The sequence below is a fragment of the Luteimonas sp. 3794 genome, from assembly GCF_031456825.1.
Classification (GTDB): domain Bacteria; phylum Pseudomonadota; class Gammaproteobacteria; order Xanthomonadales; family Xanthomonadaceae; genus Luteimonas.
Window position 1 is genome coordinate 1 of the sequence record NZ_JAVDVJ010000010.1, and the last position, 54,605, is coordinate 54,605.

At 67.5% G+C, this 54,605-nt stretch carries 57 protein-coding genes (1 of these 57 running past the window's edge); 27 read left to right on the forward strand and 30 right to left on the reverse strand.

Annotated elements, in window-relative coordinates:
• Positions 1-196 precede the first annotated feature (196 nt).
• The 4 genes from hisS to J2X52_RS13035 are packed head-to-tail and all read left to right on the forward strand — an operon-like array spanning position 197 to position 4,153.
• Positions 197-1,567, forward strand: coding sequence for a histidine--tRNA ligase (gene hisS / locus J2X52_RS13020; RefSeq protein WP_310154060.1), 1,371 nt, complete (start codon positions 197-199; stop codon positions 1,565-1,567).
• Entirely contained in the window at positions 1,564-1,881 is a 318-nt protein-coding gene (locus tag J2X52_RS13025) for a hypothetical protein (protein WP_310154063.1), read from the forward strand. The genes hisS and J2X52_RS13025 overlap by 4 nt, the downstream gene beginning before the upstream one ends.
• A complete protein-coding gene (locus J2X52_RS13030; RefSeq protein WP_310154065.1) occupies positions 1,878-3,794 on the forward strand; it encodes an aromatic amino acid lyase in 1,917 nt (638 codons plus the stop codon). Before J2X52_RS13025 ends, J2X52_RS13030 begins: the two co-directional genes overlap by 4 nt.
• Positions 3,791-4,153: a hypothetical protein gene (locus J2X52_RS13035; RefSeq protein ID WP_310154068.1), complete on the forward strand. Its 363-nt coding sequence runs from the start codon at positions 3,791-3,793 to the stop codon at positions 4,151-4,153. The genes J2X52_RS13030 and J2X52_RS13035 overlap by 4 nt, the downstream gene beginning before the upstream one ends.
• 154 nt (positions 4,154-4,307) lie before the next feature.
• Here the strand turns inward: J2X52_RS13035 and J2X52_RS13040 are convergent, their stop codons facing one another.
• Together J2X52_RS13040 and J2X52_RS13045 are read right to left on the reverse strand one after the other, a co-directional pair.
• On the reverse strand, positions 4,308-4,631 hold the full coding sequence (locus tag J2X52_RS13040) for a tetratricopeptide repeat protein (protein WP_310154070.1): 324 nt from the start codon (positions 4,629-4,631) through the stop codon (positions 4,308-4,310).
• 3 nt (positions 4,632-4,634) lie between these two features.
• Positions 4,635-5,867: a hypothetical protein gene (locus J2X52_RS13045; RefSeq protein ID WP_310154071.1), complete on the reverse strand. Its 1,233-nt coding sequence runs from the start codon at positions 5,865-5,867 to the stop codon at positions 4,635-4,637.
• 131 nt (positions 5,868-5,998) lie between these two features.
• On the opposite strand from J2X52_RS13045, the gene J2X52_RS13050 reads away from it, so the two are divergent.
• The 14 genes from J2X52_RS13050 (at position 5,999) to J2X52_RS13115 (ending at position 18,776) form a co-directional block, all read left to right on the forward strand.
• Entirely contained in the window at positions 5,999-6,322 is a 324-nt protein-coding gene (locus J2X52_RS13050; protein ID WP_310154074.1) for a YerC/YecD family TrpR-related protein, read from the forward strand.
• A gap of 10 nt (positions 6,323-6,332) precedes the next feature.
• Positions 6,333-7,247: an ATP phosphoribosyltransferase gene (gene hisG / locus J2X52_RS13055; protein WP_310154078.1), complete on the forward strand. Its 915-nt coding sequence runs from the start codon at positions 6,333-6,335 to the stop codon at positions 7,245-7,247.
• 17 nt (positions 7,248-7,264) lie between these two features.
• A complete protein-coding gene (gene hisD / locus J2X52_RS13060; protein WP_310154318.1) occupies positions 7,265-8,584 on the forward strand; it encodes a histidinol dehydrogenase in 1,320 nt (439 codons plus the stop codon).
• Positions 8,581-9,663 carry a histidinol-phosphate transaminase gene (gene hisC / locus J2X52_RS13065; RefSeq protein WP_310154081.1) on the forward strand — a complete coding sequence of 361 codons (1,083 nt, stop codon included), beginning with the start codon at positions 8,581-8,583 and terminating at the stop codon, positions 9,661-9,663. The genes hisD and hisC overlap by 4 nt, the downstream gene beginning before the upstream one ends.
• Positions 9,660-10,745, forward strand: coding sequence for a bifunctional histidinol-phosphatase/imidazoleglycerol-phosphate dehydratase HisB (gene hisB / locus J2X52_RS13070; protein ID WP_310154084.1), 1,086 nt, complete (start codon positions 9,660-9,662; stop codon positions 10,743-10,745). The genes hisC and hisB overlap by 4 nt, the downstream gene beginning before the upstream one ends.
• A 103-nt stretch (positions 10,746-10,848) precedes the next feature.
• A complete protein-coding gene (hisH, locus tag J2X52_RS13075) occupies positions 10,849-11,448 on the forward strand; it encodes an imidazole glycerol phosphate synthase subunit HisH (protein WP_310154087.1) in 600 nt (199 codons plus the stop codon).
• 3 nt (positions 11,449-11,451) lie between these two features.
• A complete protein-coding gene (gene hisA, locus J2X52_RS13080; protein WP_310154090.1) occupies positions 11,452-12,186 on the forward strand; it encodes a 1-(5-phosphoribosyl)-5-[(5-phosphoribosylamino)methylideneamino]imidazole-4-carboxamide isomerase in 735 nt (244 codons plus the stop codon).
• Positions 12,180-12,953: an imidazole glycerol phosphate synthase subunit HisF gene (gene hisF / locus J2X52_RS13085; RefSeq protein ID WP_310154093.1), complete on the forward strand. Its 774-nt coding sequence runs from the start codon at positions 12,180-12,182 to the stop codon at positions 12,951-12,953. The genes hisA and hisF overlap by 7 nt, the downstream gene beginning before the upstream one ends.
• On the forward strand, positions 12,950-13,570 hold the full coding sequence (hisIE, locus tag J2X52_RS13090) for a bifunctional phosphoribosyl-AMP cyclohydrolase/phosphoribosyl-ATP diphosphatase HisIE (RefSeq protein ID WP_310154094.1): 621 nt from the start codon (positions 12,950-12,952) through the stop codon (positions 13,568-13,570). The genes hisF and hisIE overlap by 4 nt, the downstream gene beginning before the upstream one ends.
• Before the next feature lie 74 nt (positions 13,571-13,644).
• Entirely contained in the window at positions 13,645-15,201 is a 1,557-nt protein-coding gene (locus J2X52_RS13095; protein ID WP_310154097.1) for a M20/M25/M40 family metallo-hydrolase, read from the forward strand.
• Positions 15,198-15,761 carry a GNAT family N-acetyltransferase gene (locus J2X52_RS13100; protein ID WP_310154100.1) on the forward strand — a complete coding sequence of 188 codons (564 nt, stop codon included), beginning with the start codon at positions 15,198-15,200 and terminating at the stop codon, positions 15,759-15,761. Before J2X52_RS13095 ends, J2X52_RS13100 begins: the two co-directional genes overlap by 4 nt.
• Positions 15,762-15,793: 32 nt before the next feature.
• Positions 15,794-16,573, forward strand: a complete 780-nt coding sequence (locus J2X52_RS13105) for an SAM-dependent methyltransferase (protein ID WP_310154103.1) — start codon at positions 15,794-15,796, stop codon at positions 16,571-16,573.
• Positions 16,574-16,612: 39 nt separating this feature from the next.
• On the forward strand, positions 16,613-16,894 hold the full coding sequence (locus J2X52_RS13110; RefSeq protein ID WP_310154105.1) for a hypothetical protein: 282 nt from the start codon (positions 16,613-16,615) through the stop codon (positions 16,892-16,894).
• The gene (locus J2X52_RS13115; protein ID WP_310154108.1) at positions 16,836-18,776 is read left to right on the forward strand and encodes a GGDEF domain-containing protein; all 1,941 of its coding nucleotides are present in this window, start codon (positions 16,836-16,838) and stop codon (positions 18,774-18,776) included. The genes J2X52_RS13110 and J2X52_RS13115 overlap by 59 nt, the downstream gene beginning before the upstream one ends.
• Before the next feature lie 17 nt (positions 18,777-18,793).
• On the opposite strand, the gene J2X52_RS13120 is transcribed toward J2X52_RS13115, so the two are convergent.
• The 3 genes from J2X52_RS13120 to xseA form a co-directional block, all read right to left on the reverse strand.
• The gene (locus J2X52_RS13120; protein WP_310154111.1) at positions 18,794-20,260 is read right to left on the reverse strand and encodes an aldehyde dehydrogenase family protein; all 1,467 of its coding nucleotides are present in this window, start codon (positions 20,258-20,260) and stop codon (positions 18,794-18,796) included.
• Positions 20,261-20,300: 40 nt separating this feature from the next.
• Entirely contained in the window at positions 20,301-21,950 is a 1,650-nt protein-coding gene (locus J2X52_RS13125; RefSeq protein ID WP_310154112.1) for an acetolactate synthase large subunit, read from the reverse strand.
• A gap of 199 nt (positions 21,951-22,149) precedes the next feature.
• A complete protein-coding gene (gene xseA / locus J2X52_RS13130) occupies positions 22,150-23,493 on the reverse strand; it encodes an exodeoxyribonuclease VII large subunit (protein ID WP_310154115.1) in 1,344 nt (447 codons plus the stop codon).
• A 599-nt stretch (positions 23,494-24,092) separates the two neighbouring features.
• Between xseA and J2X52_RS13135 the strand changes: the two genes are divergently transcribed.
• Complete coding sequence (locus J2X52_RS13135) at positions 24,093-24,632, forward strand: copper chaperone PCu(A)C (protein ID WP_310154119.1); 540 nt, start codon at positions 24,093-24,095, stop codon at positions 24,630-24,632.
• A gap of 29 nt (positions 24,633-24,661) precedes the next feature.
• Here the strand turns inward: J2X52_RS13135 and J2X52_RS13140 are convergent, their stop codons facing one another.
• Both J2X52_RS13140 and J2X52_RS13145 read right to left on the reverse strand, forming a co-directional pair.
• On the reverse strand, positions 24,662-25,237 hold the full coding sequence (locus J2X52_RS13140; protein ID WP_310154122.1) for a response regulator: 576 nt from the start codon (positions 25,235-25,237) through the stop codon (positions 24,662-24,664).
• On the reverse strand, positions 25,234-26,475 hold the full coding sequence (locus J2X52_RS13145) for an ATP-binding protein (protein ID WP_310154125.1): 1,242 nt from the start codon (positions 26,473-26,475) through the stop codon (positions 25,234-25,236). Before J2X52_RS13145 ends, J2X52_RS13140 begins: the two co-directional genes overlap by 4 nt.
• Positions 26,476-26,590: 115 nt before the next feature.
• Here J2X52_RS13145 and ispG point away from each other — a divergent pair, with 115 nt between their 5' ends.
• Complete coding sequence (ispG, locus tag J2X52_RS13150; RefSeq protein ID WP_310154128.1) at positions 26,591-27,886, forward strand: flavodoxin-dependent (E)-4-hydroxy-3-methylbut-2-enyl-diphosphate synthase; 1,296 nt, start codon at positions 26,591-26,593, stop codon at positions 27,884-27,886.
• Positions 27,876-28,568 carry a phosphatase PAP2 family protein gene (locus J2X52_RS13155; protein ID WP_310154131.1) on the forward strand — a complete coding sequence of 231 codons (693 nt, stop codon included), beginning with the start codon at positions 27,876-27,878 and terminating at the stop codon, positions 28,566-28,568. Before ispG ends, J2X52_RS13155 begins: the two co-directional genes overlap by 11 nt.
• Positions 28,569-28,805: 237 nt before the next feature.
• On the opposite strand, the gene J2X52_RS13160 is transcribed toward J2X52_RS13155, so the two are convergent.
• From J2X52_RS13160 to asnS, 18 genes are all read right to left on the reverse strand, one after another.
• Complete coding sequence (locus J2X52_RS13160; RefSeq protein ID WP_310154134.1) at positions 28,806-29,339, reverse strand: DUF2939 domain-containing protein; 534 nt, start codon at positions 29,337-29,339, stop codon at positions 28,806-28,808.
• A gap of 94 nt (positions 29,340-29,433) precedes the next feature.
• On the reverse strand, positions 29,434-30,120 hold the full coding sequence (locus J2X52_RS13165) for a DUF2461 domain-containing protein (RefSeq protein WP_310154137.1): 687 nt from the start codon (positions 30,118-30,120) through the stop codon (positions 29,434-29,436).
• The gene (gene sbcB, locus J2X52_RS13170; protein WP_310154140.1) at positions 30,117-31,589 is read right to left on the reverse strand and encodes an exodeoxyribonuclease I; all 1,473 of its coding nucleotides are present in this window, start codon (positions 31,587-31,589) and stop codon (positions 30,117-30,119) included. The genes J2X52_RS13165 and sbcB overlap by 4 nt, the downstream gene beginning before the upstream one ends.
• Before the next feature lie 106 nt (positions 31,590-31,695).
• Entirely contained in the window at positions 31,696-33,075 is a 1,380-nt protein-coding gene (locus J2X52_RS13175) for an NAD(P)/FAD-dependent oxidoreductase (protein WP_310154142.1), read from the reverse strand.
• Entirely contained in the window at positions 33,072-34,340 is a 1,269-nt protein-coding gene (kynU, locus tag J2X52_RS13180) for a kynureninase (RefSeq protein ID WP_310154146.1), read from the reverse strand. Before kynU ends, J2X52_RS13175 begins: the two co-directional genes overlap by 4 nt.
• Positions 34,337-34,720, reverse strand: a complete 384-nt coding sequence (locus J2X52_RS13185; protein ID WP_310154147.1) for a 5-carboxymethyl-2-hydroxymuconate Delta-isomerase — start codon at positions 34,718-34,720, stop codon at positions 34,337-34,339. Before J2X52_RS13185 ends, kynU begins: the two co-directional genes overlap by 4 nt.
• Before the next feature lie 12 nt (positions 34,721-34,732).
• Positions 34,733-35,743 carry an amidohydrolase family protein gene (locus tag J2X52_RS13190; protein WP_310154149.1) on the reverse strand — a complete coding sequence of 337 codons (1,011 nt, stop codon included), beginning with the start codon at positions 35,741-35,743 and terminating at the stop codon, positions 34,733-34,735.
• Positions 35,744-35,982: 239 nt separating this feature from the next.
• Entirely contained in the window at positions 35,983-36,429 is a 447-nt protein-coding gene (locus J2X52_RS13195; RefSeq protein ID WP_310154151.1) for a hypothetical protein, read from the reverse strand.
• 30 nt (positions 36,430-36,459) lie between these two features.
• The gene (locus J2X52_RS13200) at positions 36,460-37,008 is read right to left on the reverse strand and encodes a 3-hydroxyanthranilate 3,4-dioxygenase (RefSeq protein WP_310154153.1); all 549 of its coding nucleotides are present in this window, start codon (positions 37,006-37,008) and stop codon (positions 36,460-36,462) included.
• Positions 37,009-37,012: 4 nt separating this feature from the next.
• Entirely contained in the window at positions 37,013-37,549 is a 537-nt protein-coding gene (locus J2X52_RS13205; RefSeq protein WP_343226791.1) for a RidA family protein, read from the reverse strand.
• Positions 37,542-38,216, reverse strand: a complete 675-nt coding sequence (gene can / locus J2X52_RS13210; protein ID WP_310154155.1) for a carbonate dehydratase — start codon at positions 38,214-38,216, stop codon at positions 37,542-37,544. The genes J2X52_RS13205 and can overlap by 8 nt, the downstream gene beginning before the upstream one ends.
• A 7-nt stretch (positions 38,217-38,223) precedes the next feature.
• Positions 38,224-39,651 carry an aldehyde dehydrogenase gene (locus J2X52_RS13215; protein ID WP_310154156.1) on the reverse strand — a complete coding sequence of 476 codons (1,428 nt, stop codon included), beginning with the start codon at positions 39,649-39,651 and terminating at the stop codon, positions 38,224-38,226.
• A gap of 145 nt (positions 39,652-39,796) precedes the next feature.
• Positions 39,797-40,606 (reverse strand): DNA-formamidopyrimidine glycosylase family protein, encoded by an 810-nt coding sequence (locus J2X52_RS13220; RefSeq protein WP_310154157.1) that lies wholly within the window; start codon positions 40,604-40,606, stop codon positions 39,797-39,799.
• Positions 40,607-40,868: 262 nt separating this feature from the next.
• A complete protein-coding gene (locus J2X52_RS13225; protein WP_310154159.1) occupies positions 40,869-41,654 on the reverse strand; it encodes an SDR family NAD(P)-dependent oxidoreductase in 786 nt (261 codons plus the stop codon).
• 19 nt (positions 41,655-41,673) lie between these two features.
• The gene (locus J2X52_RS13230) at positions 41,674-42,291 is read right to left on the reverse strand and encodes an FMN-binding negative transcriptional regulator (protein ID WP_310154161.1); all 618 of its coding nucleotides are present in this window, start codon (positions 42,289-42,291) and stop codon (positions 41,674-41,676) included.
• 23 nt (positions 42,292-42,314) lie between these two features.
• The gene (locus J2X52_RS13235; protein WP_310154163.1) at positions 42,315-42,614 is read right to left on the reverse strand and encodes a hypothetical protein; all 300 of its coding nucleotides are present in this window, start codon (positions 42,612-42,614) and stop codon (positions 42,315-42,317) included.
• A 16-nt stretch (positions 42,615-42,630) separates the two neighbouring features.
• Positions 42,631-42,933 (reverse strand): hypothetical protein, encoded by a 303-nt coding sequence (locus tag J2X52_RS13240; protein ID WP_310154164.1) that lies wholly within the window; start codon positions 42,931-42,933, stop codon positions 42,631-42,633.
• Between the two features lie 151 nt (positions 42,934-43,084).
• Positions 43,085-44,482: an asparagine--tRNA ligase gene (asnS, locus tag J2X52_RS13245; RefSeq protein WP_310154166.1), complete on the reverse strand. Its 1,398-nt coding sequence runs from the start codon at positions 44,480-44,482 to the stop codon at positions 43,085-43,087.
• Between the two features lie 121 nt (positions 44,483-44,603).
• Here asnS and J2X52_RS13250 point away from each other — a divergent pair, with 121 nt between their 5' ends.
• On the forward strand, positions 44,604-44,939 hold the full coding sequence (locus J2X52_RS13250) for an iron-sulfur cluster assembly accessory protein (RefSeq protein WP_310154168.1): 336 nt from the start codon (positions 44,604-44,606) through the stop codon (positions 44,937-44,939).
• A 377-nt stretch (positions 44,940-45,316) separates the two neighbouring features.
• Here the strand turns inward: J2X52_RS13250 and J2X52_RS13255 are convergent, their stop codons facing one another.
• Genes J2X52_RS13255 through cyoA form a run of 5 tightly spaced genes read right to left on the reverse strand, consistent with a single transcriptional unit; the run spans position 45,317 to position 50,376 of the window.
• Positions 45,317-46,057, reverse strand: a complete 741-nt coding sequence (locus J2X52_RS13255; RefSeq protein WP_310154170.1) for an SURF1 family protein — start codon at positions 46,055-46,057, stop codon at positions 45,317-45,319.
• Between the two features lie 13 nt (positions 46,058-46,070).
• On the reverse strand, positions 46,071-46,466 hold the full coding sequence (gene cyoD / locus J2X52_RS13260) for a cytochrome o ubiquinol oxidase subunit IV (protein ID WP_310154172.1): 396 nt from the start codon (positions 46,464-46,466) through the stop codon (positions 46,071-46,073).
• Positions 46,463-47,116 (reverse strand): cytochrome o ubiquinol oxidase subunit III, encoded by a 654-nt coding sequence (gene cyoC, locus J2X52_RS13265; protein WP_310154173.1) that lies wholly within the window; start codon positions 47,114-47,116, stop codon positions 46,463-46,465. The genes cyoD and cyoC overlap by 4 nt, the downstream gene beginning before the upstream one ends.
• A 2-nt stretch (positions 47,117-47,118) precedes the next feature.
• Entirely contained in the window at positions 47,119-49,131 is a 2,013-nt protein-coding gene (gene cyoB, locus J2X52_RS13270; protein ID WP_310154175.1) for a cytochrome o ubiquinol oxidase subunit I, read from the reverse strand.
• Between the two features lie 45 nt (positions 49,132-49,176).
• Complete coding sequence (cyoA, locus tag J2X52_RS13275; protein WP_310154177.1) at positions 49,177-50,376, reverse strand: ubiquinol oxidase subunit II; 1,200 nt, start codon at positions 50,374-50,376, stop codon at positions 49,177-49,179.
• A gap of 192 nt (positions 50,377-50,568) precedes the next feature.
• Here cyoA and J2X52_RS13280 point away from each other — a divergent pair, with 192 nt between their 5' ends.
• The 5 genes from J2X52_RS13280 to J2X52_RS13300 form a co-directional block, all read left to right on the forward strand.
• A complete protein-coding gene (locus tag J2X52_RS13280) occupies positions 50,569-51,888 on the forward strand; it encodes an MFS transporter (RefSeq protein WP_310154179.1) in 1,320 nt (439 codons plus the stop codon).
• 402 nt (positions 51,889-52,290) lie between these two features.
• A complete protein-coding gene (gene rpsF, locus J2X52_RS13285) occupies positions 52,291-52,734 on the forward strand; it encodes a 30S ribosomal protein S6 (RefSeq protein ID WP_310154181.1) in 444 nt (147 codons plus the stop codon).
• An 11-nt stretch (positions 52,735-52,745) separates the two neighbouring features.
• Positions 52,746-52,976: a 30S ribosomal protein S18 gene (gene rpsR / locus J2X52_RS13290; protein WP_096208774.1), complete on the forward strand. Its 231-nt coding sequence runs from the start codon at positions 52,746-52,748 to the stop codon at positions 52,974-52,976.
• An 86-nt stretch (positions 52,977-53,062) separates the two neighbouring features.
• A complete protein-coding gene (gene rplI / locus J2X52_RS13295; protein ID WP_310154188.1) occupies positions 53,063-53,515 on the forward strand; it encodes a 50S ribosomal protein L9 in 453 nt (150 codons plus the stop codon).
• A 481-nt stretch (positions 53,516-53,996) separates the two neighbouring features.
• A protein-coding gene (locus tag J2X52_RS13300) for a replicative DNA helicase (protein ID WP_310154190.1) crosses the window boundary here: on the forward strand, positions 53,997-54,605 show its start. The gene runs 819 nt beyond the window's last position; the window shows 609 of its 1,428 coding nt (coding positions 1-609); its start codon is at positions 53,997-53,999; its stop codon lies off the right edge, out of view.

Consider the following 54,605-nt stretch of genomic DNA (forward strand, 5'->3'; position numbering starts at 1 on the left):
CGCGTGTCCCTCTTTCGGGGGGGGTTTGGGGCCGGCTTCTGGGGGGGGGGGGGGGGGGGGGTGGGGGGGGGGGGGGGGGGGGGCCCCCCCCCCCCCCCCCCCCCCGCCCCCCCCCCCGCTCCTACAGGGGAATGCGCAGCACGGGGACGCATTAGAATGTCCGCCTCCATCCGCATCACGACAAGAGCCTGCCCGCATGATCAAGCCCCGGACCCCGCCCGGCGTCATGGAACTGTTGCCGCGCGACCAGATCGCGTTCCAGCGGATGCTGGACACGATCCGCCGCACGTTCGAGGGCTTCGGGTTCCTGCCGATCGAAACGCCGGTGTTCGAGCTGTCCGAGACGCTGCTGACGAAATCCGGCGGCGAGACCGAGCGGCAGGTGTATTTCGTGCAGTCCACGGGCGCACTCGAGAAGCAGTCCGACGGCCTGCCGGAACTCGCGCTGCGCTTCGACCTGACCGTGCCGCTGGCGCGCTACGTCGCCGAGCACGAGCACGACCTCGCGTTCCCGTTCCGCCGCTACCAGATGCAGCGCGTCTACCGTGGCGAGCGCGCGCAGCGCGGCCGCTTCCGCGAGTTCTACCAGTGCGACATCGACGTGATCGGCAAGGATTCGCTGTCGCCGCGTTATGACGCCGAAGTGCCCGCAGTGATCAGCGCGGTGTTCGCCGCGCTCGACATCGGCGAGTTCACGATCCAGCTCAACCACCGCAAGCTGCTGCGCGGCTATTTCGAAGGGCAGGGCATCGACGACAGCCGTCAGATGACCGTGCTGCGCGAGATCGACAAGCTCGACAAGCGTGGCGAGGACGCGGTGCGCGCCACGCTGACCGGCGAGGACTTCGGCCTGTCGGACGAAATCGCCGAGCGTCTGCTCGCGTTCTCGCGGGTGCGCTCGAGCGGTCATGACGATGCGCTGGCGAAGCTCGACGCGCTCGGCGCCGGCACGGATCTGTTCGAGGAAGGCCGCAATGAACTTCGCGACCTGCTCAACCAGCTGCGCGCACTCGGCGTGCCCGAATCGCGTTACGCATTGAACCTGTCGATCGCGCGCGGTCTCGATTACTACACCGGCATGGTCTACGAGACGATCCTCGACGCGCACCCGCAGATCGGTTCGATCTGTTCGGGCGGTCGCTACGACAACCTCGCCAGCCACTACACCAAGTCGAAGCTGCCGGGTGTCGGCATCTCGATCGGCCTGACGCGCCTGTTCTGGCAGTTGCGCGAAGCGGGTCTCATTGCCACGGCCGACAGTTCGGTGGACGTGCTGGTGACGCTGCTCGACGACGCCTCGCTGCCTGACGCGCTCGCGCTGTCGCAGCGTTTGCGCGCGTCTGGCCTCAACGTCGAAACCCAACTTGAGCCGCGCAAGCTCGCCAAGCAGATGCAGTACGCCGACCGCGCCGGCATCCGCTTCGTCGTGATCCGAGGCGAGGATGAGGTCGCCAAGGGCGTGGTCGCGGTCAAGGATCTGCGCCGCGGTGAGCAGTTCGAGGTCGTCGACGACGATCTGCCGCGCACGCTGCTGGTCGAGCGCGAGCAGTGGCAGGCGATGCGATGACGCTGCGGTCGCCGGGGCCGGCGGCCCTGTTGCCGCTGATCATCCTGTCGCTGGCGGCCTGCTCGCCGTTCGACACCCGGTTCAAACGGGTGACGCCCGGCGTCTACCACGTGGAAAGTGTCCAGTGCGCCTGGTCCGGCGACGCGTCCGCGGCGCTGGCCGACATCGCGGCCGAGGGCGAGCGTCGCTGTCGCGGTGGCCATCGCCTTGATGACACCGTCACTTCGCTTCTCGGCACCCGCGGCAGCGTATTCGGCGAATGTCCGGCCGCCCGCGTCACCACGACCGTGACCTGCTTGGAGTCCACCCGATGAAATCCATCCGCCTCGACGGCCGTTCGCTGACCCGCGCGCAACTGGTCATGGTCGCGCACGGCGCGCCGGTCGCGCTCGACGAAGACGCGCTGAAAGGCGTCGCCCGAGCCGCCGACTTCCTCGCCGAGCAGGTGCGCCGCGAGGAACCGATCTATGGCGTGTCGACGGGCTTTGGCAGCAATGCCGACCGCCTGCTGGGCGCACGTCCGCTGCGCGATGACCTGCCGGGCGCGACGCCATCAAACCGCTCGCTGCACGAGGAACTGCAGGTCAACCTGATCGTGACCCACGCGGTCTGCGTCGGCGAGCCGCTCTCCGCGGACGTGGTCCGCGCGATGCTGTGCATCCGCATCAACACGCTGCTCAAGGGCCATTCGGGCATCCGCGTGCAGACACTGCAGGCACTGGCCGCGCTGCTCAATTCCGGCATCGTGCCGGTGGTGCCGGCGCTGGGCTCGGTCGGGGCATCCGGTGATCTCGCGCCGCTGTCGCATCTGGCGATCGTGCTGCTCGGCGGCGGTGAAGCGTATTTCGATGGCGAGCGGATGCCCGGCGCCGAAGCGCTGAAGCGCGCGGGCCTCACGCCGGTCACGCTGTCGTACAAGGAAGGTCTCGCCCTCAACAACGGCACCGCGCAGATGCTCGCCACCGGCGTGCTGGCGCTGCAGAAGCTCGATGCGTTGCTCGACACCGCCGATCTCGCCGCGGCGATGACGATCGATGCCTTCGCCGGTCGCCTCGGCGCGTTCGATCCGGACGTCCACGCACTGCGCCCGCATCCGGGCCAGGTCGAGGTGGCCGCGCATCTGCGCGAACTGCTCGCCGGGTCCACGCTCGCCGACATCCCGTATCACTTGGTGCCGCGCTTCCGGCCGTGGTTGCCGACGAGCTGGGACACGCCCGAGGCGCAGGCCTTGCGCTTCGATATCGGCTGGGACTGGGTGCCGAGCGACCAGCGTCACGGTCGCGAGAAGTTCTACACGCGTTTCCGCCCGTTCCGCGGCGGCAAGAAGCACCAGCCGCAGGACAGCTATTCGCTGCGCTGCATTCCGCAGGTGCACGGCGCGGTACGCGACGCGATCGAGCAGGGCAAGCGCGTGTTCGAGATCGAGCTCAACGCGGTCACCGACAATCCGCTGGTGTTCCCGGACCGCGAGGCCGAGCATGTCGAGGAGAAGGTCATCTCCGCCGGCCACTTCCACGGCATGCCGCTCGCGCTGGCGATGAGTTACGTCAAGGCCGCAATTCCTGTGCTCGCGTCGATTTCCGAGCGCCGTCTCAACAAGCTGGTCGATCCGTCGACCAACGACGGCCTGCCGGGCTTTTTGATCGGCAACGAGGATGCGACCGAGTCGGGCTACATGATCGTGCAGTACACCGCTGCGGCGATCGTCAACGATCTCGCCACGCGCGCGCACCCGGCCAGCGTCTACTCGATCCCGACCAGCGCGAACGCCGAAGACCACGTGTCGATGGGCACCAACGAGGCGCGTCACGTGCTGTCGATGGCCGAAGATCTGGGCAAGGTACTGGCGCTCGAGATCTACACTGCTGCGCAGGCGCTCGATCTGCGCGTGGACATGATCAACGCGGCGCGCGATCTCGCCCGGCGTGGCGATGCGGAAGCATTGGCGGCGAAAGTGCAGGGCGGTCCGGCGTCCGATCGCCCGACCCGTGGCGCCTTCGTCGACGAGGTCGAAGCCCTGCGCGCCGAGCTCGCCGCCTGCGACCCTTTCCATCCCGGCGAAATCGTCGCCGCGGCGCACGCGATCGTGCGCGAGGCGATCCCGTTCCTCGATCGCGACCGCGCGCTCGATGGCGAAGTCGCGGCCGCGGTGAAGCTGGTATCCGAAGGCGCCTTGCTCGGCGTGCTGCCGCGCTGGCGCTTGCCCGCGCCGGACACCGGCGTTTGAACCTCGCGCTGCACTTCGGCTGGCTGGGCGTGCTGGAGGCGGCGCTGATCGCGCTCGGCGTCGGCGTGCTGTGTTACCTGCTGTTCCACTGGATCGGTGCGCGCAACCGATGGCCGCACGGCCCCGCGCTCGGCTGGAGCTGTCTGCTGGCACTGGGGGTCGCGACCGGCATCGACGCCTGGCATCTGTTCTACATGGGCGTGGTCAAACTCGAATCGCCGGTGTATGCGCGCATCGCGCTGCAGAAGATCCACGACCCAAACTTCCTCGCCGCGCGGGTGTTCATGTCATCGATGGGGGCCCTGTGCGGTGTTGCGCTGGCCTGGATGGCGATGCAGGCGCGCCGCCGCGCCGACTAGCGGACATCCGACGCTGTTGTAGGAGCGCGCTTGCGCGCGATGGCGCCTTCCCGGTCAGCCCCATCGCGCGCAAGCGCGCTCCTACAGAGCGTTCCGACGCGATCTCAGGGTGGGCAGTTCAAAGCGAACGCGTCTCAGGCGTCGCTGCCTCGACCTACGCGTCCGCCTGCCGCCCGCGCTCGATCCGGCGCAGGAACACCGTCATCTCCTTTGACGACTGCACGTCCCCGCGTCGCGCCGCCGCGTCGAGTCCCGCGCGCCACGCCGCTTCGGCCGCGTCCTCGCGCCCCGACGCCAGCAGTGCCTTGCCGAGCAGCTTCCACGCTGCCGAGTAATCGGGATCGTGCCGCGTCGCGGCTGCCAGATGCGTCGCCGCCGCGTCCAGGTCGCCCGCCTGCAGGCAGCTATTGCCCAGCCCGAAGCGCAGCAGCGCATCGTCGCGTCCCGCATCGAGCAGCGCCTGCAGACGTTCTCGCATGGGTCACCTGTGTCCGGAAGTCGTGTTCCGGATGTTCGCCGGAACAGGGATGTCCGCGTTGGAACGCAGCAGTCCAGCCCGCGCCAGCGCCGCGTGCAAGGCGTCGCGATCGCTGCCATCGCGTCGCCAGCCATCGACGTGCTCGACGAGCTGCCCATCGCGAAAGACCAGGAACTGCGGCGTGGTATCGAGCGCGACCGGCCATTGCGCCGCGTCGACGGCGATCTTGATGCCGGCGTTCGGATTGCGCAGGTTCCATTCGCGCAGTGCGGCCACATCCGCGATCGCATCGGGCGCGATCAGCCAGACCGCATGCTGCGCGAAGATCGGACCGAGTTCCGGATCGGACGGGATTGCGGTGGCGGCCGCGCGACTGAAGCCGCAACCGGGCGACGACACGACGACGATGCGGAGATCGAGATCCAGCGCATCCTGACGCAGTGAGGGCTCGGCCCCGTCATCGTCTTCGATCTGCCAGATGCGGACCGCACTTTGAGGAAGCGGCCGGGATGCATCGAACCTTGGCACCGCGGGCAGGCCCGCATCGGGCACGCTTGCGGTGAACGTCCGGGCGTCTTCGATACGACCGCTGACAATCAGCAGACGCTGCAGCGCACGGTGATCCTGCCGGCTCGCGAGTGTCCGTGCCTGAAGACGTGCATGCAGGGCGCGTACGGTGTGGATCCGCGCGTCGTCCCGGAATTCAGTCGCGCGTTCCAGTGCCGCGCGGTGCAGCAGACGTAGATCCTCGCTCACATCGCTGCCGGCCTGTGTCTGTTCTGCGGCCAGCCGGTCGATGGCTTCGCCGGACATTTCCATCGGTTCCAGCGTGCCGCGCCATTCACGATACGTGGCCAGCACCGGCGCGGATGGGGCTGCGAGCGCGCCTGAAGCCCGCACCGCCCGCAGGCGTCGCGCCTCCTCGACTTCGAGTCCGGGCAGTGGCATCGCTTCGTCGAGCAGCAGGCGTTGCACCTCGGCCAGTTCCGCGGTGGTCAGATCGAACGCGAGTTCGCCATAGGGAAAGCCGCGTACGCCCCTGGGGCCGAAATCGAGCGCTTCCAGAAACAGTGCGCGTGCGTGCGGCGGCGCGTGATCCAGCGCAGACGGATGATGGGCGAGCCAGTCCGTCAGCGCGCCAGCGGTGACGAATGGCGGCGCGGCCGGCTCCGGATCCGTGCCGAGTGCGGGCATCGCCAGGAATGCGAGGCAGAGGGCGACGAGGCTCCGGGACATCACGATCCTTCGCGGGTGGGATGAACGCATTCGACCACGTAGGCACTTCCGCGACCATCCCGCGATTGACTCGCCGGGAAATCGGAGTAATGTACTAGCACGCTATTACATTGATACAACCCGCCACGCCCGTGAAGCAACGCCCCGAACCCCTGCCGGACCATGAAGCCAGTGCCTCCCTGAAGGCTTTGGCGCGTGCGTTCGCGGGTCTGAAGACGGCCGGTGAGGTCGCGCGTTTTCTCGACGATCTGTGCACGCCGGCCGAGCTGGAAGCGCTGGTCGATCGCTGGCGCGTGGTGCCGCTGCTGCAGCAGGGCGTGCCGTATCGCGAGATCCATGATCGCACCGGCGTCAGCGTGACGACGGTCGGCCGCGTCGCCCGCACGCTCGATCGCGGCGCCGGCGGCTATGCGATCGCGGCGCGTCGCGTGGCGCGCACACCCGAATCCCACTGAGGTCATCCCCATGAGTCCTGTGAACGGCGGCGCCACGCGCGATCGCCTGCGCATCGCCATCCAGAAGTCCGGCCGCCTGAGCGAGCCGGCGCGCGCGCTGCTGGCGTCCTGCGGCCTGTCCTGGCGCGAGAGCCGCGACAAGCTGTTCTGCTACGGCGAAACGCTGCCGGTCGATCTGCTGCTGGTCCGCGACGACGACATCCCCGGGCTGCTCGCCGACGGCGTTTGCGATTACGGCATCGTCGGTCGCAACGTGCTCGACGAGGTCGGCGCGGATCGCGCACTGCGCGGCCGGCCGCAGGTGTCGAAGGCGGTACGCAGCCTCGGTTTCGGCGGTTGCCGGCTCGACATCGCGATTCCCGAATCCACCGAGTGGACCGGTCCAGCGCAGCTGCAGGGCAGCCGCATCGCGACCAGTTATCCGGGCCTGTTGCAGCAGTGGCTGGACGCACAGGGCGTGCAGGCGACGATCGTCAATCTGTCGGGCTCGGTCGAGATCGCGCCGCGTCTGGGCCAAGCCGACTTCATCTGCGATCTGGTTTCCAGTGGTGCCACCTTGACTGCGAACCAGCTCAAGCCCGCGGTCACGCTGATGCCCAGCGAGGCGGTACTGGCCGGCCCGGTCACGCCGTTCGCCGATGTGCGCGGTGAACTTGCGTCGCTGCTGCTGCGCCGCCTCGACGGTGTGCTGCGTCTGCGTGACAGCCGGCTGGTGATGTTCCAGGCGCGTCGCGATGGCGTGGACGCACTGCTCAAGCTGTTGCCCGACGCCGAGGCGCCGACGCTGCTGCAGGTCGACGGCAGCGACAAGGTCGCGCTGCAGGTGCTCTGCCACGGCGAGATGACCTGGCCGCGCCTTGAAGCGCTGAAGCAGGCCGGCGCGGCCGGTGTGATGGTGCTGCCGGTGGAGCGGATGCTGGCATGAACATGCAGATCGATTCGATGGCCATCGATGGCGCGGTGCCGGCGATCGTCGACTGGTGCGACGCCGATGCCGACACGCGCACCGAGCTCCTGCGCCGGCCCACGCAGGCCGTGGCTGCGCAGACGCGCAGCGCAGTCGCGGACGTGCTTGACGACGTACGCACACGCGGCGATGTTGCCTTGCGCGAACTGACCGAGCGTTTCGACCGCGTCGCGCTCGAGGATCTCGAAGTGGGCGCCGAGGAGTTCGCCGCTGCCGAGGCTGCGGTGCCGGCCGAACTGCGTCAGGCGATGGTCAATGCCGCGGCGCGCATCGAGCGTTTCCACGCGGCCGGCATGACGCCCGGCTACAACGTCGACACCGCCGAGGGCGTCAATTGCGCGCGCATCGTGCGGCCGATTCCACGTGTGGGCCTGTACGTGCCGGCAGGCACCGCACCGCTGCCGTCGACCGCGTTGATGCTCGGCGTGCCGGCGCGCCTGGCCGGGTGTCGCGAGGTCGTGCTGTGCACGCCGCCGCGCCCCGACGGCAGCGCCGATCCGGCCGTGCTGGTGGCCGCCAGGCTCACCGGCGTGCACCGCGTGTTCAAGCTCGGCGGCGCGCAGGCGATCGCCGCGATGGCCTTCGGCACCGAGCGCGTGCCGGCCTGCGACAAGCTGTTCGGCCCCGGCAACAGCTTCGTCACCGAGGCCAAGCAGCAGGTCGCGCAGGGCGGGACGGTTGCGATCGACATGCCGGCCGGCCCGTCGGAAGTGCTGGTGATCGCCGACGCCGGCGCCGATGCGGCGTTCGTCGCCGCCGATCTGCTGTCGCAGGCGGAACACGGGCCGGATTCGCAGGTGCTGCTGCTGTCCGACGACGATGCGCTGCTGGAAAAGGTGCGCCGCGAACTGACGGCGCAACTCGCGGCGCTGCCCCGCGCGGCGATCGCACGCCAGGCGATGGCGCGCTCGCGGCTGTTGCGGGTGGACACCCTCGCCACCGCGTTCGAGATCAGCAATCGCTACGCGCCCGAACACCTGATCCTCGCGCTGCGCGCGCCGCGCGCCTGGCTCGATCACGTCGAGGTCGCCGGTTCGGTGTTCCTCGGCGACTGGACGCCCGAAGCGCTCGGCGATTACTGCAGCGGTACCAACCATGTACTGCCCACCGGCGGCGCGGCGCGCGCGTGGAGCGGGGTGAGCGTGTCGAGCTTCCAGAATACGGTCAGCGTGCAGTCCGCATCAGCCGCCGGTATCCGCGCGATTGGTCCTGATGCGGTCACGATGGCGCGCGCCGAAGGTCTGGACGCGCATGCGAACGCGGTCGCGCTGCGGATTGCGAAGGCGGCGGCATGAGCAGCGTGCTCGATCTGGTCCGCGATGACCTGCGTGACTTCGCCGGCTACGCGTCGGCGCGGTCGCAGCGGCTCGAAGGCGATGTCTGGCTCAATGCCAATGAAGCGCCGCTGGCGAATCCCGGCGATATCGACGGACGCTGCCGCCGGTATCCATCGCCACAGCCGCCCGAACTACAGGCGCGATTGGCGGCGTTGTATGGCGTCGAGGTCGAGCAGTTGCTGATCGGCCGCGGCAGCGACGAAGCGATCGATCTGCTGGTGCGCGCGCTGTGCGTGCCCGGCCGCGACGCGGTGCTGGCGACGCCCCCCGTGTTCGGCATGTATGCGGTCAGTGCGCGGCTGCAGGGCGCGACGTTCATCGAAGTGCCGCTGGTCGACGGGATCGAGGGCTTCGGCGTGGATCTGGGGGCGGTCCGCAGCGCGGCGCTCTCTCGCGGCGTCAAACTCGTCTTCCTGTGCTCGCCTTCCAATCCGACCGGTGGATTGGTGCCGCTTGCCGAGGTCGACCACCTGGCCGATGCGCTGGCGGGCCGGGCGGTCGTCGTCGTCGACGAGGCCTACATCGAGTTCGCCGGGACGGACTCGGCCACCACGCTGCTCGCCGCGCACGACAATCTCGTGGTGCTGCGCACGCTGTCGAAGGCGCATGCGCTTGCGGCCGCTCGGATTGGCGTGGCGATCGGCCATCCCGATCTGATCGCGGTGCTGCGGCGCTGTCAGGCGCCGTATCCCGTGCCGACGCCCTGCGCCGATCTCGCGCTGGCGGGGCTGTCGGCGGACGCGCTCGCGCTTACGCAGGCGCGCGTTGTCGAAGCCATCGCCGAGCGTGATGCACTGGCCGTGGCATTGGCGACTACGCCCGGTGTGCGCCGGATCTATCCGTCGGCCGGCAACTATCTGCTGGTCCGCTTCGTCGATGCCGATCGTGCGTTCGCCGCGCTGCTCTCGGCCGGCATCGTCGTGCGCGACCAGCGCGCCGCGCCGCAACTCGGCGACGCGCTGCGCATCAGTCTCGGCACGCCTGCGCAGAACGCGCGCGTGCTGTCCGCCCTGCAAGCTTTGGAGATCGCGGCATGAGTGCGCGCGGCAAGAAGATCCTGTTCGTCGATCGCGACGGCACACTGATCGAGGAACCGGCCGATTTCCAGATCGACGCCTTCGAGAAGCTGCGCTTCGTGCCCGGGGTGATTCCGGCGATGCTGCGCCTGCGTGATGCCGGCTTCGAGTTCGTCATCGTCACCAACCAGGACGGCCTCGGCACCGACGGCTATCCGCAGGCGACATTCGACGGCCCGAACGATCTGATGCTCGGCATCTTCGAAAGCCAGGGCATCGTGTTCCGCGAGGTGCTGGTGGACCGCAGCTGGCCGGCCGACAACGCGCCGACGCGCAAGCCGGCGCTCGGCCTGGTCATGCACTACCTGCGCGACCGCGGCATCGATCTCGACGGCTCGGCGATGGTCGGCGACCGCGATACCGACATCCAGTTCGCCGACAACCTCGGCATCCGCGGTTTCAAGCTGCGCACTGCGCAGTTCGGCGGCGATTGGGACTGGGCCGGCATCGCGCACGAACTGTGCGATGCGCCGCGCCGCGCGACCGTGGTGCGCAACACCAAGGAAACCCGCATCCGCGTTGAACTCGATCTCGATGCCGCAGCGGATGCGCGCGTCTCGACCGGACTGCCGTTCTTCGACCACATGCTGGACCAGATCGGCAAGCACGCCGGCATCTCGCTGGTGGTGCAGGCGGAAGGCGATCTGCAGATCGACGAACACCACACCATCGAAGACACCGGCATCGCGCTGGGCCAGGCATTGCGCGAAGCACTGGGCGACAAGCGCGGCATCGCGCGCTACGGCTTCACCTTGCCGATGGACGAGACGCTGGCGAGCGCCGCACTCGATTTCGGCGGCCGGCCGTACCTCGTCTTCAACGGCAGCTTCGTGCGCGAACGCGTCGGCGACATGCCGACCGAACTGGTCGAGCATTTCTTCCGGTCGGTCTGCGACTCGGCGGCGTTGAACCTCAATCTGAAGGTCGAGGGCGAAAACGACCACCACAAGGTCGAAGCCTGCTTCAAGGCCTTCGCCCGCGCGCTCGGCCAGGCCGTGCGGCGCAGCGGCGATGCTCTGCCGAGCACGAAGGGGACCTTGTGATGTTGGCGGACACGATGAAACCTGAGCTGGTCATTCCCGCCTTCGCGGGAATGACGGTAGTGGGGGACAGTGCGAGGTCTGCGCAGTCACGCGGAGCGGTGCCATGCGCGTCGTAATCGTTGACGCCGGCGGCGCCAACACGGGCTCAGTGCGCTACGCCTTCGAGCGGCTCGACATCGACGCGGCGCTGGTCACCGATGCCGCCAGCATTCGTGCCGCCGATCGGGTGATCCTGCCCGGCGTCGGCACCGCGGCGCAGGTCATGGCGCGGCTGCACCAGCTCAACCTCGTCGATGTGCTGCGCACGCTGGAGCGTCCGCTGCTCGGGATCTGCGTCGGCATGCAGCTGTTGTTCGAATCCTCGGAAGAGGGCGAGGTGGTCGGTCTCGGCCTGCTGCCGGGCCGTGTGTCCCGTCTGCGTGGCGGCCCCGGCCTGCGCGTGCCGCACATGGGTTGGAGCACGCTGCGCGCAACGCGGCCCGATCCCCTGACCGAAGGCGTCGACGGCGCCCAGGCGTATTTCGTCCACAGCTTCGCCGCGCCGGTCACCGATGATTGCGTGCTGGCCGGCGATCACGGCGAGGCCTTCGCCGCCGCTGTGCGTCGCGGCCCCATCGCCGGCACCCAGTTCCATCCCGAGCGTTCCGCCGCTGTTGGTGCGCGCGTGCTGCGCAATTTTCTCTCCCCTGCGTTCGAGGCCTGAGTCATGGCATTCACCGTCTATCCCGCGATCGACATCCGCCACGGCCGCGTCGTGCGCCTGGCGCAGGGCGACTACGCGCAGGAAACCCGCTACGGCGACGATCCGCTGGTGCAGATCGAGGCCTACGCCGAGGCCGGCGCCGAGTGGCTGCACCTGGTCGATCTCGATGCCGCACGCGAGGGCGGCTACACGCTCGCGCCGCTGCTCGCACGTATCCGCGCCGATACCGGGCTGCGCGTGCAGACCGGCGGCGGCGTGCGCACCGAAGACGATGTGCGCCGCATCCTCGATGCGGGCGCGGAACGCGTCGTGGTGGGCTCGCTGGCGGTGCGCGAGCCGGCGCAGGTGCTGCAGTGGATCGAGACCTTCGGCGCCGAGCACGTCACCGTCGCGCTCGACACCCGCCAGGGCCGCGATGGCGTCTGGCATCTGCCGGTGCATGGCTGGACCGAAACCGCCGACGCGACGCTCGACGTACTCGCGGTGCGCTATGCCCAGGGCGGTCTCAAGCATCTGTTGAGTACCGACATCGCCCGCGACGGCATGCTGTCCGGCCCGAATCTGGATCTCTACGCGCATCTCAAGGCGCTGGTGCCGACGCTCGATGTGCAGGCCTCGGGCGGCGTGCGCGAACTCGCCGACGTGCACGCCGCCAAAGCCCAGGGCTGTGGCGGCATCGTGCTCGGGCGTGCGCTGCTCGAAGGCCGCCTGGGTGTGGCCGAGGCGCTGGCATGTTGAGCCGCCGCATCATTCCCTGCCTCGACGTGCGCGAGGGCCGCGTGGTCAAGGGCGTGCGCTTCCGCGACCACGTCGACATGGGCGACATCGTCGATCTCGCGCTGCGCTACCGCGACGAAGGCGCCGATGAACTGGTGTTCTATGACATCTCGGCCAGTCCGCAGGGCCGCTCGGTCGACCGCGGTTGGGTGGAGCGCGTGTCGCGCTTGATCGACATCCCGTTCTGCGTTGCAGGCGGCATTCGCGACGTGGAGACCGCGCGCGCAGTGCTGCATGCCGGTGCCGATAAGATCTCGGTCAACACGCCTGCGCTGGAGCGACCGGCCCTGGTGTCCGAACTCGCCGAGGCCTTCGGCGTGCAGTGCGTCGTCGTCGGTATCGATTCGATCCGCGAGACGGATGGCGAGTGGCGCGTGCGCAGCTATACCGGCGATCCCGACCGCACCCGCGAACTGCCGATCCGCACGCTGGACTGGATCGCCGAGGCGGTGCAGCTGGGCGCTGGCGAGATCGTCCTCAACTGCATGGACAAGGACGGCGTACGCACCGGCTACGATCTCGAACAGCTGCAGGCCGCGCGCGCGGTGTGCCCGGTACCGCTGATTGCCTCGGGTGGCGCCGGCGAGATCACGCATTTCGTCGACGTGTTCCTGGACGCCGACGTCGACGGCGCCTTGGCGGCCAGCGTGTTCCACAGTGGCCGCATCGCCATTCCCGAACTCAAGCGCGCACTCGCCGCGCAGCACATCGAGGTCCGCCGCGCATGACATCGACCGCAACGCCGACCGCGCCCCACGTCGACGCACTCGATTGGACCAAGGGCGACGGCCTGCTGCCCGCCGTCGTGCAGGACGCCGCCACGCTGCGCGTGCTGATGCTCGGCTACATGGATCGCGCGGCCTATGCCGAAACCCTGCGCCGCGGTCATGTCACGTTCTTCAGCCGCAGCAAAAACCGCCTGTGGACCAAGGGTGAGCAGTCTGGTCACACGCTGCAGCTGGTCTCGATGGAGGCCGACTGCGATGCCGACACGATTCTGGTGCTGGCGCATCCGCGCGGGCCCACGTGCCACCTGCAGCGTCCGAGCTGTTTCCCGACCGCGCCGGCCGGCGTGCTCGCCGAGCTCGACGCCCTGATCGCAAGCCGCGAGCACGAACGCCCCGAAGGCAGCTACACGACGCGCCTGTTCGAAGGCGGCATCCGCCGCATCGCGCAGAAGGTCGGCGAGGAGGGGGTGGAAACCGCGCTCGCCGGCGTGGTGCAGGGCGATGCGGAACTGCTGGGCGAAAGTGCGGACCTGCTCTACCACTTGATTGTCCTGCTGCGTGCGCGGGGTCTGTCGCTGGCGGATGTGGAGGCGGTGCTCCGCGCCCGCGGCGGGTGACGCCATCGCGGCGTGGTTTCCCCCGCGCCAGCGGTGCAGGCATGATCCGGTGAACTGACCCGGGAGTGCCAAGGATGCGCCTGTCGACTGCTGTTCTGCTGTTGTGCCCTCTGCTGTGGATGACCGGAGCAGCGCGGGCCGAGCGGCCCGTCTACCCGTTCACCACCGAGGCCCGGTTCGATTCGGCCACGGTGCCGGCCTACGCGGGCCGCCACGATGCGGTCTATGCCTATATCGACGCCCAACAGGACGCGCATGTCGCGCAGCTGCAGCGCTGGGTGCGCCAGCGATCCATCAGCGCCGCGGACGACGGCATCGATGCGATGGTGACGCTGCTTGCGGACGACCTGCGTGCGCTCGGCTTCGGCGAAGTGCAGCTGGTCGAAACGCCGGGACATCCGGGCGTGCTCGGGTATTACGATGCCGGCGCGCCGACCACGCTGGTGGTCTACATGATGTACGACGTGCAGCCGGTCGAACCGAACTGGCGGATCGACGATCCGTTCGCCGGCGATCTGGTCGAGCACGAACTCGGGACCGTGCTGATGGCACGCGGCGCGATGAACCAGAAAGGGCCGCAACGCGCGTTCCTCAATGCGGTGGCGTCGATGCTTGCGGTCGAGGGCACGCTGCCGGTCAATCTCTATGTCGTCGCAGAAGGCGAAGAGGAACTCGGTTCGCCGAATTTCGGCGCAGTGCTCGCGCCCTGGCGCGACCGCCTGCGCCAGGCCGACGGCGCGTTCTTCCCGATGCTGATCCAGGGGGCGACGGGCGAGGCCCAGCTCAACCTGGGCGTGAAGGGGATCGTGTACTTCGAGCTGGAAGCGCGCGGCGGCGCGCACGGTGGGCCGAGCCGGTCGGAGATCCACGGCTCGTTCAAGTCGCTGGTCGATGCGCCCGCGCTGCGTCTGGTGCAGGCCATCGCCTCGCTGACTTCGATCGACGGCAACACGGTGCGGATTCCCGGTTACTACGACGCCGTGCGGCCACCGACCGAAGCCGAACAGACCCTCGTCAACGCATTGGCCGTGGATGTCGACGACGCTGCGCTGCAGCGCTCGCTGGGTGTGTCGCGCTGGGTCGACGGGCTGACCGGGCGCGAGGCCATCGTGCGCAATCTGTGGGAGCCGACGCTCAACATCGACGGCATCTGGAGCGGCTACACCGGCGAGGGCATGAAAACCATCCTGCCGCATGTCGCGACCGCCAAGCTGGACTCGCGCCTGCCGCCCGGCCTGGAGCCCGACGCCGCCTACGCGATGATCCGCGCGCACCTGGACGCAGGCGGCTTCGAGGACATCGTGCTGCGCCCGCTGTCGGGCTACCCGGCCGCGTCGACCGCCGCCGACACCCCGCTGGTGCAGGCCGCGATCGGTGTCTTCAACAAGTACGGCGCGAAAGCGCGCGTCGCACCGTGGCTGGCGGGCAGCGCACCGTTCTACCAGTTCACGCGCACGCTCGACCTGCCGTTCGTGTTCGGCGGCCTGGGCCACGGCTGGGGCGCACATGGGCCGGACGAATACATGCTGCTCCGCCCGGCGGATGGGGTGGGTGCGGCGGGCCTCGCCGAGGTCGAGAAATCCTATGTCGACCTGCTGCACGCGCTCGCCGAGGGTGCCCGCCCACGATGAGCGACGTGACCGGCCGCGTCGACGTCTCGGCGGTCTGGCCCGATGTGTTCAGCACGGAGCGCCTGTGTGCGACACCGGTGAGCGAAGTCGACGGCGCGCTGTTCGCTGCGCTCTATGGCGATGCGGAGACGATGGCCCACATCGGCGCGCCGCTCGACGTGGACGCGGCGGCGCGCGGGCTGTCCGGCGCGCTCCGGCAGATGCGCAGCGATCCGCCGAAGGCGCGTTACTGGCGGCTGGACGAGGATGGGCATGCAGCGGGGTTGCTGTCGCTGGTCGTCGATCCCGACCGGCACACGGCCGAAACCGGCGTGTTGCTGGGTGATGGCGCGCGCGGGCGCGGAATCGCGCGAGAAGCGCTGGCGGCGCTGCTGCCGCGGGTGGTGTGCGCCGGCGGTCTGGATGCGGTGTGGACGCGCCATCGCCCCGGCCATGCCGCGGCCGACGGCTTGATGCGAGCCCTCGGATTCGCGCCGCTCGGGACCGCGGACGGCTGGGCGCGCTGGCAGATGGACCGGCGACGCCTGCAGGCTCTTGCCGAGACACCGGTCACAGTCTAGATTGCCGCCTTCGCAAGGGGGGCGGATCACGCATGGAAAGCCAGGGCCGGTTGGCCTGTGTCGGCGTGGGCATGATGCTCGGCGCGCATCTGGGGCCCCGCGCCCGGCGCTACATCGAGGCCGCCGACGTGGTCTTCGTCGCGGTCTCCGACCCGCTGGTGGAGCAGTGGGTGATGCGCATGAATGCGGACTGCCGCAGCCTGCAGCCGTTCTACCGCGAAGGCCGCTCTCGGCACCGCACCTATGCCGACATGGTCGAGGCGATGCTCGCCGAGGTGCGCGCCGGCCGCGAGGTCTGCGGCGCGTTCTACGGCCACCCGGGCGTCTTCGCCTGCGTGCCGCACCGGGCGATCGCGACGGCGCGGGCCGAAGGCTTCCAAGCCGTCATGGAGCCGGGCATTTCGGCCGAAGACTGTCTGTACGCGGATCTGGGCGTCGACCCGGGCGAGGTCGGCTGCCAGCACTACGAGGCGAGCCAGTTCATGTTCTACCGCCGGATCATCGATCCGTCCGCCTGGCTGGTGCTGTGGCAGGTGGGCGTAGCCGGAATCCGCGACACGGGCCGCTTTGCGAGTACTGCCGCCGAGCGGACGCTGCTGGTCGACCGCTTGTCGGAGGACTACCCCCCCGACCATGTCGTGACGCTCTATGAAGCTGCTACGCTCGCGGTTGAGCGGCCCCGGGTGGAGCGGGTGCCGCTCAGGGGGCTCGTGGACGCCGAACTGCATCAACACACCACGCTCGTGGTGCCGCCGGGGCGGGCGATGGTGCGGGATGAAGGGATGTGGGGCCTGCTTCAATCATTGGAATGAGCGCGGCCCCCCGGCTGCGGACGACAGGGGAACAATCTGATGGACTTGATCAAGTATCTCGAAGGCGCGGCTGTCGAGGTAGATGTGGTCTGGCGTTCTGGAAATGCGCGGGAACTGCCAGGCGCTGGCTTCAACCGAGCGGAACTGACGTTCGCCGGCAACGCAGCGCTCGCGCAGTTGCTCGACGCGCGTCCGACGATGATCTGCATGATCGTCGCGCCTGACGGCGGGGACACGGAAGAGGCAGAGGAGTCGCCGGATCATGACGCGCCCGCCGAGGAAGACGCGGACGAAGCGTCTGGGCCACACGTCGAAGGCTGACGATTCGGATTGCGCCGGGCAGGGAAACATGTCCCTACGACTGACATTGCTGGCCGCTCTCGCACTGGCCCTGTGCGCAGGACCGGTCTGGGCGGACACGTCCTTCGAATCCGCCTTCGAGCATGCGCGCGCATTGCGGACCACGGATCCGAAAGCGCTGGGGCCTCTGCTGGATCAGCTTGAGGCGTCAGCGGACACGCTGTCCGAGACACAGCGTCATCGCCTGACTATTCTTCGTGCCCACCAGATGGCGGTCACCGGCAATACCCGAAAGGCGATCACGTCGCTGCGTCGCTTGACGACGATGGACACGCCGGAAGCGCTTCGCTACGAGGCTGGGGCGCTACTGGCCAACACCTACGCCATCACCCGCGAATTCGAGGAGGCGTTACGTATTCTCGAGCAGGTGTTGCCACTGCAGCAGGCCGTCGCGGACCGGGAGATCCGCTACAACGGGCTGCAGGTCGCAGGCGTCGTCTACAACCAGGTAGGCGAGTTTCGTATCGGCATGGACTATGCGCAGCAGGTGCTGGCGAGTGAGCCCGACGCACGTAGCCTCTGCATCGCTTCGAACCTGGTGCTGGAGTCCAAGATTGGTCTCGATTTGCCGATCACGCAGGCGGAAGCCGACGGCGCGGTTGGACATTGTGATCGCGCCGGCGAACCCATTCTCGCGGGATTCTCGAGGGGCTATGCCGCCGCGTGGCTGCATCGTATTGGGCGCACCGCTGACGCGGTCGCCTTGCTGGACGGCTATGTAGGCAAGGTGGAGGCAGCGGGTTACCCACTCCTGATCGGACAGTTCCATTCGGCGCTGGCCGAATACCGGATGGCGCTGGGACAGCACGCGGCGGCCGCCCGTCACGCCCGGGCCACTGTGGAGGCAATCTCGTCTCTCAAGAGTGCGCTCGCACTTGCTGTCGCCTACAGGACGCTCTACGAGCTTGCTTTACGCGACGAAGACCCGGCTGTCGCACTCGGCGCCCATCGGCTTTACGCCGAAGCCGAACGCGCGCATTTCAACGACGTGAAATCGCGCGAGATGGCCTATCAGGTGGTCCGCCACCAGTCACTGCAGCAGGCGCAGCAGATCGAGTTGTTGCACCAGAAGAACGCATTGCTGGAACTGCAGAAGCGGGTGACCGAACAGCGCGCGCAAAGCTGGCTGTGGCTGGCGCTGGTGCTCGTCGTGGGCATGACGTCGGTCGGTTACTGGGCCTACAAGACCAAGCGGCTGCAGATGCGCCTCAGGCGCATGACCGAGATCGATTCCCTGACCGGTATCTGCAACCGCCAGCATTTCTCCGAGCGTTCGGCCTCGGCGCTCGCAGGCTGCGAGCGGGATGCCGAGCACGCAGTGCTGCTGATGTTCGATCTCGACCACTTCAAGCAGGTCAACGACCGTTTCGGCCACGCTGCCGGCGACTGGGCACTGCGGCAGGTCGCCGATGCGGTGCGTCCGCTGTGTCGGCGGGTCGATGCATTCGGGCGCCTGGGGGGCGAGGAGTTCGCATTGTTCCTGCCCGGACTCGACGCGGCGGCGGGAATCCGTCTGGCCGGTGACGTGCAGGCCCGCTTCGGCGCGATCGATACGGGCGCAGCGGGATATGGCTTCCGCATCGCGGCCAGCTTCGGCGTTGCGGCGGTTGACAGTGCGGACTATAGCCTCGCCACGCTGATGCGCCAGGCCGATCAGGCCATGTACGCCGCAAAGCGGGGCGGGCGGGGGCAGGTTCGCGTGTTCGAGACTGCGATGGAGTCCGATACGTTCGAAACGTCACCGGCCCCGATCGATCTGCTGCGCAGGGTGCAGCGGGATGATGTGACCAACCCGGCTGCGACCCAGCCCAGCGACGCTGGCGCCCAGCGCGCAATCGCCTGAGCGGGCAGGGACCCGACTCAAGCCGGGTCTCGGATCACCAGCAGGCGTTCTTCGGTCATGTCGCGGATCGCGTACTTCACGCCTTCCCGGCCGCAGCCGGAATCCTTGATGCCGCCGTAGGGCATGTTGTCGACGCGGAAGCTGGGCACGTCGCCCACGACCACGCCGCCGGCTTCGATCCGGTCCCAGGCGCGCATCGCGTGGGCGAGGTTGCCGGTGAACACGCCGGCCTGCAGGCCGAAGTCGCTGTCGTTCACCCGTGCGATCGCCTCGTCGAAGCTGTCGACCGGTTCCAGCAGTGCGACCGGGCCGAAGACTTCCTTGCGCTCCAGGTCCGCGTCGCGCGGCACCTTTTCCAGCAGCGTCGCGGGGATGATGTTGCCTTCGCGCTTGCCGCCGGCGAGCACCTTGGCGCCGCCCTTGCGCGCGGCCTCGATCCAGAGCTCGATGCGGTCGGCCGCGTCGCTGTCGATGACCGGGCCGACGAACGTGCTCTCGTCGCGCGGGTCGCCACTGCGCAGCGCGCCGATCGCCTTCTTGAGCTTGCGACGCAACGCCTCGTGCACACTGCGGTGCGCGTAGATGCGCTGCACGCCGATGCAGCTCTGGCCGGACTGGTAGTACGCGCCGAACACCAGACGCTCGACGACCTTGTCCAGCGGCAGGCCCGGATCCTCGTCGACGATGCAGGCCGCGTTGCCGCCGAGTTCCAGCACGACCTTCTTCTTGCCGGCGCGCGCCTTGAGGTCCCAGCCGATCAGGCCGCCGGTGAAGCTCAGCAGCGCGATGCGTTCGTCTTCCGTCAGCGCCGCGGCATCTTCGTTGCTGCACGGAATCACCGAGAACGCGCCCTTGGGCAGGTCGGTCTCGGCGAGGATCTCGCCGATGATCAGCGCGCCGACCGGCGTCTTCGCCGCGGGCTTGAGCACGAACGGGCAACCGGCCGCGATGGCCGGCGCGACCTTGTGCGCCACCAGGTTGAGCGGAAAGTTGAACGGGGTGATGAAGCTGCAGACGCCGATCGGCACGCGCTTGACCATGCCGCGGTAACCACGCGTGCGCTCGGAGATCTGCAGTTCGATCACTTCGCCTTCGCTGCGCGTGGCTTCACCTGCGGCGATGCGGAAGGTGTCGATCAGGCGGGTGACTTCGCCGCGCGCATCCTTGATCGGCTTGCCGGCCTCGATGCACAGCGCGAGCGCGAGTTCCTCGAAGCGCTCCTCGAAGCGGCGCACGCAGTGGTCGAGCACATCGCGGCGCTTGTCGGGTGGAAAATCGGCCATCGGCCCGCGCGCCTTGTGCGCGGCGACGATCGCCTTGCGGATCGCGGCGGCATCGCCCATCGCCACGCGCGTGGCGACCTTGCCGCTGTATTTGTCGCGCACCTCGAGATCGGTGTTCGCCGAGACCGCGGCGTTGGCGAGGTAATAGGGATAGCTGCGTGCGAGCCCGGTGGTCTTGCGGGCGGTCGTCTTCTTGGCCATGGGGTGCTCCGGAATCGGACGGAAAGGGGTGCGCGGCGGATCAGTTGATCGCTGCGCTGCGTTCGGGAATCTCGGTGTTGAGCAGGGCGTCGTCGTCGCGGTAGTCGATCTCGAGATCGATCAGATCGACGCCGGGTGTGTCCAGCGCGGTGCGCAGCACGTCGGCGAACGCGGCGGCGCTGTCAGGGCGATGACCCCGTGCGCCGTAACTCTGCGCGTAGCGCACGAAATCCGGGTTGCCGTAGTCCATGCCGTAGACCGGGTAGTCCTCGTGCTGCTGCTTCCACTTGATCATCCCGTAGGCATCGTCGCGCAGCACGATGACCACGAGGTCGAGCTTCAGCCGCACGGCGGTTTCGAGCTCCTGCGAATTCATCATGAAGCCGCCGTCGCCGCAGACCGCAACGACCCTGCGCTCGCCGTGCACCAGCTTGGCGGCGATCGCTGAGGGCAGGCCCGCGCCCATCGTCGCCAGGGCGTTGTCGAGCAGCAGGGTGTTGGGCTCCCGGCAGCGGTCGTTGCGCGCGAACCACAGCTTGTAGAGGCCGTTGTCGAGACAGATGATGTCGCGCGGATCGAGCGCATCGCGCAATGTCTTGACCAGATGCGGGCCATGTACGGGAAAGCGGTCATCAGCCGCAAGCTCGGCGATGTTCTCGCACAGCGCGGTGCGCACGCGGTCGAAGAACGCGAAGTCCCAGTGCGGCTGCGGTGCATCCAGCGCTTCGGCCAGTTGCCAGACCGAATTGGCGATGTCGCCGACGACCTCGATCTGCGGGAAATACACCTGGTCGACCACAGCGCTTTCGTAGTTCACGTGGATCACCGTGCGCCGGCCGCGATGCATGAAGAACGGCGGCTTCTCGATGACATCGTGGCCGATGTTGATGATGCAGTCGGCCGCGTCGATCGCGCGATGTACGAAATCCTTGTCCGACAGCGCGGCGGTGCCGAGCCACAGTGGATGGGTCTCGTCGAGCACGCCCTTGCCCATCTGCGTGCTGAAGAACGGAATGCCGAGCCGGTCGACGAAGGCGCGCAGCATCCGCGCCGTGGTCTTGCGGTTGGCACCCGCGCCGAGCATCAGCAACGGATGCTTCGCATTGCGTATCGCCTCGGCCGCATGCGCGATCGCCTTGTCTTCGGCCAGCGGGCGGCGCGTGTACGGCGCGGGCAGCAGACGCGTATCGGTTTCGTCACCTGCGATGTCCTGCGGCAGTTCGAGATGCGTGGCACCGGGGCGTTCTTCTTCCGCGCGCTGGAATGCATCGCGCACGCGCGCGGGGATGCTGTCGGCGGACACCAGCTGGTGAGTCGACTTGGTCAGCGGCCGCATCATGTCGACCACGTCGACGATCTGGAAATGGCCCTGCTTGCTGGTGCGGATCGGCTTCTGTCCGGTGATCATCAGCATCGGCATCGCACCGAGCTGCGCGTAGGCAGCCGGTGTGACGAGATTGGTCGCGCCGGGACCGAGCGTCGACAGGCACACGCCGGCGTTGCCGGTCAGACGCCCGTAGGTGGCGGCCATGAAGCCGGCCGCCTGTTCGTGACGGGTGAGCACCAGCGCGATGTCGGACGCGCGCAGGGAGTCGAGCAGGTCGAGGTTTTCCTCGCCCGGAATGCCGAAGACGTGGGTCACGCCCTCGGCTTCGAGCGCCTGGACGAACAGGTCGGACGCCTTGGTCATCGTGCGGGAACTCCGTCGTGACGTGGGCGACCAGCATGCCAGCGCCGGCGTGAGCGGCAAGCGAGATGCTGCGGAACGCTGCGTTTGTTCTGTCCGGACGGACCGGTGATGAAGACGCGCTTGCGAGCGGTGGGTGTGGCCGGAAAGCCTGGCTCGCGCGCGAGCGCGCTCCTACAGGGTGCCGATGGACGTGCGCGGCTCAGGCGTCCGGCGGCTCCACACGCACCCGCAGCTTTCCATCCGCAAGCCGCGCCTGCAGCGGCTCACCGGGCGTCGTATCTAAGACGCTGCGCACAACGCCGCCGTCCTCGCGCTGCAGGATGCTGTAGCCGCGGGCGATCGTGGCCAGCGGGCTGACCGCTTCCAGGGAACGTGCCAGTCCGCGCAGGCGTAGCTGGTCACGTTCTAGATGACGGGCAAGGGCCGCACGCGGACGTGGGCCGAGCGCGGCCAGGCGCTCGCGCAGTTGCTGCAGCCGGCGCTGCGGCGTGGCTGCGCGCAGCACGGCCTCGGCATGACGCAAGCGCGCGCCGCGGTGCTGCAGTTGCTGGCGCATCGCCATCGACAAGCGCCGCAGGGCTTCATCCTGTCGCAGGCGCAGCGCATCCAGACGTGCCTGCGGGCGTTGGGCCTGCAAGCGCAATGCGGCGCGATCGAGACGCTGAAAGCGCTGCTGCATCGCGCGCAGATGCGCGTCGTCGACATGGCGTTGCAGACGCCGCACACGTGTCGCGAGCTCGATGCGGTCCGGCACCAGCAGCTCCGCCGCCACAGATGGCGTGGGCGCACGCAGGTCGGCGGCGAAGTCGGTCAGACTGAAGTCGGTCTCGTGGCCGATCGCCGACACCACAGGCACCGGCGATGCGGCCACGGCGCGCGCGAGTGCCTCGTCGTTGAACGCCCACAGGTCTTCCAGCGAGCCACCACCGCGAGCGAGCAGGATCACGTCGTAACGGCCGCTGGCACCGGCGCGTTCCAGCATCGCGCGGATCTTCGGCGGCGCATCTGTGCCCTGGACCGGCACCGGCAGCACGTCGACCTCGACCAGCGGCAGGCGTCGCGCGAGCACACTCAACACATCGCGCACCGCCGCGCCCGACGGCGACGTGATGACGCCGATCCGCCGCGGAAACGCGGGCAGGGCGCGTTTCCGCTCGGCATCGAACAGGCCTTCGGCCTGCAGCCGGGCTTTCAGCACATCGAACGCGCGACGCAGCGCGCCTTCGCCAGCTTCTTCCAGCGAATCGAGGATCAGCTGGTAGTCGCCGCGCGCCTCGTACAGCGTGACGCGCCCGCGCGCTCGGACCAGCAGGCCTTCGCGCGGCACGAAGCGCAGCCCCTGGCTACGCGAGCGGAACAGAGCACACCGCACCTGCGCGCGCGCATCCTTGAGGGTGAAATACAGATGCCCCGACGCCGGTCGCGACAGGTTGCCGAGTTCGCCTTCGACGACGACGTTCGGAAACGTGTCCTCCAGCAGACCGCGCGCCAGCGTGTTGAGCTGGGTGGGGGTGAGAATGTCGGATGCGGTGGTGTCTTGCATGGAGACAGGATACCGCTTGGGTGTAAATGCAAGCGTGCGTTCGCACGGTCCAGATCTGGACAAGCGCCTCGTGCGTGGCGCGCTCTGCAACGTCATCCCGGCGCCTTGCAGCACTTCAGCCACAGGTCGCAATGCGGTCGATATGGGGGCACACCTTTGTTCGACGCTCGCGTCCGGCGCAGGAAGTCACTGGATCCCGGCCCGAACCGACGTGCGTCTGTTGAGAGCCGCCGGGATGACGGCGGATGCGATCGATTGAGCGATGAGGGCGGCTTGCAACTTCCGCTGCGATACCCGATCGCATCGTCCTCGTCACTTGCACGGTGCCCTGAAGCCGGAGATGCGCCATTAGCGGCAGGAGACCTGAGCCCTCCCCCGCACTGCGGGGGAGGGCTTCAACCGGGCCCCCGCGTCATGCAGGGAGCGCTTCCCCATGCAGGCCACCCACTGCGACACCCGGTCGCATTGGCATCGCCACCTGCACACGGCCAGCATGGCGATCGCTTGCGTCGCGCGGCGGCCGGATATCGCGCGCTGCGATAATGTCCGCCACCGGGCGCGATGCTGGCGCCCACATGCCTGACTCAAGGAGCACTGCGATGCCCGCACGCCGTCCGTTTTCCCGTGCCATCGGCCCCATCGCCGCCGGTCTGATCCTGGCGCTTGCCGGTTGTCAGCCCGCGACGCCGGACGCGTCGTCATCGGCCGCGCAGACGTCGGCCGCGAATGCTGCGGACGCCACCGCCGGCATCGCCGTCAGCGACGCCTGGATCCGCGAGACGCCGCCCAACGCGGCCGTCGCCGGTGGTTACCTCACGCTGCGCAGCGGGGCGGCCGATCGTCTGCTTTCGGTCGAGACGCCGGCAGCGAGGAGCGTCGAGATCCACGAGATGTCCCATGAGGGCGGCATGATGCGGATGCGCGAACTCCCCGATGGCGTGGAGCTGCCGGCCGGCAGCGAAGTCACCTTGAAGCCCGGCGGCAACCATCTGATGTTCATCGACCCGGTTGAGTCGGTGCGCGCAGGCCAGTCGATCGAGGCCACGCTGCGCTTCGCCAATGCGCCGGAACAGACGGTGACGTTCGAGGTCCGTCCGCTGGCAGGCGATGCGTCCGCCGCCGATCACAGCGGGCACTGATCGCGCTCATCCAACCTGCGCGGGGTTTTTCAACCGTCAGTGGGCGGCCGGCGCTCCGGCCCCGGGCGCTTGGCGAGCTTGCGTTGCAGCGAGCGGCGGTGCATGCCGAGAAGTCGCGCGGTCGCGGAGATGTTGCCGCCGGTTTCCGTCAGCGCCTGCTGGATGTGCTCCCACTCCAGTCGGTGCAGCGGAATCATCGTCGGGCTTTCGAGGGTGTCGTCCTCGTCCCGCTCGGGCAGGGGCGCGCCGGGCGCGGTTTCGGTGTCGAGCAGGATGCGTTGCAGGGTGTCGGCCGACACCGGCTTGGGCAGGTAATCGTCGGCGCCGCGTTTGATCGCCTCCACCGCGGTCGCGATGCTCGCGTAGCCGGTGACCAGCAGGATGCGCATGTCGGCGCGGATCGCGCGCAGCGGTTCGATCAGCGACAGGCCCGAGGCTTCGCCGAGCTTGAGATCGACCAGCGCGAAGTCCGGCGCAATGCGCCTGGCGACCTCGAGTGCAGTGACGGGATCGGCTGCGATCTCGCATTCGATCCCGCGCCGCGTCAGCGCACGCCGCAGCGCTTCCAGATACAGGGTGTCGTCGTCGACCAACAGGCCCTTCATCGCATCGTCTCCGGTTCGCGGTGGCTGTCTGCGGTGCCGACCGGCACGCGGAAATGCACGCGTGCACCGCCGCCGTCGGCTTCCTCCATGTCCAGTTCGCCGCCCAGTTGCTCGATCGCCGCATGCGACAGCGCCAGGCCTACGCCGAGGCCATCGGGCTTGCCGCTGCGGAACAGCACCGGCAAAAACGGCGCCTGGGCGTCGAACCCGGTGCCGTAGTCCCGGATCGCGCCGTCGAGCATGCCGTCCTCGATCTGCAGACGCAGGTCGACGCGGGTGCTGCCGTTGCCTTCACTGGCATCGGCGGCGTTGTTGAGCAGGGCCAGCAGCAGATGACCGATGGTGCGGTCCACGCGCGCGTGCATGTCCACGTTGCCGCTGCGTACGAGCACAATCGCCGGACGCACCAGTTGCCAGTGTTCGAGCACCCGGCCGATGTCCACCCGCGTGCTCGCCGCCGGATCGGCGGGATCGGCCAGCGAACGCACGCGGTCGCGACAGGTGTCGACCAGCCGCCGCAGTGTGGCGACGTCCTCGGCGCCATCGGCGCCCATGCGACTGGTGTCGAGATCGTCGAGCAGCAGGGTCATCGTGCCCAACGGTGTGTTGAGCTCGTGCGCGACCGAGGCCGCGTGCGTGGCCAGCGCGAGGATGCCCTCGTTGCGCACGAAGCGCTCGCGCAGGGCCGCCAGTTCGCGCTCACGGCGGTCGCGCGCTGCTGCCAGCCGCAGCAGGAAGTAGGACACCAGCGCCACCGACAGGAAGAAGTTCACCGCCATGCCGGCCAGGTGCAGGCTGAAATGATCGTGCAGGTGCGGCAGGGGCTGGCCGAACTGCACCGCCAGGATGTAGCCCGTCACGCAGGCCAATGCGGCGGCGATCGCCCAGGCCCGCGGCAGGGCCATGGCGGTCAGCGCGATGGGCAGCAGGAATAGCGAGGCGAAGGGATTGGCGATGCCGCCCGTCCACGCCACCAGCCACGCCAGTCCGGCGGTGTCGACCAGCACGTGGGCAAAAGCCTCGGCCGGCGCCGCATCGCGGCTGTGTGCCAAACGCAAATGGACCAGGACATTGAACGCGGCCAGCAGCAGCACCGGGCCCCACAGCGGCCAGCGCGGCAGATCCATGTCGAAGCCGTGCGTCGCCCACAGGATCGTCAACGACTGCCCGCCAACTGCGAACCAGCGCAGGCTGTAGAGGGTGCGGAGCAGGGCGGTGGCGGGGTGCTTGGGCTGCATCGCCCTGCATCGTAGTGCAGGCCCGCGCGGGCCGCGCTGCGGCGTTCGGTCGCACCTGCCGGCGGTTTCGCCCGGCGTCACCGAAAAGGCGCGCGCGAGCCGCTAAAATGCGCGCATGTCCGCCCAGCCCGCTCCAGCGTCCGCCGCCTGCCTTTCCCAGCCTGTTCCGCTGCCTGCCTTCGGCGCCGCCGCGCGCCGCGGCACGCGTCAGGTCCATGTCGGCGGGATCGCGGTCGGCGGTGATGCGCCGGTCGTCGTGCAGTCGATGACCAACACCGACACCGCCGATATCGCCTCGACCGCCAAACAGATCGGCGAGCTGTGGCGCGCGGGCTCGGAACTCGTGCGCATCACCGTCAACACTCCCGAATCTGCGGCCGCCGTCCCGCGGATCGTCGAGCGGCTGGCGATGCAGGGCATCGAGGTGCCGATCATCGGCGACTTCCACTACAACGGGCATCAGCTGCTGGCGGGCGAGCCGGCCTGCGCCGAAGCGCTGGCCAAGTACCGGATCAACCCGGGCAACGTCGGCTTCGGCAAGAAGCGCGACACCCAGTTCGCCCAGCTGATCGAATTCGCGATGCGCTATGGCAAGCCGGTGCGCATCGGCGCGAACTGGGGCTCGCTGGACCAGTCGCTGGCGGCGACGCTGATGGACGAGAACGCCCAGCGCGCCGTGCCCTGGGACGCGGGAAAGGTGTTGCGCGAAGCGCTGATCCGCTCGGCGGTGGATTCGGCGGAGCGCGCGGTGGAACTCGGCCTCGGCCGCGACCGCATCGTGCTCAGTGCCAAGGTCAGCGGCGTGCAGGAACTGGTCGCCGTCTACCGGGATCTCGCCGCGCGCTGCGATTTCGCGCTGCATCTGGGGCTCACCGAAGCCGGCATCGGCAGCAAGGGCATGGTGGCCTCCAGCGCCGCGCTGGCCATCCTGATGCAGGAAGGCATCGGCGACACCATCCGCATCTCGCTGACGCCCGAACCCGGCGCGTCGCGCACCAAGGAAGTCGTCGTCGCCCAGGAACTGCTGCAGACGATGGGCCTGCGTGCGTTTACGCCGATGGTCACCGCCTGCCCGGGCTGCGGCCGCACCACGTCCGAGTTCTTCCAGGAACTGGCCGGCGTGGTCCAGGACCATGTGCGCGACAAGATGCCGGAGTGGAAGATCACCCACCCGGGCGCGGAGAACATGACGCTCGCGGTGATGGGCTGCGTGGTCAACGGCCCCGGCGAATCGCGCCACGCCAATATCGGCATCTCTTTGCCGGGCACCGGCGAAGCGCCCTCGGCGCCGGTGTTCATCGACGGCGAGAAGGCGATGACCCTGCGCGGGGAGAACATCGCGCACGAGTTCGTGGCGCTCGTCGACGACTACGTTCACCGCAACTACGGTCGGGCTGTCGATGCCGGCTGACGGCGGCGACGTCGTCGCCGAGGGCTCACGCGAAACCGGCGGGTTGCTGCGCCGGCATGGCTGGAAGTTCCTGCTGCTGTTCGCCGGCGTACTGCTGCCGATGTGGGGTTTCATGGAACTCGCCGACGAGATTCACGAGGCCGAGGCGATTCCGTTCGACGAGCCGATCCTGTTGTTCGCGCACGAGGCGGCGCGTGAGGGCTTTACGCGCGTGTTCCTCTTCTTCTCCGAAATCGGCTATGCCAAGGGCGTGGTGCCGGTCGATATCGCGCTGGTGCTGATCCTGCTGGCGTTGAAGCGCTGGCGCGACGGGCTGTTCGTCGCGGTGGCCACAGGGGGCTCAGCGCTGCTGAATCTCGCGACCAAGCAGCTGTTCGCGCGCGACCGCCCCAGCCTGTGGGAGTCGATCGCACCCGAGGCGACCTACAGTTTCCCCAGCGGCCACGCGATGGGATCGATGACCCTGGCCGCGGTGCTGGTCCTGCTGGCCTGGCCCACCCGCGCGCGCTGGTGGGTGACCGCGGCGATGGCGGTCTTCGTGCCGATGGTCGGCCTGTCGCGCGTGTATCTGGGCGTGCATTACCCGTCCGACATCCTGGCGGGCTGGGCTGCGGCCTCGGTCTGGGTGGTGGGCGTGTATCTGGTGATGTACCACCGGCCGAAGTTCGGACGGGGCACGTAACGCTTCGTGTAGGAGCGCGCTTGCGCGCGATGGGGCTTTGGCCGGTTGCCGGCTTGTGATCATGGGATTTATAGAGCGGAGCGGAACCCATCGGATCGAGATGGCTGACGGCCCAAGCGCTGTTTCGTTGAGGTCCGCGCTGCCCTCACCCCACCAATTGCTTCGCAATTGGTCCCCCCCTCTCCCGTGAGCGGGAGAGGGACGTAGGTGTTTCCTGCCGCAGGCAGGAGACGATTCTCAGAGGGGTAACCGGATGTCGGAAAGCTTCCACGTCAGCCCCTTGCGCGTCAGCACGAACTCGATCGGACGACCGCGGTCGTCACGCACCGTCGCCGTGAAGCGCGACGTGGAGTTGTAGCGGTAGTGCGCGTCTTCGAGCGGTGCTCCGCGGGCGGGGTCGGCGCGGACCTGGGTCGGCGATGCGCCGCCGGCGAGGCTCCACAGCCGCTGGCCGCGCATCAGCGCGCTCAGGCCGACAGGGGTCACCATCGTGTCGACGCCAGTGCCGGCTGCGCTGCCGGCAAGTCGAAGCCCGATCGCGCCGAGCAGGTTCGACTGCAGGTCGGGACCCGCCTCGCGCACGATCGCATCGGCCAGTTGCAGCCGCAGGCTCTCGCGCAATGCGGGGAAATCCACCTGTTTCGACAGCGCCCGCGAATCCTCGTTGCGCACCGCCTCGCGGATCGCGTGGACAGTCAGGTACGGGCCGGCGGCCACATAGCCGAGCAACAGCACGAGAATCGCGAGGGAGAGCCAGCAGAGTCGCTTCATCAAGATCGCATCGAAGGAAATAAGGCGATTGTCGGAGACGACGGCGCAGTGCGTGCTGAACGACGACGGGAAGCCGCCGTCCGTGCCGGCGTGATCAGAACTCCAGATCCAGCGAAGCGCACAGGTAGTCGACGAACGGGCCCAATGCGACGAGATCGGCGGCGATCGTCTGCCGCAGCTTCGGGCCGGTCATCGCGTCATCGTCGAGCGTGCGCCAGAACACCCAGTTGCGGTGCTTGAGATCGTCGATAAACTCGAACTGCGGGTCGAAGCCGCGCGGTGGGCGGACCAGCATCTCACTGGTCTCGAATTCGAACTTTTTCCGCAGTTTCGTCGCGTGCGCGGCGGCCTTCCAGCTTTCCGGATTGTCGACGATGAACTGCCGGACTTTCCGCTGGGTGTCGGATTCGGGATGCCACAGCCCGGCGCCGACGAAGCTGCCACCCGGTTGCAGGTGCACGTAGAACGAAGGCGCCGCGGTCTCGCGGCGGCGTTCGTGGAACAGGCGCGCGCCCTGCCAGGTCTTGTACGGCGACTTGTCGTTGGAGAAGCGCGCATCGCGATGGATGCGAAACAGCGAGCCGCCCACCGTGCGCGTGTCGGCGCGGAAATGCGGACTGACCGCGGCGACGTCCGGCTGCAGGTCGCCGATCAGGCGCAGGAACGGCTGGCGCACATGCGCCTCGTACTCCTTGCGATGCTCCTCGAACCAGGGCTTCTCGTTGTGGCGCGCGAGCGCGCGCAGGAACTTGAAACTCTTGTCGCTGAAGTACGTGGTCATGCGGACTGGATGGGCAGCGTGGGGGATGGATGCAAGCGGGTCTGCAGGCTCTGGCCCCAGTCGGTGAGGGCGTCGAGTAGCGGCAGACGCGTTGTGTCATCGGGATTTTCAGCGCGCAGGGCGTCGATCTGCGTGAAGTAGGTGGCGAAATCCTGTTCGGCCTGCGTCGTGCCGGGCGCCAGGCGCGCGCGCCGGTAGTCGTCCCAGCGCAGCTGTTCCTCGGGGTTGAGCGTGTCCGGCCAGTTGCGCGCGCGATAGCGCAGCAGCAGGGCATCGAGGCGCGGATCCTCGAAGCCGAAATCGCGCGCGCCCAGCAGCGTCGGCGGCGTCGCGCGAACCTGGGCCATGCGGCGCTTGTCGCCATCGCCGGCGAAACCGTCGTACAGCGCGCCATCGGGATCGGACGGCGCGAACTCGCGCTCTACCGCGAACACCTGGCGGATCTTTTCGGCCAGCGCCGGGCCTGCGCTGCGTAGTCGCGCGGCGCGGCGTTCGATATCGACCGGGTCGATCGACAGCCGCTCGAAATCCGCTTCGCGCAGATGACTCCAGGCCACCAGCGCCGGGCAGCGGTTGCTGTGCACTTCCTTGAGCGGAATGCGCGCGACGCCTTCAGGCAGGTCTTCGCGACGCACGAACACGCGCGCGGCGATGGCCTCGGCATCCAGGTCGAGCAGCCAGTCCGGATCGCCGTCGAGATCGAACACGAGCACGCGGCTGTCGATGCGCGGATGGCGCGCGATCGGCAGCACCGGCGCCGCGCACAGGCGTGCGGCCGGATAACGCTGCGAGACATGCAGCACCGGCGTCATCGCGATCGTATCGAGCATCGACGCCGCGTGGCGCTTTTCGCGAAGCTTCAACGCGTAGTCCCACAAGCGCGGCTGCGCGCTGCGGAACAGGCGCGCCAGACCGATCAGCGCACGCACATCCGACAGCGCCTCGTGCGCATCACCGGTGCGCACATGGTTGGCAGTCGCCAGATGTTCGAGCTTGAACGAGGTTGCGCCGTCCTCGCGCGTCGGCCAGACCAGGCCTTCCGGACGCAGCGCGTGCCACAGCCGCATCACGTCGAGCAGATCCCAGCGCGAGTTGCCGCTGCGCCATTCGCGCTCGTAGGGATCGTGGAAGTTGCGATACAGGCCGAAGCGTACGAATTCGTCGTCGAAGCGCAGCGAGTTGTAGCCCAGCGTGCAGGTCTTTGGCCGGGCCATTTCCTCGTGGATGCGCGCGAACGCGTCGGCCTCCGGCATGCCGATGGAGCGCGCATGCTGCGGTGTGATGCCAGTGATCAGCGTCGCGATGGGCGAGGGCAGCAGGTCGTCGGCCGGGCGGACGAAGAAGTCGATCGGATCGTCGATCTCGTTGAGACCGGCATCGGTGCGGATCGCGGCGAACTGGGCGATGCGTGTGCGTCGCGGATCGGAGCCGAAGGTTTCCAAATCGTAGAAGAGAAAACTGTCGTTCATAAGCGGTGCTGTTGGCGCGTCGTTGCGGCAAGCCGTTGCGACGGCATCATTCGGACCGCGGACGGCAGACTCGTCGAGGCGCGATCGTAGAAAAGAAAACTGTCGCTCACGCCGGCACATCCTCCAGCAGTGTCAGCAGATCGCGCACTTCGGCGTCGATCGCGTCCCAGTCCAGCGTCGACATCGAGGCATGCCCCGCCGTTGCGCGTTCGAGAATGCCGCGCTGGAGGTCGGTGCGCGTCATCGCCAACGAATACGGAATCCGCATGAAGGTGACCATCGCGTAGTGCGGCACGAAGCGGCCGGGATGGCGGTCCTGCAGTGCGAGTTCCAGTTCGCGCTGCAACAGGTAATCGGCATCGTCGACGCGGTCGCGCATCTCCAGATAGTTGTCGAGCGCCATGCGCTGGATCGCGGCGGCATCCGGTTTGCGTCCGGCCTCGAACGCGGCGAATGCGTTCGCCAGGTCGTCGTGCGCGTCGAGCTGCTGCGCCAGTGCCACGCAGTCCTCGAACGCGCAGTTCATGCCCTGGCCGTGGAACGGCACCATCGCGTGCGCGGCATCGCCCAGGAGCACTGCGCGCCCGTCGAGATGCCAGTGATCGAGATACAGGGTGCCCAGCTGCCCGACCGGATTGGCGCGCCAGTCGCGGTCGAATTCCGGAATCAACGCCAGCGCGGACGGGAAGTCGCGCTCGAAGAAGTCACGCGCGCTATCGACATCGACCAACTGGTCAAACGCGGGACCGCCGTCCGCGCCCGCGTGATGGGGCAGGAACAGGGTGACGGTGAAGGTCTTCTCGTCGTTGGGCAGCGCGATACACATGTAATGTCCGCGCGGCCAGATGTGCAGCGCATTGGGCTCGATGCGGAAGCCGCCGTCGGCACGCGGTGGAATCTCGAGTTCCTTGTAGCCGTGGTCGAGGAAGTCGCTGCGCTCGCCTAAATCGCGCACCCGGTGCATTGCCGCGCGCAATGCGGAGCCTGCACCGTCTGCGCCGACCAGCGCCTCGAACTGGACTTCGCGCGTGCTGTCGCCACGCGGATCACGAAACACCGCGCGCCGCGAGTCGAAGTTCACCGCGTCCAGGCCCGCATCGAAGTGCAGCCGCGCGCCGGCGGCTTCCGCCAGATCCAGCAGCACGATATTGAGATCACCGCGATGCACTGACCAGATCACTTCACTGTCGTCGCGGCCATAGCGCTGCAGCACCGGCTCGGTGTCGCCGACGTGGACCATGCGGCCGCGCATCATGATGGCGTGGTGCATCACCGCGTCGTCGGCATCGGCGGCGCGCAGTGCGTGCCGGCCGCGTTCGGCCAGCGCCAGGTTGATCGAGCGTCCGCCGCCGTAGCCCTGCACGCGCGGGTCGCCGCGTTTTTCGTATAGATCCACGTTCCAGCCGCGACGTCGCAGCAGGATGCCGAGCAGGGCGCCGGCCAGGCCCGCGCCGATGATCGTCAGATGGCGTGCGGGCGCCGTCACGCGTCGCGCCACCGGGCGACGGTCCGCACGAAGCGCAGCACATCGGCGTGGGTGTTGTAGAGCGGCGCGGGCGAGATGCGGATCACGTCGGGCTCGCGCCAGTCGCCGAGCACGCCGTTGTCGGACAGGTATTCGAACAGCGCACGGCCCTGCTCGCGGCCACCGCGTACGCGCAGCGACAGCTGCGCGCCGCGACGCGTGACGTCACGCGGCGTGGCGATATCGAGCACATCATCGAGCTGGCTATGGATCAGCGTTTCCAGATAACCGGTCAGGGTTTCCGACTTCGCGCGCAGTGCCGGCATGCCGGCCTCGGTGAAGAGGTCGAGCGAGGCGCGCAGCGGCGCGAGGCCGAGGATGGGTGGATTGCTCAGCTGCCAGCCTTCGGCGCCGGGCGTGGGCTGGAAGTCCGGCCCCATGCGGAAACGCGTCGCCGCGTCGTGGCCCCACCAGCCGGCGAAACGCGGGCGGCCGGTGGTTGCATGACGCGCGTGCACGAACGCGCCGGCCACCGCGCCCGGGCCGCTGTTGAGGTACTTGTAGTGGCACCACACGGCGAAGTCGGCGTTGCTGTCGTGCAGCTGCAGCGGCAGATTGCCGGCCGCATGCGCGAGATCGAAACCAACCACCGCACCGGCGGCATGGCCGAGGCGGGTGATCTCCGCGAGATCGAAGGCCTCGCCGGTGCGGTACTGCACGCCCGGCCACAGCACCAGTGCGAGGCGGTGGCCGTGTTGTTCGATCGCCGCGGCGATCGCGTCCATGCCGAACAGGCCGTCGGCGCCGGGCTGCACTTCGATCAGATCGGTGTCCGGGTCGAAGCCGTGGAAGCGCACCTGCGATTCGAGCGCGTAGCGATCGGACGGAAACGCGCCGGCTTCCATCAGGATCGCCGGGCGCTCCGCGGTCGGGCGGTAGAAGCCGACCATCAGGAAATGCAGGTTCGCTGTCAGCGAGTTCATCGCGACCACTTCTTCGGGCTGCGCGCCGACGATCTCTGCCAGTTGCGCACCGACCAGACCGTGATAGGTCATCCACTGCGAGTTGCCGCGGAAGTGGCCCTCGACTGCTTCCATCGCCCATTTGTCGAGCACGTCCTCGACCTGTGCGCGTACGCCACGCGGCTGCAGGCCCAGCGAGTTGCCGACGAAATAGGCCTGCTCGACATCGCCGAAGCGTGGCATGTGGAACTGCGCGCGGAAATGCTGCAGCGGATCGGCGGCGTCGGCGGCCGCGGCGTAGTCGTCGGTGAAGAAATCGGTCATGCGTGGGTCTCCGGCACGACGCTGCGCGCGTGCGTGCTCTTGATGTAGGTGGCCGCCTGCAGCTCCACCACCTCGACGCACAGCTGGCAGTCCAAGTCGAGCCGTGGCAGGCACGGCGCGAGCGCATCGTGGACGGCGCGACCCAGCGCGGCGCGAACGTCTTCCGAGCGGCCGGGCATGATTTTCAGCGTGGCATGGACGAAGCCGTGGCCGTCGTTCGCGCTGCCGATTCGGTAATGGTCGAGCGCGAGCGCGCGGCTCTTGATCGCGACATCCTCGAAGTGGCAGCTGTCGACGAGGACGCGGTTGACGGCTGCGAGCGCGGCGTCGGCATCGAACCCGTCAAGGTTCGAGGTGTGGTGCAGGATGAGGTGGGGCATGGGGGTCTTTGGTCAGAGGAATCGGCTTGCGGGCAGGCCCAGCCATTCGAGCGCGGTGCCGTGATACAGGCGCGCCCGCGCGGCGTCGTCGAGCGGGATCTCTTCGATGCCGGCGCCCGGCACCTGCTCGCCCAGCGGGAAGGGATAATCGGTGCCCAGCATCACCCGGTCCACGCCACAGGTGTCGAGCAGATACTGCAGCGCGCGCGGATCGGCCACCCAGGAATCGAAGAAAAGTTGTTTGAGATAGCCGCGCGGATTGTGCGGATTGTCGGTGGCGACGAGGTCGGGGCGCATGTTGAAGCCGTGCTCGATGCGCCCGATCGTATACGGGAAGCTGCCGCCGCCATGCGCCATGCAGATCTTCAGCTTCGGCAGCCGCTGCAGCACGCCGCCGAATACCAGGCAGCAGGCCGCGCGCGACTGCTCGGCAGGCATGCCCACCAGCCACGGCAGCCAGTACTTGGGCATCGACTCGCTGCCCATCATGTCCCAGGGGTGCACGAGGATTGCCGCGCCCAGATCGGCCGCGGCCTCGAAGAACGGGAACAACTCGGGTGCATCGAGGTTCCAGTCGCCGATGTGACTGCCGATCTGCACGCCCTGCAGGCCGAGCTGGTCGACGCAGCGCTCGAGTTCCTGGATCGCCAGCCGTGGCGACTGCATCGGCACCGTGCCGATGCCGGCGTAGTGGCGCGGATGCGCGGACACGGTCGCCGCCATGTGGTCATTGAGCGCCTGATGGAGCTCCAGCGCATGCGCAGGCTTCGCCCAGTAGCTGAACATCACCGGCACCGTGCTGATCACCTGCACCTGTACGCCGAAGCGCGCGTAGTCGTCGATGCGCTCGCGCGCGTCCCAGGTTTTGGACCAGATTTCGCGAAAGAAGCGGCCGTCCTTGTAGATCCGGTGGCGGCCGTCGGCGGTGTGGTGGATCACCGGGAACCGCGCGTCGCCGTACTTGCCCGCCAGGTCCGGCCAGTCGCGTGGCAGATAGTGGGCGTGGATGTCGATCTTCAGCATGGCGGTCATCCTAGACGACCGGCCTCCGGCGATCACGCCGCAGGCGCACAGCAGGTTCACGGCGTCGTGGCACCGGCGGCGCGACGTTCCGCGCGCAATTGCTCCATGGTCGGCGGGTTGGCTCGTACCGGCGCTCCCATCGAGGCCGCCATTTGAGCAACGTTTGCCTGCGCTTCCGCCAGTGACGGCACGCCCATGCGTGCGCGCTCGGCATCGTCGACCGCGCCATCGGCGACCGGCTACAGAAACAGGCCGTCGTCACTGCCGTGGAACTGGGTGCCGTACCACTGCGGTTGCAGCTGCGTGGTCATGATGCGGTCCCAGGATGCGGCGATCAGCCAGCGGTAGCGGATTTCGTCAGGTGCCAGCGTGGATGCCAGCGTCGAGAGCGCGTGCGCGATGCGGATGTCTTCCTGACCTGCGCCGTGCTGGAACACCATCGCCGCGTGATGGTGGTCAGCTGCGGTACGCATCGCACCCTCACGCATCAGTGCGAGCACGCGCGCGCGCCGCGCAGCGTCTTCGCGCAATACTACGGACCAGTCGATGTTCGCCGCGTCCGCACGTGCCTGCTGGTCGTCGCGGTACAGCGCCGCGAGTTCCGGGTTGTCGGCGCCCTGCGCCTGCAGCGGCGCGATCGCGCCGAGCAGGCAGGACAGCAACAGAATCAGCAGAGACGTCCGCATGGTGGTCTCCATTCCCTGGATGCGCGGGTATCAGGTGATATCGGCCAGCGTGTCCGGGTCGGGATCGTAGCGGGCGGGGCGCGGGTTGAGATGGCCGCAGGCTTCGCAGGTGCGGTGCTCGATCGATCCGTAGAATCGGTCGAACACCGGCGGGAAATCCTGCTCGATGTCGTGCAGGTGGAAGTACTGCTCGAACAGCGTGTGGTTGCAGCTCTCGCAGAACCACAGCAGGCCGTCCTGCTCGTGCGGCAGACGCCTGCGCTCGATGACCAAGCCGATCGAATCGGGCCCGCGCTGCGGCGAATGCGGCACTTTCGGCGGCAGCAGGAAGGTCTCGCCGGCCCGGATCGGGATGTCACGGACGCGGCCGTCCTCCTGGATGCGCAGCACCATCTCGCCTTCGAACTGGTGGAACCACTCCGGGCCTTCCTCGTAGTGATAGTCGGTGCGCGCGTTCGGTCCGCCGACGACCATGACGATGAAGTCGCCGTCGTAGATGCACTTGTTGCCGACCGGCGGCTTGAGCAGATGGCGGTGCTCGTCGATCCACTTCTGGAAGTTCAGCGGTCCGGGGATCATCGGTTCACTCCTTTCGCACGTGTGGCGGATGGCCGGCGTCCGCTGCCCTCACCCCACCATCGGCGCCGCCGATGGTCCCCCCCTCTCCCGCGGTGCGGGCGAGGGGCATCGGTGGCGCGCGGTCTGCGACCGCAACGCATTTCAATTCGATCGCAATCGGCGTCGGCAACGCCTCGATGCCCAGGGTAGTGCGACAGGGCGCGATGGCGGGATCGGGAAAGTACTCGGCCCAGGTCGCGTTGTAGGCGGCGAAATCGCCGGCCATGTCGGTGAGATACACGGTCACGTCGACGAGATCCTCCCAGCGGGCGCCGCTGGCCTCCAGCACCGCGCGCACGTTGGCGAACACCGCATGCGTCTGCGCGACGATGTCGTGGGCGATGACGCGCCCTTCGGTATCAAGCACATTGCCCGGCACAGAATCGCTGGCGGGATTGCGTGGGCCGATGCCCGACAGGAACAGCAGGCCGCCGGCGTGGCGCGCGTGTGGATAGCGGCCGACCGGCCGCGGCGCCGTATCGGCCTGGACGGCCTCAGCCATCCCGCCGGCCCTGGGCGGCAACGCGGGCGATATCGGCAACCGCCGATGCGTAGGCGGGGCCGATGTCCTCGTACTTCGCGACGTCCATGCCCAGCTCGCGGACCTGGCCGTCGCCGAGCGCGTAGACCCAGCCGTGGATCGCGAGCGGCTGTCCACGCGACCAGGCATCACGGACCACAGTGGTCTTGCAAATGTTGAGCGCCTGTTCCACGGCATTGAGTTCGCACAGTCGGGCATGGCGCAGGCCGACGTCGTCGATCGATGCCAGCAGCTCAGCGTGCTTGTAGGCGATGTCGCCCACGTGCCGGAGCCAATTGTCGACCAGGCCGACGCGCGCTCCGGTCATCGCCGCGTGCACGCCGCCGCAGCCGTAGTGGCCGACCAGCAGGATGTGCTCGACCTTGAGCACGTCCACAGCGAACTGGATCACCGACAGCGCATTGAGGTCGCCGTGCGAGAGCACGTTGGCGATGTTGCGGTGGACGAAGACCTCGCCAGGGTCCAGCCCAAGAATCTGGTTGGCCGGCACGCGGGAATCCGAGCAGCCGATCCACAGGTATTTCGGCGTCTGCTGGTTCTCGAGGCGGTGAAAGAAATCCGGGTCGTCGCGGCGGACGCGCTCGGCCCAGTCACGGTTGCGTTGCAGCAGGGATTCGATATCGGTCATGGCGTGATTATTCCAGAGACAGGCCGACGTTCTTCGGCTCGGTGAAAAAACGCATCGCTTCCATGCCGCCTTCGCGGCCGAGACCGGATGCACCGGTCCCCCCGAAAGGCGTGCGCAGGTCGCGCATCAGCCAGGTGTTGATCCAGACCATGCCCACGTGCAACGCCGCAGCAAGGCGGTGCGCGCGGGTCAGGTCGCGTGTCCAGATGACGGCCGACAGGCCGTAGTCGCCTGCGTTCGCCAGCACCAGCGCGTGCGCGTCGTCGTCGAAGGGCTGCAGCGTGACCACGGGCCCGAAGATCTCCTCGCGATTGGTCGCACAGTCCGGGCCCAGACCGTCGATGACGGTCGGCGCGATGAACCAGCCGGGCCGCTCCAGCGCATGGCCGCCGCACAAGACGTTGCCACCCTCGTCGCGCGCGCGCGTGATCGCGGCGAGCACCTTGTCGTGGTGCGCCTGCGACACCAGCGGGCCCATGCGCGCATCGGGATCCATCGGATCGCCGACCCGCAGTGCCAGCACCTCGGCGACGAAGCGTTCGCGGAACGATGCATAGATGCTGCGCTCGACGAGCATCCGCGAGCCGCACAGGCAGATCTGTCCGGCGTTCTGAAAAGCCGAGCGCACCAGCGTGCCGAGTTGCGATTCCCAGTCGCTGTCGGCGAATACCAGCGTCGCGTTCTTGCCGCCGAGTTCCAGCGACGCCTTCTTCAGCTGCGCGCCAGCGCGGGCGCCGATTCGCCGGCCGACTGCGGTGCTGCCGGTGAACGACACCGCACGCACGCGTGGATCGTCGATCAGTGCATCACCCACATCGGCGCCGGTGCCGTGCACGATGTTGAGCACACCCGGCGGCAGGCCGATCTCGCCCGACAGCGTTGCGAGCAGCGACGCGCTGGCCGGCGTGATCTCCGACGGCTTGGCGACGACGGTGTTGCCGGCCGCGAGTGCCGGCGCGATCTTCCAGGTGAACAGGTACAGCGGCAGGTTCCAAGGAGAGATCGCCGCGACCACGCCCAGCGGCGCGCGCAGCGTGTAATTGAGCCCGGCTTCGCCGTGGTGGGATTCGCTGGCGAACTGCGTCGCCGCGTGGGCGAAGAAGCGCAGGTTGGCGACCGCACGCGGAATTTCGGCATCGCGTGCGAGTGCGAACGGCTTGCCGCCATCGCGGGCTTCGGCATGGGCGAAGTCATCGATCCGGGTTTCGAGCGCCGCCGCGAGTTTTTCGAGCCAGGCCGAGCGCGCGCTGTTGGGCAACGCGGCCCAGGCGGGCGCGGCGCGGGCAGCGGCCGTGATCGCGGCCTCGATATCGGCGGCGTCGCCGGCCGCGACTTCGGCGTAGACCTGGCCCGTCGCGGGCGCATGCACCGGCAGCCAGTGATCCCGGCCGGGTGCGCGCGCAGCGCCATCGATCCAGTGCGTCAGCCGTTGCATGGCGCCAGCTTACCGGAGGCGCAGGCAGGCTGGTTTCCGCCTTGCACCTGCGCCGATCAAACAAGTCTGTAGGCGCGCGCTGGCGCGCGATCCGGCTTGTTCGGGAAGGCCATGCGCGCGCCAGCGCGTTCCTACCGGCGCGTGCTCACTGCTGACAGCCTGGACACCAGTACAGCCGTCGGCCGGCCAGACGGTCCTCGACGATGCGCCCATCACCGCGCGGGCAGGGATCGCCCTTGCGCTCGAACACCTCGAAGCCGAACTGCGCGCGGGTCCTGGCGAGATAGTCCTTGCCCGGCGGCAACGCGTCGTCGTGCTTGGCGCGATACGCGCGCCGCGGCACGTCGAGCAGCGCATTCGCCAGGCGGCGGCGCTCGCCGGTTGCGAGATCTGCGAGCAACCGGTGCGGCGAGAGCTTCGCCTGGAACAGCACTTCCGAGCGCAGATAGTTGCCCATGCCGGCCGCGAAGCCCTGGTCGAGCAGCAGCACGGCCAGCGTGCGCCGGGCGAAACGCGGCGTGCGCATGTGTGCGAGCAGCGCCCTGCCATCGACTGCGGCATCGAGCACGTCCGGCCCGAGTTTGGCGAGGTAGGGCTGCGCGCCGAGTGCATCGGTGCGCCACAGCGAAATCGACGGCGCGGCGTACAGCGCCGCCACGCCGCGCACGGTCGCCAGCACCAGCCGCGGCGGCGCGCCGTCGGGCAGGGCGTCTTGATCGTCGACGAAGCGCCAGAACCCGAACAGGTGACTGTGCGCGTACAGCGTCCAGCCGCCTGCGACCGCCGTCAGCAGCGCCTTGCCGCGCGCCTCGACCGCGAGCACACGCTGGCCTTCGAGCAGGCCGCGGCGCTGCTGCAGCGCCGGGTCGATGAAATGCACATGGCTCAGTGTCTCGTCGACGAGCAACATCGACAGACGATCGGCGAGGGCGTGGGTTTCGGGGCCTTCTGGCATCGCCGCATCGAAGCAATGGACGTGTCGCGGCGTCGTGACATTGGCGTGCTGACCGGGCGGTGACGTAGACGGTCGTTGAATCAAAAGCCTTGTAGTGCGCGTGGCCGGTGCAGGGCAGCCCTCATGACGACATCGCTTCCTGCGCTTCGAGCGCACGAGATGCGCAGGATTTCCTTGCCACCAGATCTCCATGAGCAGCAGCGCTCAACAGGTCTTGCGCGAGTTTTCGGCGGAGTCGATCGCGCGCGAAGCGGTGCGCCGCTCAGATCGAGGCCATTCGCCCGCCATCGACCGGCAGGCTGACGCCGGTGACGTAGGCCGCTGCCGGCGCACACAGAAACACGATGACGCCTGCGGTCTCGGACGGCTCCGCGAAGCGTCCTGCGGGCACACTCGCGCGCATCGAGGCCAGCACCGCGTCCTCGTCCTGCCCGGTGCGGCGGACGCGGTCGGCGACCACCTGGTCGATCCGGCTGGTGCGGGTGTAGCCCGGCAGGACGTTGTTGACGGTGATGCCGTCGGGCGCGAGTTCGCGCGACAGCGTCTTGGCCCAGCTGGCGACCGCGCCGCGTACCGTGTTCGACACGCCCAGCCCGGCGATGGGTTCGCGCACCGAGGTCGAGACGACATTGACGATGCGGCCCCAGTGCGCGGCGCGCATCGCGGGCAGCACCGCCTGCACCAGTACCTGCCCGCCGATCAAATGGCGACGGAACGCGGCTTCGAATGCATCGAGCGCGGCCTCGTGCGCCGTACCGCCTGCCGGGCCGCCGGTGTTGTTGACCAGGATCTGCACCGGATGCGCGGCCACATGCGTGGTGATCGCCTCGCGCAAGCCGTCCGTGTCGTCCATATCCACGGCCAGTGCGTGATGGGTCTGTCCCTGAGACTTGGGCAGTGCGTCGACCACTGCCTGCAGTGCATCCATGCGGCGCGCGAGTACGGTCACGCTGGCGCCGAGCTGCGCGAGTTCGAGCGCGGTGGCGCGGCCGATGCCTTCGGAGGCGCCGCAGACGAGGGCGTGACGGCCGGTGAGATCGAGGTCCATGCGGGGCTCCGAAGCGGAATCAGGGTTCGATCGCACGCATCATCGCGGCGATCTCGCGTGCGTGCGTGTCGCCGGCAGACAGCGCCTCGGCGACCGCACTGCGGTTGGCGGCCGGGTGGTTCTGGCTGAGCTTGTGCGTGATTTCGACCGCATCGACGTGGAAGCGGAAGCCGACGATGCCGCGCAGTTGCCGACGCTGGCGATCGTCGTCGATGTCAAATCGCCAGTCGCCGCCAACGCGCGCTTCGAACTCGTCGCTGATGCGCGCGACCAGACCGGCCAGCGCAACTTCATCGTCGAAGCGCTCCAGCCGGCCGCGCAGGTGTGCGGTGGCGTAGTTCCAGGTCGGCACGCGCGCGGCTTCGATCTTGTCCGGATACCAGCCCGGCGACACGTAGGCGTGCGGCCCGTGCGCGATCATCAGCGCCGGACCGTCGTGCGCGGCCTGCGGGTTCGGTCGCGCCCAGTGGCCTTCGATGCGCAACGTGTCGCCGTCGCGCCGGTACAGCACCGGCAACGGGCTGGCGAGCGGCGCGCTGTCGGCCGCCGTCGTCACCAGCGTGACGAAGGCATCGCGCGCGAACAGCGCGTCCAGCGATTGCAGGTCGTCAACGGCGAACGCGCGAGGCGTGTACATCGTCTGCGGCGTGTCAGGACGGCTCAGGCGCGCTTGCCGAGCGACTGCACCATGCGCTCCCGCAGCTGGGCATCGTCGTCGGCCTGCGGTGGTGCGATCTCGTCGATCGCGAAGCCACGCTCGAGCGCGTCATCGGGATCGAGGCCGTCCCATTCGACGAACTCGGCGTCGAGCAGCATGCCGCGCGCAGTGTCCTCGCTGTCGTAGACGAGGGTGTTGCCGTCGCTGTCGAGCACTTCGGCAACGCCGGCATCGAGCACGCGCAGGCGCGCCCAGATCACGGTGCGGCCGATGGACGCGAGCCACCACTGGTCGTGGGTCATAAAACGGAACTCCGGGTCAGGGGGCGATCGACCACAGCCACAGCACGGCCGAAGCCGTGAGCGCACCGAGGATCACCATCAACGAAATGCGGGCCGGCGTCGCCAGGCCCGTGAACTGCCGGTCGGGCACTTCGTAGTAGCCACCGCCCAGCAGCCAGCGGAGCGCTGCCGGCTGCACGAACGCGTTCTCACTGAAGCGGGCGCGCACCGCCGGGTGGCGGTCGCGCAGATGCACCAGCGACAAGGGCCAGAAGATCACGAATGCGGTGAACCCGCCGATCGCGACACCGAAGAAACACAGGGCGAGAAAGAGGGTCATTCGAACGACGGGATCCGACGAAATCGGACGTGCGTCCGTTGAACACCGGGGTTCGCGGTTCGCGAGCACGTGCTTCGCCCGCGCAAGAGGCAAATGCGCGGGCCGGGCGATGCGCTGCTTCTACGAATCCCCATTTCCGTCTCCAGAATCCTCAGTACTCCGCCTGCCCCGGCGCACGCGGATACGGAATCGCGTCGCGGATGTTGGACAGGCCGCAGATGTAGACGATCAGGCGTTCGAAGCCCAGACCGAAGCCGGCGTGCGGCACGGTGCCGTACTTGCGGAAATCGCGGTACCAGCTGTAGTGCTCGCGATCGAGGCCGAACTGGTCCATGCGCGCGTCGAGAACGTCGAGACGCTCCTCGCGCTGCGCGCCGCCGATGATCTCGCCGATGCCCGGTGCCAGCACATCCATCGCCGCGACGGTTTTGCCGTCGTCGTTGAGGCGCATGTAGAACGCCTTGATGTGCTCGGGATAGTTGGTCACCACGACCGGGCGGCCGACGTGCTGCTCGGTCAGCCAGCGCTCGTGCTCGGTCTGCAGGTCCAGGCCCCATTCGACCGGGAACTCGAACTTGTGCCCGGACTTGCGCAGCAGCTCCACCGCGTCGGTGTATTCGATGCGCTCGAACGGCGCATTGACGAAGGCTTCCAGGCGCGTGATCGCGTCCTTCTGCACGCGCTCGGCAATGAAGGCCATGTCGTCGGCGCGCTCGTCGAGCACCGCGCGGAACAGGTACTTGAGGAACTCTTCGGAGATGCGCGCGTTCTCGGCGAGATCGGCGAACGCGATCTCCGGCTCGATCATCCAGAACTCGGCCAGGTGGCGCGTGGTGTGGCTGTTCTCGGCGCGGAAGGTCGGGCCGAAGGTGTAGACCTTGCTCATCGCCAGACAGTAGGCCTCGACGTTGAGCTGGCCGGACACGGTCAGGAACGCTTCCTTGCCGAAGAAGTCGCGGCTGAAGTCGACCTTGCCCTCGCGCATCGGCAGGTTCGCCAGATCCAGCGTCGAGATGCGGAACATCTGGCCCGCGCCTTCGGCGTCGGACGTGGTCACAATCGGCGTATTGATCCAGTAGTAGCCGTTCTCGTGGAAGTAGCGGTGCGCCGCCTGCGCCAGGCAGTGGCGGATGCGCGTGACGGCGCCGAACAGGTTCGTACGCGGGCGCAGATGCGCGACCTCGCGCAGGAATTCCAGCGAGTGCGCCTTGGGCTGGATGGGATAGGTTTCCGGATCCTCGACCCAGCCGACGACCTCCAGCGAAGCAGCCTGGATCTCGAAGCTCTGGCCCTGACCCTGCGATTTCACCAGCGTGCCGGTGGCGATGACCGAGCAGCCCGCGGTCAGGCGCTTCACTTCGGATTCGTAGTTGCCGAGCGTGTCCGGCGCGACGACCTGGATCGGCGCGAAGCACGAACCGTCGCTGACGCTGACGAAGCTCAGCCCGGCCTTGGAGTCACGGCGGGTGCGGACCCAGCCACGGACGGTGACTTCGCCGCCTTCTGGAATGTGCCCGGCAAGGGCCTGTTGGACGCTGATCGTGGTCATGCCTTGAATCCTGGAAATCCGGTCCGATAACACGCGGCTGCACAGTCTACCGGAGCCGGACTGCGCCCCGGCGGCTCTGTCCGCCAGCGGGCGTTCGGGTCCACGGGAGTACACTCGCCTCATGTCCATCGCACTTGCCCCTGCCGCCCTCGAACGTGCCCGCCGCTTCCTGGCGGCCAGCCCCGGCGCGCTCGGGCTGCGCTTCGGTGTCACCAAGACCGGATGCTCGGGCTGGGGCTACGTCGTCGACATCGCCCGCGAAGAACAGCCGGGCGATGCAATCAGCGAATACGAAGGTGTGCGCATCTACGTCGACGCGCAGAGCCAGCCGATCGTCGACGGCACCGAGATCGACTTCGCGCAGAAGGGCCTGAACCAGGAATTCGTGTTCCGCAATCCGAATGCCGCCGCGGCGTGCGGGTGTGGCGAGAGTTTCACCACGGATCCGACGAAGTAGCCGGGTGACGCTGAGGCGGATACGTGTCCGCTTTTTTCTTTTGGGATAAGAGCGGGCTGCCTGCGACGCTTTGGCGGAGTAGGGCGGTGCTTGCGTTTCGCGGTTGCGTTCGTCTATCGGTTCGAAAGTGTTGGACGGAGTGTTCGCGTCTACCTGCCGCCCTCACCCCAACCCCTCTCCCAGGGGGAGAGGGGCTCAAGCGTTAAGTCTCCCGCACGGTTCGAGCAGCGCTGCATCTGCGTGCAAATCGGCACACCAAAAAGCGCCCGCCGCGTGAATCTGAACCCCTCTCCCTCCGGGAGAGGGGTTGGGGTGAGGGCCGCCGATCGCAAAGATGCAGAATCGCGCGAAGCCGCATCCCCAGAAAACCCGAAGCCCTATCGCTTCCGCCGGAACTCGCTCCGCAGCACGAACACCGTCGCCAGCAAGCCGAGCAACGCCATGCCGAACCAGGTCAGCGCATAGCTGAGGTGGTTGTTGCGGAACTGCACCATCGTCAGGCCGGGCACGGGCCAGTTGCCGGTGTCGATGCGGTCCTGGGCGTCGATGAAGAACGGGGCGGCCGCGCCATCGACATCACGCGCGGCGGAAAACTCGGCAGGTGCGCGCGTGTACCAGCGGTCTTCCTCCGGCACATTGGCCCGCAGGAACACGCCGTGCTGCTCGGGCAGGCGGAGCAGGCCGGTGATGCTAACCGTCTCCGACTCGTCATGCCGTGCGCGGGTCTCACGCGCGCGATGCGCGTTGTCGACGTAGCCGCGGTTGATCCAGACCGTGCCGTCGCCGGTTACCAGCGGCGTCATGATCCAGTAACCGGGGCCGCGTTCGGTCGTCGCGTACACCGCGACTTCCTGCGTATGCAGCAGGCGGCCGGTAACGGTGACGCGGCGATATTCGTCCTCGGCGGGATCGAGCGCCGACCGGAACGATGACGCCGGCAACTCGGCCGGCGTCGCGTGCACGCGTGCATCGACGCGTGCGATCAGGTCGCGCTTCCACTGCAGGCGTTCCACCTGCCACACACCGAGGGCAATGAAGCCCACGCTGGCGGCGATCAGGAACACCAGCAACGCCCAGCGGATGACCGGGCGTGCAGTAGCGCGGGGTGCCTCGCTCACGACAGCCTGCGCGTCAGGGCGCGACGCGCATCTGTTCGGGCGACATCGGCATCATGTTGGCCTCGAGGTGGTGCATGACCCACAGCGAACCCACCAGCGCGATGACGATGATGATGCCGGTGAACAGCAGCGACATCAGGATCCAGCCGCCTTCCGATTTCCGGTTCATGTGCAGGAAGTAGACCATGTGCACGACGATCTGCACGGCGCCGAAGAGCATGATCAGCGCGACCGTCCAGACGCGGCTTTCCAGCACTTCACCCATGACCAGCCAGAACGGGATCAAGGTGAGGATGACCGACAGCACGAAGCCGATCACGTAGTCGCGCATGCTGCCGTGGCCGTGGGCGTCGTGCGCCGACTCGTGGGCGGGGTGGTGCTGCGCCGGGGTGTTTGTGTTGGTGCTCATCCCACGACTCCCATCAGATACACATACGAGAACACGCCGATCCAGATCACATCGAGGAAGTGCCAGAACATCGACAGGCACATCAGGCGACGGTTGTTGGCGGCATTGAGGCCGTGCTTCTTCAGCTGCACGACCAGCGTCACCAGCCAGATCAGGCCGAACGTCACGTGCAGGCCGTGCGTGCCGACCAGGGTGAAGAACGATGACAGGAATGCGCTGCGCTGCGGCGTCGCACCCAGATGCGCCAGGTGATGGAACTCATAGAGCTCGATGCACAGAAACGCCAGTCCGAACAGACCTGTGATCAGCAGCCACACGATCGTGCCGCGCACGTTGTTCCGGTACGAGTTCAGCATCGCGAACCCGTAGGTGATCGACGAGAACAGCAGCATGAACGTCGCGACCAGAATCAGCTTCAGGTCGAACAGGTCGGCGGGTGACGGGCCGGCCGCGTAGTTGCGGCCGAGCACGGCATGCACCGCGAACAAGATCGCGAAGATGAGGCAATCGCTCATCAGGTACATCCAGAAACCGAGGTTGGTGCCGGTTTCGGGATGGTGCTCGTGCCCGTCGTCGTGGGCGTGCGGATCCTCGATCACGTGGTAGACGCGTTCGGTGGTGCCGCTCTGGGTTCGAATCGTGTGTGCCATGTTCAGAGCGCCTGCTGCGCGAGTTCACGCGTCCGTTGGTCCTCGGTGTTCTGGACTTCCTGGGCCGGGATGTAGAACTCGCGGTCGTAGTTGAAGGTGTGCCAGATCGCCGCGACGATCAGCCCGACGAACGAGACGCCCGCCAACCACCAGATGTGCCACACGAGCCCGAAGGCGAGCGCCACGCTGATCGCCGACAGCACCACGCCCGCGCCGGTGTTCTTGGGCATGTGGATCGGCACGAAGCCGGTCGTCGGACGCTGGTAGCCGTGCTTCTTCATGTCATGCCACGCATCGATCTCGTGGATGATCGGGGTGAACGCGAAGTTGTAGCTCGGCGGCGGCGAGGAGGTTGCCCACTCGAGGGTGCGGCCGTTCCATGGGTCGCCGGTGGTGTCGGCCAGCTGCTTGCGGTTCTTCACCGCGACCACGATCGACATGATGAAGGCCAGGATGCCCGCGCCCACCAGCGCCGCGCCGACCGCCGCAACGATGAAGAACAGCGACAGCGAGGTGTCTTCGAACTGGCTCAGACGACGGGTGATGCCCATCAGACCCATGATGTAGAGCGGGGTGAACGCGAGCCAGAAGCCGACCAGCCAGCACCAGAACGAGACCTTGCCCCAGAACTCGTCGAGCTTGAAGCCGAAGGCCTTCGGGAACCAGTACACCATGCCGGCGAACAGGCCGAAGACCACGCCGCCAATGATGACGTTATGGAAGTGCGCGACCAAGAACAGGCTGTTGTGCAGCACGAAGTCCGCCGGAGGCACCGCCAGCAGCACGCCGGTCATGCCACCGATGACGAAGGTGAACATGAAACCGACCGTCCACAGCATCGGCACGTCGAAGCGGATGCGGCCCTTGTACATCGTGAAGAGCCAATTGAAGATCTTCGCGCCCGTCGGGATCGAGATGATCATCGTCGTGATGCCGAAGAACGCGTTGACGCTCGCGCCCGATCCCATGGTGAAGAAGTGGTGCAGCCACACCAGGTACGACAGGATCGTGATCACCGCGGTCGCGTAGACCATCGACGTGTAGCCGAACAGACGCTTGCCGCAGTAGGTCGCGACGACCTCGGAGAAGATGCCGAAGGCCGGCAGGATCAGGATATAGACTTCCGGGTGACCCCAGATCCAGATCAGGTTCACGTACATCATCGGATTGCCGCCGAGATCGTTCGTGAAGAAGTTCGTGCCCACGTAACGGTCCATCGTCAGCAGCGCCAGGGTCGCCGTGAGGATCGGGAACGAGGCGACGATCAGGATGTTGGTGCAGAGCGAGGTCCAGGTGAAGATCGGCATGCGCATGAGCTTCATGCCCGGCGCGCGCATCTTGACGATGGTCACGATCAGGTTGATGCCCGACAGCGTGGTGCCCACACCCGCCACCTGTAGACCCCACAGGTAGTAGTCCATGCCCGTGCCCGGACTGTAATCGGCGCCCGACAGCGGGGGATACGCCAGCCAGCCGGTGCGCGCGAACTCGCCGACGAACAGCGAGATCATGATCAGCACCGCGCCTGCGGTGGTCATCCAGAAGCTGAAGTTGTTGAGGAACGGGAACGAGACGTCACGCGCGCCGATCTGCAGCGGCACCACGTAGTTCATCAGGCCCGTCACCAGCGGCATGGCCACGAAGAAGATCATGATCACGCCGTGCGCGGTGAAGATCTGATCGTAGTGGTGCGGTGGCAGGAAGCCCTCGCTGCCGCTCGCCGCCATCGCCTGGTGCGCGCGCATCAGCACCGCGTCGGAGAACCCGCGCAGCAGCATCACGATTGCGAGGATGCAATACATGATGCCGATTTTCTTGTGGTCGATGCTGGTGAACCATTCCTTCCACAGATACCCCCAGAGGCGGTACTTGGTCAGCAGGAAGAGCAGGGCGATACCGCCCAGCACGACGCCGACGAAGGTGACGCCGACGACGGGGTCATGGAGAAACGGCAGTGCATCGAGCGAGAGTCGCCCGATCCACGGTGAGTTGAGCTGGTCCTGGGGTGCGGACATGGGGTTCCTGCCTGGTACTGGATAGCGTTTGTGCGGGGCGAACGATCAGCGAGCCGGGGGCGCGCCGTCGTTGTCCGGCTTGCCGGGTGCGCCTTCCTGCTGCGGCGCCTGGCCCGGCGGGATCGGCTTGATGCCTTCGTCGTCGTCCTCGTTGGTCGGCGTCGGGACCGGTGTCTCTTCTTCCGACGACACGGCGCGCGGCTGGTGGCCCTGCGGCTCGTCGCCACGTGCCTCGCGGCCCGCCTCGGGGAACGTCGCTGCAGGCGCTACGGACGGGTCATCTGCATGACGGTTGTCGTAGCGCAGGCGCGCGTAGTTGTCCTGGCTGTCCACGCCACCGCCGCCGCTGCGGTCGATATGCGCCATCTCGTGCACGCACATCGAACCGGGCGCGACGCACATGTTGAGGATCGCCTCGTACAGCGCCGGGTCGACATCGTTGAAATACCGCACCGGCTCGCGTTCCGACGGACGCTCGAGCACCAGGTATTCCTCGCGGCCCAGCGCCACGCCTTCGGCGCGCGCCTTCTCCACCCACGCATCGAAGCCGTCCTGGCTCAGGCCGTGGAAGTTGAAGTGCATGTGCGAGAAGCCGTCACCGCTGAAGTTGCCGGAGAAGCCCTTGTAGACGCCTTCCTTGTTGATGACGGCGTTGAGCTGGGTCTGCATGCCGGGCATGGCGTAGATCTGGCCCGCAAGCGCCGGTACGAAGAACGAGTTCATGATCGACGAGGACGTGAGCTTGAACTGGATCGGCGTGTTCACTGGCGCGGCGAGTTCGTTGATCGTCGCGATGCCCTGTTCGGGATAGAAGAACAGCCACTTCCAGTCGATCGCGACCACTTCGACAACCAGCGGCTCGACACCTTCGGCGAGCGGCGTGTTCGCGTCGATGCGGTCGAGCGGGCGATACGGATCGAGCTTGTGCGTCGCGATCCAGGTCACCGTGCCGAGCACGAGGATGATCGCCAGCGGCGCCGACCAGATCACCAGCTCCAGACGGGTGGAGTGGTGCCACTCGGGTGCGTATTCCGCGCCCTTGTTCGACTCCCGGTATTTCCAGGCGAAGAAGAACGTCAGGAAGATCACCGGCACGATGATCAGCAGCATCAGGACCGTGGACAGCACGATCAGGTCGCGCTGCTGGACGGCGATATCGCCGGCCGGCGACATCACGACCCAGTCGCAGCTCGACAGCAGCATGGCTGCCAGCAGCAGCGCGGAGACTCGGAGAATGGATTTCATTGGGGGATCGACGACAACGAGAGAGGAAAGCGACTTGACGGAGACGCTACGGCGCGGCCGTTAGCGTGGGGGTGTGGCGATGGCACTGGACCTTGCTGCTGCGCACCTTGCCTGGTGGGCCCGTTTCGGGGTCACAATGCGGTGCATTATCCCCCATAACGAACCTTTGTAACGACCGGAGAGAGCGCGCAGATGAGTGAACCCGCACAGCAGGCCACCACCGGCCTCGACGACGCACCGGAATCCGATGGCCTGGATATCTCGCCAGGAAAGATCGCGTTTCCGGTGGTCATGGGGCGGACGTCGGAGTTCTTCGACTTCTTCGTCTATGGCATCGCCGCGGTGCTGGTATTTCCGTATCTCTTCTTTCCCGACAGCGATCCGGTGCAGGCGACGCTCAAATCGTTCGCGGTGTTCTCGCTGGCCTTCATCGCCCGGCCGATCGGCTCGATCATCTTCATGGCGGTCGACCGCAACTTCAGCCGCGCGGCCAAGCTGATCGGCGCGCTGTTCCTGCTGTGCGGTTCCACGATGGCCATCGCCTTCCTGCCCAGCTACGCGCAGGTCGGCATGCTGGCGCCGGTCCTGCTGGCGGTGTTCCGCTTCGGCCAGGGGCTGGGTTGGGGTGGCGCCTGGGACGGCTTGCCGTCGCTGCTGTCGCTTAGTGCGCCGGCCAACCGCCGCGGCTGGTACGCAATGGTGCCGCAGCTCGGCGCGGCGATCGGCTTCATGCTCGCCTGCGGCATGTTCTACGTGTTCACGCGCGCGCTCAGCCAGGAAGACTTCATGGCCTGGGGGTGGCGCTTCCCGTTCTTCGTCGCGCTGGCGCTCAACGTCGTCGCCCTGTTCGCGCGCCTGCGTCTGGTGGTCACGCCGGAGTTCAAGCGTCTGTTCGACGAAAAGGAGCTGCAGCCGCGGCGCGTGATCGAAACCATCCGCACCCATCCCCGTCAGGTCTTCGTCGGCGCGCTGATCCCTTTGGCCACCTACGCGATGTTCCATCTGGTGACGATCTTCCCGCTGAGCTGGACCACGCTCTACACCGACCACGACGCCGCCGATTTCCTCGGCAGCCTGTTCCTGGGCTCGGTGGTCGGCGGCCTGGGCATCATGCTGTCGGGCGTCCTCGCCGATCGCGTGGGCCGTCGCGGACAGCTGGGAATCGCAGCGGTGCTGATCGGTATCTTCAGCTTCTTCGCCGCGCCGCTGCTGGGCAGTGACACCACCGGCGGCCGCACTACCTACGTGATCGTCGGCTTTGCACTGCTGGGCCTGTCGCTGGGCCAGGCGAGCAACGCCATCGCCTCGCGCTTCGAGAGCATCTACCGCTACACCGGCGCTGCGGTGACGTCCGATATCGCGTGGCTGGTCGGTGCCGGCTTCGCGCCGCTGGTCGCGTTGGGCTTGTGCAGCAAGTTCGGCCTCGAGTACGTCGGTTATTACCTGCTGTCCGGCGCGTTGGTGACGCTGGGCGCGCTGGCCTTCAGCCGCACGCTCGAAACGGTGCGCTGACCCGCGCTGCCGCTTTCCGCGCATGCACGTCTCCCCGCGGGGGGCGTGCGTGATGCGGAGGCGGAGTGCTTGCACGGGGAATAATCCTCGGCGCCGCACGGCGGCGCACGTCTCTGATCAATGTGCGGGGCGACCGGGCGGGGAAGGGAGGCCTGCACCCCGGCACGTGCATTTCATCATGTCGCGCGGGTCCGTGAGACTGCGACCGAATGTCGCAGCGCGGACGTAGGTCGGGTGTCGCAGTCCTGCCCGGCTTGCCCGTGCGCACAGCTTCTGTGACAATGCCCGGCTCCCTGCGGCGTCTGTCCCCGGGAGACCCTTGCCCCACCATGCGGCGTCGCTGCGACGGGGGGCTATCCAGGCCGCTGCGAAAGCGCGGTCGATATCCGAAAGGAAACCAACATGCGTCATTACGAAGTCGTGTTCCTGGTCCATCCGGACCAGAGCGAGCAGGTGCCCGCGATGATCGAGCGCTACAAGGCGCTGATCGAAGGTGCCGAAGGCAAGATCCACCGTCTGGAAGACTGGGGCCGCCGCCAGCTGGCGTACCCGATCAACAACCTGGTCAAGGCCCACTATGTGATGGTCAACATCGAAGTCGGCCAGGCCGTCCTCGATGAGCTCGTCGAAGCGTTCCGCTTCAACGACGCCGTGCTGCGTCACCTGGTGGTGCGCCGCGACGAGGCGGACACCGAGCAGTCCCTGATCATGAAGAACAAGGACGAGAAGGGCGACAAGCCCGAGCGTAGCGAGCGTCGTCGTCGTGACGACGAGGGTGATTCGGTTGGCGGCAGCGATGCAGATGCTGATGCCGACAAGTCCGACAACTCCGCCGAAGCCGCCTGAGGATCACGCACATGTCCAAATTCTTCCGCCGCCGCAAGTTCTGCAAGTTCACCGCCGAAGGTGTCAAGGAGATCGATTACAAGGATCTCAACACCCTGCGCCAGAACCTCACCGAGAACGGCAAGATCGTCCCGAGCCGCATCACCGGAACGAAGTCGCGTTACCAGCGCCAGCTGGCCACGGCCGTCAAGCGCGCGCGTTTCCTCGCGCTGATCCCGTACACCGACAACCACAACGTCTGAGCCCGTCGGGCTTTACGCGTTCTCGTCCGATTCGGACAGCACTCGTTGCGGCGCCCCGGCGCCGCTAACGGATACGGAGCAACACCATGCAACTGATTCTTCTGCAGAAGGTCACCAACCTCGGCAACCTTGGCGACAAGGTCAACGTGAAGCCGGGCTACGGCCGCAACTTCCTGGTGCCGCAGGGCAAGGCCGTGCCGGCCACCACCAAGAGCATCGCCGAGTTCGAAGCGCGCCGCGCCGAGTACGAGGCCAAGGCCCAGTCGCAGCTCGACGAGGCGCAGCAGCGCCTGACCAAGCTCGAAGGCGCCAGCGTCACGATCTACGCCAACGCGTCGACCGAAGGCAAGCTGTATGGCTCGGTCGGCCCGCGCGAAATCGCCAACGCGCTGACCAAGGCGGTCACGCCGGTCAACAAGTCGGAAGTCGTGCTGGGTGAAGGCGCGTTCCGCAACACCGGCGAGTTCGAGGTCGTGGTGCACCTGCACGCCGACGCCGAGACCACCGTCAAGGTCGTCATCGAAGGTGAGGTCGCCTGATCCATCGGATCAGGTTGTCCTGAAACGGGCGCCGCGAGGCGCCCGTTTTTGTTTGGGCTTTGGCGCCGCTGTCGACTTCGGAAGCGTGCAGCGGCCTGCCGTCCCGCAGTCGCTTTTCCTTGATCAGGGGCTGCTGCCCTGAGTGGGGCGCGTGCGATCCCTGGCGCGCTCTGCGCGACCGCGGCACTTCGAGTGAGCTCTCCTTCGTTCCGTGCAGCACAGGACGGACACCTCGTCCTCCGGGAAAGAGCCTGCCCCGGACGTGATTCGGGGTCGACGCGCGACGCGCGGCGGGTGGGGTGGAGGCTTGCTCCTTGATGGGTGTGAGCCAGGACCCCAGTTTGCAGCCAGCGAGATCGCCATCGGCAAACCTGTCGCGCAGGCGATCCGAAAATCTTATCCACAGGTTGTGGGGTCGCGTGTCCACAGGCGCACGTCCTAGCATCCAGTTGCAGCATTCCGTTCTTCGAATCCGAGACCCATGGCCGCACGCAACGACTTCCGCAACAACGATCGCGATCGCGATCGTGATCGCCACGAACGCAGCGATCCACGCGTCGAGCAGCTGCGCGTGCCGCCGCAGTCGGTCGAGGCCGAGCAGGCGGTCCTCGGCGGCCTGATGCTGGTGCCCGACGCGCTGGACCGCATCGCGGACCTGCTGGTACCGGAGGACTTCTATCGCCGCGATCACCAGAAGATCTACGCCGCGATCCAGGAGCTGTCCGAGAAGAGCAAGCCCTTCGATGCGGTCACGCTGGGCGAGTGGTTCGAGTCCAACGGCCTGTCGGAGCTCGTCGCGGGCGGCGCGTATCTCGGCGAACTCGCCAGCACCACGCCGTCGGCGGCCAACATCCGTGCGTACGCGGAGATCGTGCGCGACAAGGCGGTCCTGCGGCAGCTGATCGAAGTGGGCACCGAGATCGTCAACGACGGTTTCCAGCCCGACGGTCGCGACAGCAGCGAGATCCTCGCCAAGGCCGAGCAGCAGGTGTTCAAGATCGCCGAGGCCGGCGCGCAGGGGCGCACCGACTTCACCGCCATCAACAAGGCGATGGCCGACGCCTTCGACGTGCTGCAGACCCGCTACACC

What these genes read in the sequence shown, in the direction of transcription:
- J2X52_RS13045 (WP_310154071.1), bottom strand. Translation starts at nt 5,867, where the DNA reads ATGTCCCGGAGCCTCGTCGCCCTCTGCCTCGCATTCCTGGCGATGCCC.
- J2X52_RS13240 (WP_310154164.1), bottom strand. Translation starts at nt 42,933, where the DNA reads ATGACCCTCTTTCTCGCCCTGTGTTTCTTCGGTGTCGCGATCGGCGGG.
- rplI (WP_310154188.1), top strand. Translation starts at nt 53,063, where the DNA reads ATGCAACTGATTCTTCTGCAGAAGGTCACCAACCTCGGCAACCTTGGC.
- J2X52_RS13230 (WP_310154161.1), bottom strand. Translation starts at nt 42,291, where the DNA reads ATGTACACGCCTCGCGCGTTCGCCGTTGACGACCTGCAATCGCTGGAC.
- J2X52_RS13140 (WP_310154122.1), bottom strand. Translation starts at nt 25,237, where the DNA reads ATGAAGGGCCTGTTGGTCGACGACGACACCCTGTATCTGGAAGCGCTG.
- can (WP_310154155.1), bottom strand. Translation starts at nt 38,216, where the DNA reads ATGACCGATATCGAATCCCTGCTGCAACGCAACCGTGACTGGGCCGAG.
- J2X52_RS13030 (WP_310154065.1), top strand. Translation starts at nt 1,878, where the DNA reads ATGAAATCCATCCGCCTCGACGGCCGTTCGCTGACCCGCGCGCAACTG.
- cyoA (WP_310154177.1), bottom strand. Translation starts at nt 50,376, where the DNA reads ATGAAATCCATTCTCCGAGTCTCCGCGCTGCTGCTGGCAGCCATGCTG.
- xseA (WP_310154115.1), bottom strand. Translation starts at nt 23,493, where the DNA reads ATGCAAGACACCACCGCATCCGACATTCTCACCCCCACCCAGCTCAAC.
- J2X52_RS13125 (WP_310154112.1), bottom strand. Translation starts at nt 21,950, where the DNA reads ATGACCAAGGCGTCCGACCTGTTCGTCCAGGCGCTCGAAGCCGAGGGC.
- J2X52_RS13250 (WP_310154168.1), top strand. Translation starts at nt 44,604, where the DNA reads ATGTCCATCGCACTTGCCCCTGCCGCCCTCGAACGTGCCCGCCGCTTC.
- J2X52_RS13095 (WP_310154097.1), top strand. Translation starts at nt 13,645, where the DNA reads ATGCGCCTGTCGACTGCTGTTCTGCTGTTGTGCCCTCTGCTGTGGATG.
- hisA (WP_310154090.1), top strand. Translation starts at nt 11,452, where the DNA reads ATGGCATTCACCGTCTATCCCGCGATCGACATCCGCCACGGCCGCGTC.
- J2X52_RS13165 (WP_310154137.1), bottom strand. Translation starts at nt 30,120, where the DNA reads ATGACCACGTACTTCAGCGACAAGAGTTTCAAGTTCCTGCGCGCGCTC.
- J2X52_RS13040 (WP_310154070.1), bottom strand. Translation starts at nt 4,631, where the DNA reads ATGCGAGAACGTCTGCAGGCGCTGCTCGATGCGGGACGCGACGATGCG.
- hisB (WP_310154084.1), top strand. Translation starts at nt 9,660, where the DNA reads ATGAGTGCGCGCGGCAAGAAGATCCTGTTCGTCGATCGCGACGGCACA.
- hisC (WP_310154081.1), top strand. Translation starts at nt 8,581, where the DNA reads ATGAGCAGCGTGCTCGATCTGGTCCGCGATGACCTGCGTGACTTCGCC.
- J2X52_RS13220 (WP_310154157.1), bottom strand. Translation starts at nt 40,606, where the DNA reads ATGCCAGAAGGCCCCGAAACCCACGCCCTCGCCGATCGTCTGTCGATG.
- cyoC (WP_310154173.1), bottom strand. Translation starts at nt 47,116, where the DNA reads ATGGCACACACGATTCGAACCCAGAGCGGCACCACCGAACGCGTCTAC.
- hisIE (WP_310154094.1), top strand. Translation starts at nt 12,950, where the DNA reads ATGACATCGACCGCAACGCCGACCGCGCCCCACGTCGACGCACTCGAT.
- J2X52_RS13215 (WP_310154156.1), bottom strand. Translation starts at nt 39,651, where the DNA reads ATGCAACGGCTGACGCACTGGATCGATGGCGCTGCGCGCGCACCCGGC.
- J2X52_RS13135 (WP_310154119.1), top strand. Translation starts at nt 24,093, where the DNA reads ATGCCCGCACGCCGTCCGTTTTCCCGTGCCATCGGCCCCATCGCCGCC.
- hisH (WP_310154087.1), top strand. Translation starts at nt 10,849, where the DNA reads ATGCGCGTCGTAATCGTTGACGCCGGCGGCGCCAACACGGGCTCAGTG.
- J2X52_RS13120 (WP_310154111.1), bottom strand. Translation starts at nt 20,260, where the DNA reads ATGGCCAAGAAGACGACCGCCCGCAAGACCACCGGGCTCGCACGCAGC.
- ispG (WP_310154128.1), top strand. Translation starts at nt 26,591, where the DNA reads ATGTCCGCCCAGCCCGCTCCAGCGTCCGCCGCCTGCCTTTCCCAGCCT.
- cyoB (WP_310154175.1), bottom strand. Translation starts at nt 49,131, where the DNA reads ATGTCCGCACCCCAGGACCAGCTCAACTCACCGTGGATCGGGCGACTC.
- hisF (WP_310154093.1), top strand. Translation starts at nt 12,180, where the DNA reads ATGTTGAGCCGCCGCATCATTCCCTGCCTCGACGTGCGCGAGGGCCGC.
- J2X52_RS13115 (WP_310154108.1), top strand. Translation starts at nt 16,836, where the DNA reads ATGACGCGCCCGCCGAGGAAGACGCGGACGAAGCGTCTGGGCCACACG.
- hisD (WP_310154318.1), top strand. Translation starts at nt 7,265, where the DNA reads ATGGCCATCGATGGCGCGGTGCCGGCGATCGTCGACTGGTGCGACGCC.
- J2X52_RS13200 (WP_310154153.1), bottom strand. Translation starts at nt 37,008, where the DNA reads ATGATCCCCGGACCGCTGAACTTCCAGAAGTGGATCGACGAGCACCGC.
- J2X52_RS13280 (WP_310154179.1), top strand. Translation starts at nt 50,569, where the DNA reads ATGAGTGAACCCGCACAGCAGGCCACCACCGGCCTCGACGACGCACCG.
- J2X52_RS13160 (WP_310154134.1), bottom strand. Translation starts at nt 29,339, where the DNA reads ATGAAGCGACTCTGCTGGCTCTCCCTCGCGATTCTCGTGCTGTTGCTC.
- J2X52_RS13110 (WP_310154105.1), top strand. Translation starts at nt 16,613, where the DNA reads ATGGACTTGATCAAGTATCTCGAAGGCGCGGCTGTCGAGGTAGATGTG.
- J2X52_RS13100 (WP_310154100.1), top strand. Translation starts at nt 15,198, where the DNA reads ATGAGCGACGTGACCGGCCGCGTCGACGTCTCGGCGGTCTGGCCCGAT.
- sbcB (WP_310154140.1), bottom strand. Translation starts at nt 31,589, where the DNA reads ATGAACGACAGTTTTCTCTTCTACGATTTGGAAACCTTCGGCTCCGAT.
- J2X52_RS13025 (WP_310154063.1), top strand. Translation starts at nt 1,564, where the DNA reads ATGACGCTGCGGTCGCCGGGGCCGGCGGCCCTGTTGCCGCTGATCATC.
- hisG (WP_310154078.1), top strand. Translation starts at nt 6,333, where the DNA reads ATGAGTCCTGTGAACGGCGGCGCCACGCGCGATCGCCTGCGCATCGCC.
- J2X52_RS13145 (WP_310154125.1), bottom strand. Translation starts at nt 26,475, where the DNA reads ATGCAGCCCAAGCACCCCGCCACCGCCCTGCTCCGCACCCTCTACAGC.
- J2X52_RS13195 (WP_310154151.1), bottom strand. Translation starts at nt 36,429, where the DNA reads ATGCGGACGTCTCTGCTGATTCTGTTGCTGTCCTGCCTGCTCGGCGCG.
- cyoD (WP_310154172.1), bottom strand. Translation starts at nt 46,466, where the DNA reads ATGAGCACCAACACAAACACCCCGGCGCAGCACCACCCCGCCCACGAG.
- J2X52_RS13205 (WP_343226791.1), bottom strand. Translation starts at nt 37,549, where the DNA reads ATGGCTGAGGCCGTCCAGGCCGATACGGCGCCGCGGCCGGTCGGCCGC.
- asnS (WP_310154166.1), bottom strand. Translation starts at nt 44,482, where the DNA reads ATGACCACGATCAGCGTCCAACAGGCCCTTGCCGGGCACATTCCAGAA.
- kynU (WP_310154146.1), bottom strand. Translation starts at nt 34,340, where the DNA reads ATGACCGATTTCTTCACCGACGACTACGCCGCGGCCGCCGACGCCGCC.
- J2X52_RS13190 (WP_310154149.1), bottom strand. Translation starts at nt 35,743, where the DNA reads ATGCTGAAGATCGACATCCACGCCCACTATCTGCCACGCGACTGGCCG.
- J2X52_RS13225 (WP_310154159.1), bottom strand. Translation starts at nt 41,654, where the DNA reads ATGGACCTCGATCTCACCGGCCGTCACGCCCTCGTCTGCGGCGCCTCC.
- J2X52_RS13155 (WP_310154131.1), top strand. Translation starts at nt 27,876, where the DNA reads ATGCCGGCTGACGGCGGCGACGTCGTCGCCGAGGGCTCACGCGAAACC.
- J2X52_RS13235 (WP_310154163.1), bottom strand. Translation starts at nt 42,614, where the DNA reads ATGACCCACGACCAGTGGTGGCTCGCGTCCATCGGCCGCACCGTGATC.
- hisS (WP_310154060.1), top strand. Translation starts at nt 197, where the DNA reads ATGATCAAGCCCCGGACCCCGCCCGGCGTCATGGAACTGTTGCCGCGC.
- J2X52_RS13105 (WP_310154103.1), top strand. Translation starts at nt 15,794, where the DNA reads ATGGAAAGCCAGGGCCGGTTGGCCTGTGTCGGCGTGGGCATGATGCTC.
- J2X52_RS13185 (WP_310154147.1), bottom strand. Translation starts at nt 34,720, where the DNA reads ATGCCCCACCTCATCCTGCACCACACCTCGAACCTTGACGGGTTCGAT.
- rpsF (WP_310154181.1), top strand. Translation starts at nt 52,291, where the DNA reads ATGCGTCATTACGAAGTCGTGTTCCTGGTCCATCCGGACCAGAGCGAG.
- rpsR (WP_096208774.1), top strand. Translation starts at nt 52,746, where the DNA reads ATGTCCAAATTCTTCCGCCGCCGCAAGTTCTGCAAGTTCACCGCCGAA.